Source organism: Kitasatospora sp. NPDC001095 (assembly GCF_053598615.1).
In genome coordinates, this window is the sequence record NZ_JBSFKQ010000053.1 from 1 (window position 1) to 54123 (window position 54123).

Sequence of the window (54123 nt, forward strand, 5' to 3'; positions counted from 1 at the left end):
CCTGGTCCCGTAGCGCGTTCTCGCCCTTCGCGGACAACACCCAGGACGTGGGGCCGGCCGTGTCCGGGACGGGCCGCGCCTCCTGCCCCGGAGCCTCCTCCAGAACGACGTGGCAGTTCGTCCCGCCCATGCCGAACGAGGAGACGCCCGCGATCAGCGGGCGGTCCGGGTGCGGCCAGGGGCCCAGCTCCGTCTGCACCCGGAGGTTGAGGTCGGCCAGCGGGATCCGGGGGTTGGGCGAGACGTAGTTGAGGCTCGGGGGGAGCAAGCGGTGGCTGATGCTGAGTGCCACCTTCAGCAGGCCCACGATGCCTGCGGCACCCTCCAGGTGACCGACGTTCGTCTTGGCCGAGCCCACGGCCAGGGGGAACTCCGCGTCGCGCTCGCCCCTGAGCGCCGCGCCGAGCGCCGCGGCCTCGACGGGGTCGCCCACCGGCGTGCCCGTGCCGTGGAGCTCGACGTACTGCAACTCCCCGGCGGAGACCCCGGCGTTCCGCCGCGCCAGGCGCAGCACCTCCTCCTGGGCGCTCGCGCTGGGAACCGTCAGACCGTCCGTGGAGCCGTCGTTGTTGACGGCGCTGCCGCGGATCACGCAGTACACCCGGTCGCCGTCGCGCAGCGCGTCCGCCAGGGGCTTGAGGACGACCAGACCGCCGCCCTCGCCCCGGGCGTAGCCGTTCGCGCGCGCGTCGAAGGTGTAGCAGCGGCCGTCCGGCGACAGGCCGCCGAACTTCGCGGCGCTCACCGTGCTCTCGGGAACGAGGATGAGGCTGACACCGCCCGCGAGCGCCACCGTGGACTCGCCACGCCGCAGGCTCTCGCACGCCATGTGCACGGCCACCAGGGACGAGGACTGGACGGTGTCCACGACGACGCTCGGCCCGTGCAGCCCGAGGGCGTATGAGACGCGGTTGGCGATGATGCCGCGCTGCAGCCCGGTGAGGGTGTGTCGGCCGATGGCCCCGGCCCCGCCGTTGCGCAGCAGAGAGGCGTAGTCGTCGCCGATCGCGCCGATGAAAACACCCGTGCGCGTGTCCCGGATCGCCGAGGGCACCACCCCGGCGTCCTCCAGCGCCTCCCAGCTCAGCTCCAGCATGAGCCGCTGCTGCGGGTCCATGGCCGCGGCCTCGCGTGGGGAGATCCCGAAGAACGCGGCATCGAACCGGTCCACGTGGTCGAGGTAGCCGCCACGGCGCGTGAGTGCCTTGCCCGGCGCGGCGGGGTCGGGGTCATACCACGCCTCGGCATCCCACCGGTCCCGCGGAGTCTCGCCGACCGCGTCCACCCCGTCACGGAGATTGCGCCAGAAGACCTCGGGGCGAGGTGCCTGGGGAAGTCGGCAGGAGAGTCCTACGACGGCAATGGGAACGTCCTGGCCGGCGGGTACGCCAGAGGCAGCGAGGACGGTCTGACTCACGATGGGCTCCATACTCCCATCCTGCGAACGGCTCTTACGCGGCCCTAACTAGTGCCTTACCGGGGCGTGCGGCGCGCCTCGTGCGGGGTCGTGCCTGATTCCCGATCCGACAGCGGGGCAGCGAGGCACACGGCGGACCCACATCCTGTGAGTCGGTGGTCAGAAGCCTGGATCGAACTGCCGAGGACGGTTTCGGCCACGCCGGGCGCGGATGGCGGGCTAGGCATTCTTGTCATGATTGCGTCGCACGCGCTTGCATGTCCGCATGGCCCGACGCGACCTCGTCCTCCTGACCGATCACAGTTCGACCGAAGGCAGCCGGAAGGTGCTCGCCGCCGCCGCGCGGACGCTGACCGGCCGGGAGCCCGTACACCTGGACGCCCGGCACTTCATGACCGGCGGCAGCGGCCTGGTCGAGGCCGACGACGAGGGCGGGTTCCGGCTGGAGGCGGGCGGTCGGAGGGTGTCCGCCGACACGGTGATCGTGTACGAGATCCCGCCGCACCGGCGGCGCGCGTTCGAGGACTGCCAGCGGCGGCTGCGTGGATTCGGCGCCCGGTCGCTCGGTGTCGACGCCGAGGCGTGGCGGGTGGCCACCGAGAAGGACCTCACCGTCGCCCGCTTCCTCCGGGACGGCGTGCCGCACATGCCCAGCATCGCGCTCTCCAAGCCGAGTCCGGAGGCCGTCGCCGAGGCCTTCGCGGAGCTCGGCGGCGACGTCTGGGCCCGGCCCTGTGTCGGCATGGGCGGGGACGACGTCTTCCACGTCACCACCCGTGCCCAGCTCGACGCCGCCGCGCGGCACTACGCGCGGGCGGGAGCGGACTGGCTGATCGCCCGCGATGCCCGCAACGTCCTCCCGGACGGGAGCCGCCACCAGTACCGGGTGGTGGTGCTGCACGGGCGGGTGGTCCGGGTGGTCGAGCACGTTCAGGCGGACCCGGACGCGCCCTGCAACGAGAGCCGGGGCGCCGTCTCCACCCTGCTCGACTACGGCGACCTGCCCGACGGGCTGGCGGAGGCGGCCGTCGCGGCGGCCGCCTCCCTGGGCCTGGACCTCGCCGGGGTGGACCTCGCCGCCGAGAGCGGCGGCGTGGTCTTCGAGGTCAACGTCCACCCCGCGTTCGGCCGACGCGGCCTGGAACAGGTGGCGCTGCCGTACGTCGCGGCGCACCTCGGGGAGTAGCACCCGCGTGCCCGAGGCGCCGGGCTGAGGCTCTCGGGCCCACGGCTCGTGATCTGCTCGGGCCCACGGTCCGCGGCCCCATCGGGTCACTGCCCCCCGGGTCAATGCCTCCTCGGGTTCAATGCCGCCTCGCCTGCTCAGGCCCGCAGGATCGCCGCGAGCACGGGCGGCCGGAACAGCAGTGACGGCGGCGCCACCAGCGACATCACCTCGTGGAACGCCGAAGTGACGGACGGGTCCCGGGTGCTGGCGGCCAGGACCTTGTCGAAGAACCGGTGCTGGAGCCCGACCAGGCTGCCGGAGGGCGCGCCGGTGGTGGCGCGGAAGCGGGCGTCCTCGGCGCAGGAGATCATCCACGGGATCTTGGACGCCGCGGCGACGGCGTGCCGCGCGGCCCGGGCGGTGGCGCGCCCGATCCCGCCGTGCCGCTTCGCGGTGCGGCGCAGCTCCCGGGCGCAGAACAGGGCGACGGTGACGCCCTGCCCGTACACCGGGTTGAAGGTGCTCGCGGCGTCGCCGACCACCACCAGCCCGTCCGGGGAGCTGCGCTCGTAGTGCCGGCGCACGCCCGGCCCGGGGTGGAAGCCGCGTATCCCGCCTGCCGGTTCGGCGTCCCGCAGCAGCTCGTGCAGGAGCGGGTCGCGCAGCAGGCCCAGGTGCTCGGTGAACCCCTCCTCGCCGGGCCCCGGTTCGGCGCCGCGCATCCCGGCGAGGCTGACGATCCAGCGGTCGCCCTCGACCGGCAGCAGCACGCCCATGCGCGGCTCGTCCGGCGCCTTGGTCTGGAGGTAGGCCGCCCGGCCCGGCCCGAGCTCGGACCCGGTGGGGCGGTGGAAGATCCGGGAGGCGTACGCGACGCCCGCGTCCACCCGCTCCTCGGGTACCGGCGGGCAGCCCAGCTCGGCGAGCCACTTCGGCACCGAGGTCGAACGGCCCGCCGCGTCCACCACCAACTCGGCGGGGATCTCCCGGATTTCTCCGCGTTCGGAGCTGCGCGCCGAGCCGTTCTCCGAGTCGCGCGCCGAGCCGTTCCCCGAGTCGTGCGCGGAGCCGTCCCCGGACCGCTCCGAGTCGTGCGCCGACCCGCGCGAGCGGACCTTCACCCCGGTCACCACGCCCGCCGAGCCGAGCAGCCCGACCACGTCCGTCCCCTCCAGGACCTCGATCGCGGGGTGGGCGCGGATCCGGTCCAGCACCAGCTTGTCCAGCAGCGGCCGGGTGCAGGAGAGGAAGCTCACCTGTGCCGGGTACTCGGCCAGCCACCCCGCGGCGCACAGCCACTGGACGTCCGAGGCGGCCACCCGCTGGGCTCCCGCGGCCGTCAGCTCCTGCCGGATGCCGGGCATCATCTCCTCCAGCAGCCGGTGCCCGGCCTCCAGCACCAGGTGGGCGTGTCGGCCCTGCGGCACCCCGGCCCGGAACTCCGCCCCTGCCGGGTACCGGTCCCGCTCCACCACGACGATCCGCTCGGCGAACCCGCGCAGCGCCCACGCGGCCGCCAGTCCCGCGAGCCCGCCGCCCATCACCACTGCCGTTCCCCGCCCCGGGGCCCTCTCCGAAGAAGTCATGGCACGTAGCGTAGTGGCGCCGTCTCCTCCCCGTGATCACTTCGCTCCGGACGAACGCGCTTGCCCGCCAGGGCCGTTGAGGCAGCGTGAGGAACGAGTCCGGACGATCCGTGGTGCGCGGGCGTGAGCGGTGGGCGTGGTGGGAGCAGTCCGCGGCAGGGCCCCGGTCGGAGCCCGGGGCGTGCGGGTACTAGACTCGGCGGGGTTGTGCTGGCACCCCTCCCGGTGCGCAGGCGCGCGGAGGCGAGGAGGTGAGAGCCGTGGAGTGCAGTAGTACGGGTCGAAGTCGGCCCCGCCCCCGGTTGTCCCGCACCACTCGCGGCCCCCGGCACACCTCCTCCCGTACGGCTCCCGCGCGGCGCTGACCTCGTCCTCCCGACGAGGCGCCGCCGGTCGCGCCGTGCGCGTGGCGGCCGGCCGGGCGCCTCCGGTCCGCCGTGTTCCCGTACGGCGGCCGGGCATCCACCGTGGAGGTTCCCGCCATGTCCGACTGGCGTGTGCGCGCCGTGCGCGCGAGCAAGCGTCCGTTCTCCCGTTCCGTCGTCCGGTCCACGGACACCCAGCCGGCGCCCGAGCACTCGATGGACCCGCGCCCCGACCAGCCCGTCGAACCGGTGACGCTGGAACGTTCCGTCGTGGACGCGGCGGTCTATCGGGACGGCCGCCGGACGGAGGCGCCCGCCGACCTCGCCGACATCTACCGCGAGCTGCCCGGCCGGCCCGGCACCATGGCCTGGATCGGCCTGTTCCGCCCCGCCGAGGCGCAGCTGCTGGAGGCCGCCGACCGGTTCAACCTGCACGAGCTGGCCGTCGAGGACGCCATCGTCGCCCACCAGCGGCCGAAGCTGGAGCGCTACGGCGACACCCTGTTCGTGGTGCTGCGCGCCGCCCGCTACCTGGACGAGGCGGAGGAGGTCGACTTCGGCGAGATCCACCTCTTCGTCGGCCCCGACTTCGTGCTCACCGTCCGCCACTCCCAGGCCCCGGACCTCTCGGCGGTGCGCCGCCGCCTGGAGGAGGACCCGGAGCTGCTGGCACTCGGCCCGGAGGCGGTGCTGTACGCGGTGCTGGACGCCGTGGTGGACGGCTACGCGCCGGTGATCGCCGGCCTCCAGCACGACATCGACGAGATCGAGACCGAGGTGTTCGGCGGCGACCCGCAGGTCTCCCGCCGCATCTACGAGCTGTCCCGCGAGGTGATCGAGTTCCAGCGGGCCACCCGTCCGCTGCTGGAGATCATGAAGAGCCTGGAGGCGGGCTTCGGCAAGTACGGCACCGACGACGACCTCCAGCGCTACCTGCGCGACGTGGCCGACCACGCCACCTACGCCGCCGAGCGGGTGGACGGCTTCCGGCAGATGCTCCAGAACATCCTGACCGTCAACGCGACGCTGGTCTCGCAGCGGCAGAACGAGGAGATGAAGCAGCTCGCCGAGGCGGGGCACGCGCAGAACGACGAGATCAAGAAGATCTCCTCCTGGGCGGCCATCCTCTTCGCGCCGACCTTGATCGGAACGGTCTACGGGATGAACTTCGAGACGATGCCGGAGCTCAAGTGGGTCTTCGGCTACCCGTTCGCGATCGGGCTGATGGCGCTGGTGTGCACCGGGTTGTACCTGGTGTTCAAGAAGCGGGACTGGCTGTAGGTCCGAGGGGAGCGAGGCCGGAGCCTTCCGCCGGCTCCTCGGCACGGCCTGGCGGCCGGCTCCTCGGCACGCCCTGACCTCCGAACGCCCTAGCCGGGCAGCAGCCGCTCGTACTCGGCCGCCGGGTCCGTCTGGCGCCGGTACTCGAGGTGAAGCCGGACGGCGCCGTCCGCTCCGGCCAGGTGCTCGAGCGGGCCCCGGCCGGCCGGGAGCGGGCGGGACTGCGGCCACTGCTGGGCGAGGACGGCGAGCGCGCTGCCGTCCGCGCCGCGCACCACCCAGGTGGCTCGGCCGCCGCCGATCAGCGGGAGCCGGGGACTGGGGAGTCCGAGGGCGGCGAGTGCCGCGGGGGCGTCCAGGCCGTCGGGGAGCGTGACGGCCTCGGCGTGCGGGGCGTCGGCGTCGTCGCCGGCCGAGACGCTGTCCCGGGTGAGGAGGATGCGCATGACGGGAGGATAGGCGGGACCGGCGGGGGTGACCCGCAGGGGTGGCGGCCGAGACCTCACCCGTGTGCCGGATTGACAACCGGCCTTGCTGTGCTGGCAAATGGCAGGCATGGCCGACGAAGAGCTCGAGAACGTCCTCACCACGGTGGGCCCGCGGCTGCGGGCGCTGCGCCGGGAGCGCGGCACCACCCTCGCCAAACTGGCGGCCACCACCGGCATCTCGCTCAGCACGCTGTCCCGGCTGGAGTCAGGGCAGCGCAAGCCGACGCTGGAGCTGCTGCTGCCGCTGGCCCGGGAGTACCGGGTGCCGCTGGACGAACTGGTCGGCGCCCCGGCCACCGGGGACCCGAGGATCCACCCGCGCCCGGTGACCAGGAACGGCCAGACCATCGTCCCACTCACCCGTCACCTGGGCGGGCTGCACGCCTACAAGCACATCGTGCCACCGGGCAGGAACGCCGGGCCCGAGCTGGAGCTGAAGGTCCACGAGGGGTACGAGTGGCTGTACGTGCTGTCCGGACGGCTGCGGCTGGTGCTCGGCACCCACGACCTGGTGCTGACGGCCGGTGAGGCCGCCGAGTTCGACACGCGCACCCCGCACGCCTTCGGCAACGCGGGCCCGCAGCCGGTGGAGTTCCTCAGCCTGTTCGGTCCGCAGGGCGAGCGCATCCACGTCAGGGCGCGCCCGGGAACCTCTGTTCGGTAGGTTCGTTCCTGACAGGGGGTCTTCCTACCGGCTCCCGCCAGGCCGCGGGAGGGGCCGAGGAAATGAGTGTGCAGCGGAGCGCGGAGTCCGGTGAGAGCGGCGGCGGAGCCGGGGAACGCGAGGAGGCCCGGGACGGCCGGGCGCGGGCGGGTACGGGCACCACGGTGGCGGAGGGCGCGGACGTGGACGCCGGCGGGGCGGGGAAGGTGCCCGGGACGCCCGACGGGGAGGTCGAGGAGAAGGCCGAACGCCCCCGGAAGAAGCGGCCGTTCTGGCAGGAGCTGCCGATCCTGCTGGTGATCGCGCTGCTGCTCTCGCTCGGCATCAAGACCTTCTTCGTCCAGGCCTTCTCCATCCCCTCCGGGTCGATGGAACAGACCCTCGCGATCGGCGACCGGGTCCTGGTCGACAAGTTCACCCCGTGGTTCGGCGCCAAGCCCGAGCGCGGCGAGGTGGTGGTGTTCCGCGATCCGGGCGGCTGGCTGGAGGGCGCGCCGACCACCTCCGGCGACTCCGTGACGGGCACCGTCCAGAAGGTGCTGAGCACCGTCGGCCTGATGCCCTCGGCGGACGAGAAGGACCTGATCAAGCGGGTGATCGCGGTCGGCGGGGACACCGTCGACTGCGAGGCCGGCGCGCCGCTGAAGGTCAACGGCGTCGCGCTGGACGAGCCGTACCTGTTCCCCGGCTCGACGCCCTGCGACGACGATCCGGTCGGCACCGTCACCGTGCCCAAGGGCAAGCTGTGGGTGATGGGCGACCACCGCAACAACTCGCGCGACTCCCGCTGGCACCACAACCAGACCGGCGACGGCTTCGTGCCGGTGGACAACGTGGTCGGCCGGGCCTTCGTGGTCGCCTGGCCGCTGTCCGACTGGTCGACCCTGCCGGTCCCGGACACCTTCGACAAGGTGCCGGCCGGGGCGGCGGGCGCGGCCGGTGCGCCGTTCGAGGAGCCGCCGGCGCCGGAGGTCGCCGCGCTGGCCGGGATCGTGCCGCTCGCCCTGTGGCGACGGCGGTCCTCGCGCAAGGAGCGCTGAGGCCGGCCCACCCCGGCCCGGCCCACCCCGGCCCAGGCCCACCGCACCCCGGCGCTCAGCCGACGGGCCACGGGTCGATCGTCTTCGACGGAACTCCTCCCGCCGATCTCTACACGCCTGTAGAGTTCAGGAGGTGAGCTGCACCCCCGGCCGCCGGCCGCCCCGAGCGGGCGTCCGGCCGCCGGGGCCGGGTCGGGAGGCGGAGCCGTGATGGAGAGTCAGTGCAGTCCCGAGGGTGCCGAGAGCGCCGGGGGCCCGGCGGAAGCGGAGCCCGAGGACCGGGACGTCCGGTGGGTCTACCAGCCGGTCGAGGTGGACCTCGGGGACGGCGCCTGGGCGCTCGGCCGGATCAGCGCGTGGTGGCAGGACGCGGCCGGGCAGCGCTGGTGCCGGCTGCGGATCGGCCGCAGCGGACAGCCTGCGCTCTGGCAGCGCTTCGACCCGGTGCGGGTGCTGCTGCTGCCGGTCTCCGGGCTCTGAGCAGGCGGGACGCCAGTTCCTGGCGGAACCGTTCGGTGAGCCCATATCGTCCCTGGGAGCGACCGCTGACAGGCCACTGAGCGACCGGGGACGACGTGACTTCGGAGATCTACTTCAGCAACAACTACCGCGACCTGTGCGAGCAGCACGGCACCGGCGCGGGCTTCCAGTTCGAGTTCTACTGCTACCGCTGCTCGGACACCTGGCGCTCGACGTTCGAGCCGTTCCGGACCGGTCAGGTGGCCGGCTGGATAGGCAAGGGCGTCAGTGCGGCCTGGAACCTCATCGGCGGCAACGCCAACACCATCAGCAACGCCGCCGACGGGCTGGCCGGCCAGACCTGGGGCACCTCGCGGGACGCCGCCTTCCAGCGGTCCATCGCCAACGCCCAGTCCCACTTCAACCGTTGTGCCCGGTGCACCCACTACGTCTGCGGGCGCTGCTTCAACCCGGCCCAGGGCCTGTGCCACAACTGCGCCCCGGACACCGCCGCCGAGGCGGTGGCGGCGCAGCACCGCGGCCTCAACGACACGGTCAGCGAGCGGGCGTACCAGTCCGGGCAGCAGTCCGGGGCCGGGTTCGACGTGAACGCGCCGCGCCAGCTGGTCTGCCCGCAGTGCCACACCGAGACCCACGGCACACCGTTCTGTCCGGGCTGCGGCTTCCGGCTGGCACAGCCCGTCCAGTGTGCGAGCTGCAACCAGAACGTCCCGGACGGCGCCGCGTTCTGCCCGTCCTGCGGGACGAGGCGCTGACACCCCCTCGGATGGAACCACGGCCCCTCGGACGAGCCGCGGCTGGGCGCCCCACCGCGGTTCGTCCGAGGCGCGGCCGGGCTCAGCCGTACGAGAGGTTGGCGCAGGGGTCGTCGTCGGCCGAGCGGGCGGCGCCGCTGACGCTGGTGGGCAGCGGGGCCGGGGCGGTGGTCGTGCCGCCGGGGGCCGGCGCGGTGGTGCTCGCCGGGTTGGCGGCGGCGAAGTCGTGGCCGAGGACGACGCTGACGCCCCGGCCGCCGGGCTGCACGGTGGCGCCGGGGAAGAGCTTGGCGACCGCCTCGGCCGCGGTGCGCTCGCCGGTGCCGTACTCGACGACGGTGGTGCTGCGCGGCTTGCCGACCGCGTTGCCGACGCCGGTGACGGTGTAGCCGGCGCCCTTGACGGTCTCCGCGGCCCGGCCGCCGAGCCCGGTCTCACCGGTGCCGTTGAGCACGGACACCTTCACCTCGGCCGCCTTGGCGTCCGAGGCGGGGGTCGGGGCGGAAGCCGGGGCCGGCGCGGCGGGGGCGGTGGTGACGGCGGCGGCAGGGCCCGGGTCGGCCGGGGCGCTCGCGTCCTGCCCGTCGATGGTGCGGTCGGCCTTGAGCGCGGCCCACAGCTGGTCCACGTCGGGGTGTACGAGGGCGACCCGCGGGCCCTCGTAACGCCAGGGCACGGTCAGGAACTTGATGTCGTGCAGGTCGACGTCCTTGAGCTCCATGGCGAAGGAGAGCAGCTTCGCGGCCGAGCCGAGGCCGGGGTCGACGGTCAGCGACCTGGTGGCCGCGTCGGCGAGCGGTAGCAGCGTGGTCGGGTCCATGCCGCGGGACTTGACCTCCTTGATGAGGGAGGAGAGGAACGCCTGCTGGCGCTTGGTGCGGCCGATGTCGGAGCCGTCGCCGATGCCGTGCCGCACCCGGACGTAGTCCAGCGCGGCCTGTCCCTCGACCTTCTGCTTGCCCTTGGGGAAGATCAGCTTGCCCTTGTGGCCCAGGTTGGGGTTGAGGTCCCCCTCGTGGATGTCGGTCGGCAGGCAGACCTCGACGCCGCCGACCGCCTTGGTCATCGACGCGAAGCCGTTGAAGTCCACCACGACGGTGTGGTCGACGCGCAGGTTGGTCAGCTTCTCGACGGCGTTCTGGGTGCAGGCCGGGTTGCCCTGATCGCTGTCGCCGACCGAGAAGGCGCTGTTGAACATCACGTTGGTCTGCTCCTTGGTCCACTTGCCGTTGGGGAGCTTGCACGGCGGGACGGTGACCAGGGAGTCGCGGGGGATGGAGATGCCGACGGCGTGCTTGTGGTCGGCGTAGACGTGCAGCAGGATCGCGGTGTCCGAGCGGGCGCCGCCGTCCCCGCCGCCGCCCAGGTCGCTGTTGCCGTTGCCGCGGCTGTCCGAGCCGATCAGCAGCACGTTGACCGGGGTGCGGCCCTGGGCGTCCGGGGCCGCGGCCTCCGGGCGGTCCTTGCTGAGGGCGTCGCCGTCGAAGGTGTTGATGTTGCTGTTCAGCCGGTAGTAGAGGGCGCCGCCGCCGAGGACGGCGAGGGCGGTGCAGCCGGCGGTCGCCCAGAGCACCTTCTCCTTGGTGCTGCGCTTGGGCTTCTTCCGGGCGCGGCCCGCCGCTCGGCCGTCCGGTATGTTCGCGCCGTCCGGTATGTTCGCGCCGTCCGGGTTCCGGCCGCCCGTCGGGTCGCCTCCCCGGCCGTTCCGCTGGTCGTCCCTCCGGGCGGCCGCCCGGCGCCCGGCTGCCCGGTGCGGCGAATTCTCGGCTTCGGGGGAACCCTTGCGGCCAGACACGTCGTCATCCTCCACAGTTGCCACGCAAGCCCCCGTCGAAGCGGCGGGTTCGCGTGGCCCGGGGCCGGAGCCGATCCGGGCGCCGCCCGTCGCTAAACTTTTACACCGCTGTAGAACTTCAGTGGAGCATACTAGGCGCGGATGGGAAAACCAGCTGGTCAGACCATGAGAAATTGGTCAGACCAGGTGATACGCGCTGCTCCGGACTCTCAAGAGGAGCACGATGACTGATCGGATCGCACGTTCGGTAGCCGGCGCCCTGGTGGCCCTGCTGGCCGCCGTCGGCCTCACCGCCGCGGCATCGGGTGCGGCGGCCGTGGCCGCGCCCCGCACCGTCGCGGCCGCCGCCGCGAACCCGGGGGCCAGCGTGGGGGCCGCTGCCGCTGCCACCGGTTCGGAAGTCCGTACCGAGGCGCGCGCCGCCTCCGCCGATGTTGCGCACCTGGCCAAGGACGAGAAGAAGAAAAAGGGCTTCTTCGCCAAGCTGGGCAAGTTCCTGCTGGTCGTGGTCATCCTGATCATCCTGTTCGTGGTGCTGCTCATCGTCGGGATCGTCTACGCCGTCAAGCGGATCTTCAGCCGCCGCAAGTAGCCGCCGAGGGCCGTCCACAAGCGAGGGTCATCCGCAGCCGTGGGCCGTCCGCAGCCGAGGACCGTCCGTGGCCGTGACCCGGGCGTCGCCGCCGCCTCCGGGCGGTGGAGCCGGAACGACCGCCCGGGGCGGGCCACTTGGCGGTGATTGGCCCTGGCCCGGGTGCCGGGACCGCCGGAGGATGACCGCCATGAGCGACTTCCACTCCCACAAGGCCCCCGGCTCCCACGACGTTTCCGATGTTTCCGACATCTCCGACGTCTCCGAGGCGTACGAGGCACCCCGCGCGTACGAAGCCCCCGACGAGCTGCGCCCCGAGAGCCGGGTCGTCCACCCGCCGCTCGCCGAGGCCGCCGGCAGCCGTCCGCTCGGCGTCCCGCTGCACCAGGGCCACCTGTTCGCCTTCGACACCGGCGACGCGCTCGCCGAGGCCCACGGAGGACCGGACGGCGCCTTCTTCTACAACCGCTTCGGCAACCCCACCGTCCGCTCGCTGGAGCAGGCCGTCGCCGGACTGGAGGGCGGCACCGGCGCCCTCGCCACCGCCTCCGGCATGGGCGCGATCACCACCGTTCTGCTCGCCCTGCTGCGCGCCGGAGACCACGTGGTCGCCCAGCGCAACCTGTACGGCGGCACCATCGGCGCGCTGACCGACCTCACCGAGCGCTGGGGTGTCGAGGTCAGCTACGTGAGCGGCGACGACCCCGCCGGGGTGGCGGCCGCGGTGCGGCCCCGCACCCGGGTGCTGCTCCTGGAGACCGTCTCCAATCCCACCACCAGGGTCACCGACCTGCCCGGGCTGATCGCCGTCGCCGGGCGGGCCGGGGTGGTGAGCGTGGTGGACAACACCTTCGCGACGCCGCTGCTGTGCCGGCCGGTCGAGCACGGCGCGGACATCGTGATCCACTCCGTGACCAAGTACCTCGGCGGGCACTCCGACGTCCTCGGCGGGGTCGCCGTCTTCGCCGACCCGGAGCTGCACCGGCGGGTCTGGCGGCGCTCGCTCGAACTCGGCGCCAGCGCCGACCCGTTCGCCGCCTGGCTGACCCTGCGCGGCATGCAGACCCTCGCCCTGCGGGTCCGCCGCCACTGCGAGACCGCGCTCGACCTGGCCGGCCGGCTCGCCGCCCACCCCGCCGTCACCGCCGTCCACTACCCGGGCCTGCCCACCCACCCCGACCACGAACTCGCCCGCCGCCTGCTGCCCGACGGCCACGGCGGCGTCCTGGCCTTCGACCTGGCCGGCGGCCGCGAAGCTGCCGCGACGTTCACCGAGTCCGTCCGGCTCGCCTCGCTGGCCCCCTCCCTGGGCGACGTGCACACCCTGGTGCTGCACCCGGCCAGCACCTCCCACCGGCAGTTGTCGGACCCGGAGTTGGCGGCGGCGGGCATCGGTCCCGGAACCGTGCGGGTGTCGGTGGGCATCGAGCACCCGGAGGACATCTGGGCGGACGTGCGGCGGGCGCTGGCGAAGGTGTGAGCCCAGGAGGCCGTCGGGGTGGGGGTCCGCCCTGAACAGTCTCGGTCGGTTCAAGCTCGGTCGGCACAAGGACGGTCGGCGCAAGGAAGGTCGGAGCGAGGACGGTCGGAGCGAGGACGGGCGAGCGGCCCCGGGTCCGGAAACCGGCGGGCCGTCAGCGCTGTCGGGTACGGGCCACCAGGAGGGCGATGTCGTCCTCGGCGGTCGGGGCCGGGGGCGGGGCGAGGGCGTGGAGGACGGCGTCGAGCAGGTCGTCGAGGTCTCCGGCGGCGGGCAGGCGCAGGGCCGCGAGCCGTTCCAGGGAGACGTCGATGTCCTCGCCCCAGCGCTCGACCAGACCGTCGGTGTAGAGGAGCAGGGTCTGGTCCGGCAGGAGCGGGTGGGTGGTCTGCTCGTAGCCGCCGAGGCCGGTGCCCAGCGGCGGGCCGGCGGGGATGCGCAGCAGCTCGGTCGGATGGCCGGGGGCGATCAGGGCGGGCGGCAGGTGGCCCGCGCTGGAGAGGGTCCAGCGGCCGCGGCCCGGGTCGGCGAGGGCCAGCAGGCAGGTCGCCGAGCAGGGCGGCCTCGTCCGGGGTGAAGGCAGGGCCGGCGGTGGTGCGGCCGAGGGTGAGCAGCCCGATCAGCCGGCCCCGGGCGGCCAGCGGCAGGACCAGCAGTGAGGCCGTCCCGGCCGGGCAGGCGTCCTCGGGCCCGGGTTCGGTCAGCACGGCGACGCCGCCGGCCAGGCTGCGGGCGGCGGCCGAACCCTCCCGGTGGCGGATCGATTCGCCCGGCCTGGGCAGTTCGGAGAGGCCGGCGGCCAGCGCGGGTACGGCCCGGGCGCCGGCCCGGTGCAGCCGCTGGGACGCGCCGTGGCCGCCCCGGGCGGGTTCGGCCGCGGGCGGCAGCACGTCCACGACGGCGAGTTCGGCGAGCCCGGGCACGGCGAAGACGGCGAGCTCGGTGCCGGTGGTCCCGACGTCGAGGGTGGTGCCGATCCGTTCGGTGGCGGCGTCCAGGAGGGCGAGTCGGGCCCGGGCCTGTTCCAGCTCGCGCAACTGGTCGCGGGCCGGGTCGGGGTCGTCCAGCACGACGACGATCACACCGGTGGTCCGCCCGGACTTCCGCAGGGCCCGGTAGCGCGCCCGCAGGCCGGGCGGCACGGGGGCGCCGGCGCCGTCCGGGCCCCCGGTGGCGTGTTCGCGGGCGATCCCGTCTTCGATGACCCGGCGCAGGATGCCGAGGGCCCCGGCGAAGGCGGTGGTCCCGGCGGCACGGCCGAGCAGGTCCGCCCGGCGCAGCCCGGTGGCGGTGGTGAAGGCCGCGTTCAGGTACTGCCAGCGCAGCCGCTCGTCGAGCAGCGCGACCCCGACCGGGGCGGCCGCGAGGACCTCGCGGAGCCGCTCCGGATCGTCGCCGCCGTCACCGCCGTCACCGTCACCGCCGTCGCCGCCGGTGATCGCTCCGAGCCGCGCGGCGAGGGCCGCCGCGGCTGCCGCCAGGGACCGGGAGTCCGGTGTCGCGGACCGCGGACCCTCTGCTCGGTTGCCGTGCCGGAAGTGCATACGCCCATGATCACGCGCCCGGGTGCGGCACGCCCACAAGTGGGTGAAACGTTGACTGGCCGGGGACGGTGTTGTAGCGGAGTACGTCGGCGGGGCCGCCGGTGTGTCCACGGGGCCGCCGGCGGGTCCGGGGGTACGTCGACGAGGCCGCCGGCGGGGCCGTACTGATACGGCGGGCGAACGCGGGATGATCACCGGTCATACTGGGCGGCGGCGCCCGACCCCGGACGCCCCGGGCCGGGCCCACCCGGCCGTACCGACCCGACCCGCGCCCGAAGACCCACACCGGAGGAACCCGATGAGCCCCCACCAGCCGACCAGTCGCCCGGCGGCCGGGGCCCCAGGGGTGCCGTGGAACCGGCAGCGGCTGCGCAGCAACAACGAGTGGTTGCTGCTGGAACTGCTGCGCACCGGCGGCGGCTCCTCGCGCGCCCAGCTGGCCCGGGACACCGGTCTGTCCAAGCCGACGGTGTCGGCCGCGCTGGCCGAACTGGAGCGGGCCGGCCTGGTCCGAGAGGCCGGTCGGCTGGCCCCGGAGCGGGGCCGCACGGCCGTGCTGTACGAGGTCGACCCGACGGCCGGGCACGTCCTCGGCGTGGACATCGGCCGGGCCCGGCTGCGCGTGGCGGTGGCGGACCTGGCCGGGACGGTGGTCGCCCGCCGGGACGTGGCCAACCGGGGCCGCTCGGCGAACGCCGTCGCGGACGCGGTGGTCGAGGCCGCGCACGAGGCGATCGCCGAGGCGGGCCTGACCGCCCCGGACATCGTGCACGCGGTGATCGGCACCCCGGGGGTGTGGGACGAGCAGCTTCGCGGGGTGCGCTACGCCAACAGCCTGCCCGGCTGGGGCAGGCCGGGACTGTTCGACCGGATAGGCGAGGGCCTGGGGACGGGCGTCTCGGTGGCCAACGACGCCAATCTGGCGGCGCTCGGCGAGTACACCCTGGGCGCCGGGCGGGGCAGCCGGATGTTCGCCTACCTGCTGGTCGGCACCGGGCTCGGGCTGGGCGTGGTGAAGGACGGCGAGCTGCTGCTCGGTGCGCACGGCGCGCTGGGCGAGATCGGCCTGGTCCCGCTGCTCGGGCGGGCCGACGAGCCGACCGCGACCATCGAGCAGGAGGCCGCCGCGGACGCCGTGGTGCGTACGGCCAGGGACTTCGGGCTGGGCGGGGGCTCCGCGGCGCGGCAGCTGACGGCGAAGCAGGTGTTCGAGCGGGCCCGGGCCGGGGAGGCGGCGGCGGTCCGGGCGGTGGAGCGGGAGGCCGAGCGGCTCGCTTATGCGGTGGCCGTGCTGTCGGCGGTCCTGGACCCGGACCTGGTGGTGCTGGGCGGCGGGATCGGCAGCAGTGCGGACCTGCTCCTGGAACCGCTGGAGCAGGCCCTGCACCGGCTCGCCCCGATGCGTCCGACGCTCGCGCCGAGCCTGCTGGGGGAGGAGGCGGTGCTCCTCGGCGCGGTCTCCACGGCGTTGGAGACCGCCCGCCCCGTGGTGTTCGAGCGCCGGACGGCAGGGCTGCGCTGAGCTTGGCGTTCAACCTCGCAGGTCACCGACATCTATGGCAACAGGTCGGCCGGCCTGGCGGAACACGCCAGGCCGGCCGCCCTGTTGGTCTTCCTGTCCTTGTGATTACACCTGGTACCAGGAGCGGAAGGATTCTCCGGGAGAGCCCTGGTCGATGGCCCAGGTGGTGCCTGCGGTGTCGGTGGTGGTGACGATCATGGCGCCGTTGTTGAGGAGCGTGACGCGCGGGTCGCCGGCGAAGATCATGTTCGGGTTGCCGAGGTAGGCGCCGGTGCTGAATCCGCTGGTCGGGCTTCCTTGGCCGAACAGGGCGATGTGTCCGTTGGTGGTGCGGGCGACGATGTTGACGGTGCCGCCGGCTCCGGGGGACAGGACGATGCTGGTGGCGCCGCCGGTACCGCCGGTGAGGCTGATCTTGTACCACTCGCGGAACGGTGTTCCGGGTGCGGCCTGGTCGATGGCCCAGACGTCGCCGTTGACGTCGATGGCGGCCACGACCATGGTGCCGTTGGAGGCGGTGGTGACGCTGGGGTCCCCGGCGAAGGCGGGCGAGGTGGTGCCGAGGTAGGCGCCCGGGCTGTATCCGCTGGTGGGGCTGCCCTGGCCGAAGAAGCCGATGTGGCCGTTGGTGGTGCGGGCGAACAGGTTGACGGTGCCGCCTCCTGCGGGGGATGTCACGGCTGCGGCGCGGCCGGTGAGGCCGCCGCTGGCGCTGACCTTGAACCAGGTGCCGAAGGCGGAGCCGGGCGCGGTCTGGTTGGTCGCCCACAGGTCGCCGCCGGTGTCGACGGCGGTGACGATCATGCTGCCGTTGGCGGTGAGGGTGATGGCGGGGTCCCGGGCGAAGACCGGCGCGGAGCTGCCGACCGCCGCAGCGGGGCTGAAGGAGGAGTCGGGGCCGGCCTGGGCGTAGTCGACGATCCCGCCGGCGCGGGTGCGGGCGAAGACGTGGACGGTGCCGCCGGCGGCCGGCGACAGGATCGGCGCCGGGTCGCCGGTGTGGAGGCCCTGGCTGCTGAGCTGGTACCAGCTGCGGAAGCCGCCCGCGGTGCCGGTCTGGTTGGTCGCCCACAGGTTGCCGTCGGCGGTGACCTTGACCGCGACGAGCGTGCCGTTGGCGGCGCGCGTCATGGTGGTGGCGGGGCTGCGCAGGCTCTGTCCGCCGTCGAGTGCGGTGACGGTGTGCAGGTTGCCCTGGGCGGCCAGGCGCGGTTGTCCGAGCCCGGTCGGGGTGCCGGGGTACATCAGCAGGCAGCCGGTGGGGCAGGTGGTGGTCTGGGCGGTTCCGTCCGGGGTGTAGTAGGTCACCGGGGTGGCGGAGTCGGCGGGCGTGGTGGCGAGGACGTCGCCGGTGGTCTGGCCCGGGGTCGGGGTGAACAGGGGGTAGCCCCTGCCGCTGTCCGCGACGCTGCCGTGCAGGTTGCCGGGCGTGGTGATCAGGGGCCGGTGCTGGGGGTCGAGGCCGGTGGCGTAGACGGTGCCGGTGGCGGGGGCGGCGGCCTGGTAGCCGCGGCCGTCGGCGTTGCGGGCGCCGAGCACGAGGCGCACGCGCCCGTACTCGGCGTCGTTCGGGTTGGTGGTGTTGCGTCGGGCGAGCAGGTCGGGGATGCCGTCGCCGTTGACGTCGCCGGGGGCGAGGACGTCGTAGTCGCTCCAGCCGGAGGCGGAGATCACGGCTCCGGGCTTCAGCCTGTTGGTGCCGGGTTCGCTGGCGAGGGGACCGTCCTTGGTACCGCTGTAGATGACGAGGGTGTCACCATCCTTGGCGATCAGGTCGTTGCCGACGACGTTGTCGAGGTTGCCGGTGGCGACGATCTGACTGGTGGCGGACCAGTCGCCGCCGCTGGGATGGGCCAGTTCGGTGCGCTTGGATTCGTCGGGGGCGCCCATGCCGTTGCCGGGGTAGAGGTAGAGCCGGGTGCCCTGCTTGACAAGGAAGTCCTCGTAGCCGTCCTTGGTCAGGCTCGGGCTCTGGTTGGCGAAGTCACCCCGGTGGGTGACCTGGGCGCCGGACCAGCCGGGGGTAGCGACGGTCCGGGGCTGCTCGAAGGTGCCGTCGCCGTGGCCTGTGTAGAGGACGAGTTCGCCAGTGCTGGTGGCGGCCACCAGGTCGGCGTACCCGTCACCGGTCAGGTCGCCGGGGCGGTCGCCGACCAAGGCCGGGTCGGTCGCGTCGTGGACGAAGTTGCTGCGGGCGGTCGTGATCAGCGTGGTGCTGGAGTTGGGGCCGCCGTCCGAACCGTCGTAGGGGGAGAGGTTGCCGGCCTTGTCCACGGCCTGGACGGTGAGCCGGTTGGTCGGATACAGGGTGGGGGTGAACGTGACGGTCGCGGTCCCGTCCGGGCCGGCGTCCACCCAGGTGCCGCCGCAGCCCTGGTTGACCACGGGCAGCGGCTTGTTGAGGGAGTAGCAGAACCCCTTCAGACCGAACTGGTCGCTGGAGGCGAACTTGACCGTGCGCGGGGTGCGGGCGGGTACGTCCTCGGTGTCGATGCTGTGGCCGTCGGCTGAGGTGACGGTCGGCTTGGAGGGCGCTGTGCGGTCGACGTTGAAGCCGCAGTCACGGCCGAAGCCCGAGCCGGCGATGCCGTCCTCGGCCTGGACGTGCCACTTGTAGCGGCCGCCGTCACGCAGGCTGTCGGCGCCGAGTCTCGTGACGGCCCAGGAGCCGTTGGGGGCGCCCGCCCAGACCGGGGGGAAGAACTGCCCGGTGTTGTGGTCCCAGGCCTCGAACTTGGCGCTCAGGGCGACGTCGCTGTCCGGGTCGGAGATCCTGGCGGTCAGGACGACGTCGTTGCGCCCGACGGTGGGCCACGCGGCCGGGTCGCTGATGCAGGGGACGTTGACGTTGCTGCTGCTGCCCGGCGTCCACTGGCTCTCCCAGGCTGCGTAGTCGTGGAGGACCGGGGGCCGGTTGTAGGTGACTTCGAGCCACGGGTTGTTCTTGAACCGCTTGTAGCTGTTCTTGTTGCCGAGGTAGTTGTCCGGGGTGCGCAGGCCGAGGGCGACGCTGTCGTCGCCCCGATCGGCGGCGCCCTGGACGACGGCGCGCAGGTTCTCGGTGCTGAAGTCCTGGCCCTGGACGCCGGGGCAGTAGGTGGGGTTGCCGTGGGCGAAGGCCTTGGCGTCCAGCTGCCAGATCCAGGAGGCCTGGCTGTTCCAGGTCGGTGTCGTGGTGTTGATGGGGCCGGTCGCCCAGAGCTCGGTGTTGCCCGCCGCAGCCGGGTCGCAGCCCCACGAGTGGGTCTCCTCGACGTGGAAGGTCGCGGACATGATGGTGGCCCCGGCCAGGCCGCGGGTGTTCATCTCGAAGTAGGAGCGGGTGTTGCCGCTGCCGTTGTAGCCGACGCGCGGCTCGTCCGCCGGATTGTCCGAGTTCCAGCCGTTCCCGTCCGGGTAGGCGGCACCCGGCGTGGCGGAGTAGACGACCGCCCAGCGGTTGCGCCAGCCGTCGGTGAAGGTCGGGTCGATGACGACCGGGAAGACGGTGTCCGCGCCGTGCAGCAGCTCGGCGTCCGGGGTCAGCCGCAGCGTGTCCGAGGTGATCTCGGTGGCCATCGTCTTCGGCGCGTGCTCGGTGGGCCCGGGCGCGGCCGGGGTCGATGGCGGGGTGCTGTCGGCGGACTGCGCGGCCGCTGCCGGCGCGTTCTTGGCCACCGGCAAGGGAGCGGCCGTGGCGGGCTGCTGGGCAGTTGCGGCGGGGGCGTGGGAGTCCCACATCCGCGGGGCCTGCGCCGTGAAGACGGTGCCGCCGGAGCCGTCGGTCGCGGAGATCCGGCCGTCCTGAGCCGAATTGAGGGTGATGCCCGCGGTCTTGAGGCCGTAGGTGACCTGGGCCAGGCGCGGGTCTTCGGCGGCCTGGCGGGTTCTGACGACCAGCTGGTGGGAGAAACCGTCGGCCTCGGCGAGGATCTTCAGGTCCACCCCGGGCAGCACGTCGCGGTACAGGGCTGTGCTGCCGTTCAACTCGGGCTGCGGCAGCGGCGTCGGCCATGTGATGGCCAGGGACTTGCCGTCCTTCTGCATAGCCGCCAGCGGGGTGTTCCCGCCGGAGGAGAAGGTCATGGGGAAGACGGAGGCCTTCGGAGCGATGGTCCCGTCGGGACGGCGCTCGAGAGTGGCATCGGCCGGCTGCCACTGCCCTGCGACCTTGGCACGGACCGGCCTCCCGTGACGGCGCATGGTGAAGCTGCCGTCCGGGTTCGCCAGGAGATCTGTCGACTCGTCCTGTCGCTCGGAGACCTCGACGGGCTTGCCGCTTTGGCGTGCCTTCAGAACAGCGGACCGTTCGGGGGTGTCGGCCTGAGGAGGAGCGGAGGGACTTCCCGTGTCGGCATAGACGGGGACGTGGCCCAGTACGGCGATGCTCACGGCGGCGGCCGCGATCAGCGCGGTTGCCGTTCTCCGAGTGGTTCGCCCTATTCGGTAGGCGTTGTGACGGTGCATCCCCTTCACTTTCTGTGCGGTTCGCAGGCGTCCCCATCATGCAAGCCGACAGTGACGGTCCGGTCGGATTCGGAGGTCTTTGTTCCGGATGAGAGGGCGAATCGGATGCCACATTGTGATCACAGCGCGCGAAGGTTCAGCCTGATGGTGGGAGAAAAGCGGAAAAATCACTTCTTTGTGACGTGGTGTCGGCCCCGAAGGCTGCCGTCCTCGATGTAAAGAAGTTATAAAAGTGAGATAAATGGCCCTGTAGGCAGGGTGGTTGGCGAACAATTAGGGATGTCCCGTCGGTGGCTCTTGGTAGCGTCCCGCCGGGTGTGATCGCACCCGCACAACACGACCAAGAGGAAAGATACGGATGTATCCATCCGACACGGGCGCCTCGCCCGGACCGCGAACGCGTCGGTCCGAGGCAATAACACGCCCTGTGCTCCGTAAAGTCGCGCCCATGGCCGTGACGGCTCTGATAGCCGCCGCCCTACAGATTCCGGCCGTCGCGGTAGCGGCCGGCGACGAGTTCAAGTTGCCGCCCGTCCAGCACACCGAGCCCGTCCCACTCTCCAAGGTGGAGCCGGAACGCCGTGACCCGAAGGCGGCCCAGCCCCCGACCGCGCCGCCGGCCGCGGTCTGGCCCAAGCCTGGGAAGGCCGAGCTCGACCTGCCGGCGGCTCCGACGCAAAAGTCGGCCCCCCAGGCGAAGGCGCCGGGCCTGCCGGTGAGCGTCACCTCCGTCGGGCACGATCCGGCAGCGGGCGGGCAGTCGAAGGTCCGGGTGGGTCTGTCGGACCGCGCCGCTGCGGCCACCGTGGGTCTCGACGGTGTCCTGGTCAACCTCGAGCCGGTGGCGGGCAGCGCCACGCCGGACAAGGCCCGGGTCCAGTTGGACTACAAGGCCTTCCGTGAGTCTTTCGGGGCCGACTGGGGCTCCCGGCTGACCTTCGTCCAGCTGCCCGCGTGCGCGCTGACCACACCGGACCAGCCGCAGTGCCGCACGGCCACGCCACTGGCCGCTTCGAACGACACCAAGGCCGGGACGCTGACGGCGGACGTCGCGGTGACCGCACCCGCCGGCCAGGCTTCCGCCGACGATGTCGTCAAGGCGTCGCTCGCTCAGGCGACGAGCACGTCGGTCGCCGGTGCGACTGTGCTGGCCGCCACGGCCGGGGCGTCGGGGCCGGGGGGCGACTACAAGGCGACGTCGCTGTCCGCGTCCGGCACGTGGTCGGTGGGGGGCAACACTGGTTCGTTCAGCTGGTTCTACCCGATTCAGCTGCCGCCGGTGCCCGGAGATCTCGCGCCCAAGATCGCACTCGGCTACTCGTCCGCCGCCGTCGACGGGCGTACAGCGTCCACCAACAACCAGTCCTCCTGGATCGGTGACGGCTGGGACTATAACCCTGGGTACATCGAACGCAGTTACACGTCGTGTACGGGTGACAAGGGCTCAGGTAGTAACGCTCCAGCCACCGGCGGTGACCTTTGTTGGAAGTCCGACAACGCCTCCATCTCGCTCAACGGGAACGCCTCCGCCCTCGTGCGCGACGACGCCACCGGCACCTGGAAGTTGTCCAACGACGATGGCTCCCGCGTCGAGAAGCTCAACGGCAACTCGACGGACACCGCTAATGGCGACACCGACAACGAGTACTGGAAGGTCACCACGACTGATGGTGCCCAGTACTTCTTCGGCAAGAACCGCCTGCCCGGCTGGAGCGCCGGCAAGCCCGAGACCGGTTCGGCCCTAACGGTGCCCGTGTTCGGCAACCAGGCCGGAGAGCCCGGCTACGCCCCGGCGTTCAAGGACTCCTCGCGCGACCGCGCGTGGCGCTGGCAACTGGACTACGTCGTCGACCCGCACGGCAATGCGATCGCGTACTTCTACGACCAGGAGAAGAACGCCTACGCCAAGAACATCGGCGCCGCCACCGGAACTCCCAAGGCCGACGCGCTCTACACCCGTGCCGCCACGCTGAACCGCATCGAGTACGGCCACCGGGCCGGCCAGGTCTACGGTGCCTCTCCCGCGGGCAAGGTCACCTTCTCCACCACCGACCGGTGCGTGGCGACCGACTGCTCCTTCACCAAGGCCAACGCCGCCAACTGGTACGACACCCCGGTCGACCAGTCCTGCGACAAGGACCAGGACTGCCGCAATGGCGCCCCGACCTTCTGGTCCAAGAGGCGGCTGACGGGCATCAGCACGCAGGCCCTGCAGAGCAACGGCAGTTACCGGGACATCGACGCCTGGAGCCTGGACCAGTACTTCCCCGCCACCGGCGACAGCGGCGGCCGGGCCCTGTGGCTGCAGTCCATCACCCGCACCGCCAAGGCCGGCGCCACTGCGCTGGCCCTCCAGCCGGTGACGTTCGGCGGGGACCTGCGTCCGAATCGGGTCGACTCCGCCGAGGGCCGTCCGCCGATGAACCGGTACCGCGTCAACCGGATCACCTCCGAGACCGGCTCCAACACCGACATCAAGTACACGGACATCGACTGCGTCGCGGGTGCCTTGCCCGCTCCGGACAGCAACACCAGGCGCTGCTACCCGACCTGGTGGACGCCCGAGGGAGCGGTCGACCCGGTCCTGGACTGGTTCCACAAGTACCTCGTCGAGAAGGTCACCGAGCACGACCTGGTCGCCGGTTCTGGATCCCCCGACAAGGTCACCACATACGACTACCCCGATGGTCTTGCATGGCGCCGCGACAACTCCGAGTTCACTTCCGACAAGGAGCGCACCTGGAACGAATTCCGAGGTGCCCCGCGCGTCCTTACCCGCGTCGGCGCCTCCGACAAGAGTCTGACCGAAACCCGCTACTTCCTCGGTATGGATGGTGACACGCTCGCCAACGGCCAGCCGAGGCCGGTCAGCCTCATCCAGGGCATCAAGGACAGCAACGAGCTGGCGGGCTTCGTCAGTGAGACGGTCGCCTACGACCGCGAGGGAGGCAAGCCCGTCACCAGCACGGTCAACACCCCTTGGGTCCGAGGAACCGCGAACCGGGCGGTGAAGGCCCTGCCCAGCAAGGACGGAAAGCCCACCGCTACCCCGCCGGGCGAGTCGGGCAGGCCCGAGGCCGCAGCCCTGCCGGCGCTGACCGCGGCCATGGTTCGGACCGAAAGCGTGACTACGAAGGATCTCCAGCCGGACGGCAGCACGGCCCGAGCGGTGCGTTCGAGCACTACCTTCGACGACTACGGCCTGATCAAGACCATCTCGGACGAAGGTGACACGAACGTCACCGGTGACGAGCAGTGCACCCGCACCACCTACGTCACCCCGGACACCGTCAACTGGCTGATCTCCTACCCGCAGTCGGTCCGGACCAGCAGCACGCTCTGCTCGACGAACGCCACACCGTCCACCATCACGGGTGAGACCAGGACGGCCTACGACAGCAGGCCACTCGGGGCCGCTCCGGAACCGGGCAAGGGCAACGCCACCATGGTGGAAGCCCTGGACCGCTACGACGGCACCACCCCGCACTACCTGACAGCCACCACCACCGCGTACGACCAGTACGGCCGGGTGACGTCCGCAAAGAACGTCAACAACGCCGAGACCACGACGTCCTACACTCCGGCGAGCGGCAGCCAGCCCAGCGTCATCGTGTCGACAAGCCCCAAAAAGTTCACGAGCACCACAACCTATGACGGCCTGCGGGCCCTTCCGGTGAAGGTCGTCGACGTCAACAACCGCACGACCTACGTCGACTACGACGCCCTCGGCCGCACCACGGCCGTGTGGAACCCGGGGCGGGACAAGAACGCCTCGGCCAGCGAGACGTACACCTACACGATCGAGCCCGGCAAGCAGCCCGCCGTCACGACGAGGAGCCTGCTGGAGGGCGGCGACTACCGCACCAGCATCTCGCTCTACGACGGCCTGCTCCGCCCGCGTCAGGTCCAGGAGGAGGCGCATGGCGGTAGCACCGCCCACAACGGTGGCCGCAACATCACCGACAGCTTCTACGACAGCCACGGCCGGGTCTACCGCACCAACGCTGCCTACTACACGACCGGCGTGCCGGAGGCGGCGCTGTGGATCGGACTGGACAACAAGGTTCCGTCTCAGACGGAGACCGAGTTCGACGGCCTCGACCGGCCGACCGCAGGCATCTTCAAGTCGCTGAACGTGGAGAAGTGGCGCTCCACCACGCGCTACGGCATGAACTGGGCGGCAACGACCCCACCCGACGGCGGTACCCCTACGCTCACGATCACCGACGCCCACGGACGGCCCTCCGAGGTACGGCACTACAAGAGCGGTAGCCCGGACGTCGACGCGCCCCCGTCGGCGTACGAGACGCTGAAGTACTCCTACGATCCGGCCGGCAGGCTCACGCGGTTCACTGATGCCGCAGGAAACGCCTGGACCTGGGAGTACGACCTGCTTGGCCGCCGGACCAAGGCCGTCGACCCGGACAAGGGCACTACCGCCAGCACCTACAACGCCGACGGCACCCTCGCCACCGTCACCGATGCCCGGGGCAAGACGCTCGCCTACACCTACGACATACTCGGTCGCGAGACGGCGATGTTCGACGGTTCCACCACGGGGACGAAGCTCGCCGAGTGGGCCTACGACACCCTGCCGGGCAGCAATGGCCTGGCCACCAGCAGCACTCGCTTCGAGAACGGCAAGGCCTACACCACCGCCGTCACCGGGTTCGACAGCGCGGCTCGGCCCATGGGCAGCACGGTCACCATCCCGGACAGCGAAGGGCTCCTCGCCGGCACCTACACCACGGCCCAGACCTACACGCCCGACACCGGACTGGTCAGCACCTCGACCTACCCGGCCGGTGGAGGGCTCCTGAAGGAGACCGTCGACCGCAACTACACCCCGTTGGGCCTGCCCACCTCGGTGAGTGGCGACGACCGGGTGTACTCGCTCGGAAACATCTACTCGCCGTTGGGCAAGGTCCAGCAGAGCGTCACCGGCGACATCGGGTCCAGGGCGATCCAGACCTATGACTACGAGAACGCCACCCAGCGCCTCGCGCTCGTCCAGACCGACCGGGAGCGCAGCCGACCGCAGACCCTCGACAAGAAGACCTACACCTACAACCCGGTCGGCAACATCACCCGGGTCCGCGACGACCGCGACAACGCGACCGTCACGGACACCCAGTGCTACACGTACGACTTCGCCCAGCGTCTGACCAACGCCTGGTCGGCCAGCGACGACTGCGTGGCCAAGCCGACGCCGACCAGCGACCCGCATGTCGGCGGGGTCGACCCGTACTGGAGCAGCTACACCTACGACGCGGCCGGCAACCGCACCCAGGCGACCAACCGCAACTTCGGCGCCGCCCCCGGCCCACTGATGGACACCGGCAAGGTGACCTCCGTCGCCATCGCCGGTGACGGCCAGACCAGCGCCGTCGCGGTCGCCGACGGCCAGGTCCACCTCTCCCAGCAACGTGCCGACGGCACCTGGGCCAACTTCGAGAACCTGCACAAGACCCAGGCAGGGCCACTGCCCGCCCCTGTCGACTTCGTCGCGGCGACCTGGGCCGACAACACCCTGCAGATCATGGCCATCGCCGGCGGCCGGGTCTGGCACACCCTGCGCGGCGCCGACGGCAAGTGGGGAGGGTGGGGCGACGTCACCAGCGTGGTGGGACCCATCGCCAACCCCAGCCAGCTCTCCCTGTCCGCCACCGCCTCCGGCCTGGAGGTCCTCGCCCTGTCCGACGGCGTGCTCAAGCACACCCTGCGCAGGCCCGACGGCGTCTGGGCGGGCTGGGGCAACGTCTACGGCGAGACCGGCAGCCTCACCGGAGCCACCCGTGTCGCCAGCGCGGCCACCGGTTCCGGCCTCGAGGTCATCGTGGTCGCGGGTGACAGCATCTGGCACACCATCCGCTTCGGAAGTGGTGTCTGGCAGAAGTGGGGCAACGTCTACGGCGCCACCGGCGCTCTCATCACGCCCACCGGCGTCACCGCCACCGCGACCGGCGCCGGCCTCGAAGTCGCCGTCATCGCCGGTGGAGGCATCTGGCACACCATCCGCAGGCCCGACGGCGTCTGGGCGGGCTGGGGCAACGTCAGCCAGGTCGTCGGCCAGCTCAGCCAGCCGCTGTCGGCGTCGGTCGTCAGCTCAGGCGGGGACCTGAAGCTCGTCACGATCGCCGGGGGAACGCTCAACTACACCAAGCGGGCCTACTCCACCGGCACCTGGCTGCCCTGGAGCCAACTCACCCAGGTCCCCGAGAACCCGCCGAGCGACCAGACCCAGCGCACCTCCACCTACCCCGCCCCCGGAGGCACCCGACCCCACGCACTCAGCCGTGTCGACATCACCGGCACCGGCGCCCGGACCGACACCTTCACCTACGACGAGGCCGGCAACACCGTCCGCCGCGTCACCGCCGAAGGTGACCAGGCCCTCGAATGGGACACCGAGGGCCACCTCGCCAAGTCCACCATCGCGGGCAAGAGCACGACCTTCCTCTACGACGCCAACGGCAACCGCCTCCTGCGCCGTGAACCCGACTCGGTGACCCTCTACCTGGACGGCCAGGAACTCAAGCTCGACAAGACCACCAACAAGGTCACCGGCACCCGCTACATCAACGCTGGGGCCGTCACCCTCGTCAAGGCGTCCGACGGCAGCCTCAACTACCTCATCAACGACCAGCAGGGAACCGCCCAACTCACCATCAGCGCCGACAACCTCGACTACACCCGAGGCGACACCACGGCCTTCGGCACCCCCCGGGGCAAGAAGCCGGCCTCCTGGCCCACCGAACGAGGCTTCGTCGGCGGCACCAACGACGCCACCACCGGCCTCACTCATCTCGGAGCCCGCGAGTACGATGCGGCCAACGGCCGCTTCATCTCCGTCGACCCCGTCCTCGACCTCACCGACCCGCAGCAGATCAACGGCTACGCTTACAGCAACAACGACCCCGTCAACCTTTCCGACCCGTCAGGTCTCCGTCCGGACGGCACCTGCGGCGGCACGGCCGTGTGCCAGACAACCGACGGCCACATCGTGACGGAAGCATGGAGCCAGGGGGACGGAGGCGCCTGGCAGGTCGACATCAGTACGACTAAGGATGCCGTTCTCCCCGGAGGTATCGGAATCTCCGGCGCTCCCAACTTCAAGAAGCTCCAGAAGGACACTACGGAGACCATTAGGAAGCGCAAGGAACGCTTCGGAGTGGATCCGGTGGAGGACTATCACCAGTACGTGGCAGCCGCGGTCAACGCCTGCTTTTCGGACAATGCTTGCCTTCACTCAAAGACTTACGAAGAGCTCTGGAAGAAGCTCTTTAATTGGCAGCTCGAGAACATTGAGATTGTCGGCCAAGGAAGGGCGTCTTTCGGCAGCTCTCCAGTTGGAAAGGCAATTGCCGCCAAGAATGCTGCAAACGCCGCAAAGAAGCCCGGCGGAAAATCTTCGAACGCCAGGGGGGCTTGTAACAGTTTTCCCCCGGACACGCTTGTGCTGCTGGCCGACGGAACGACAAAGCCGATCGGGGAGATTGAGGTCGGCGATACCGTCACTGCGACCGATCCGCAAACAGGCCAGACGACCGGAGAGTCGGTTACCAACAAGATCGTCACTCCTGATGACACTCAATTCACAGAACTCGCGCTTTCGGCAGTCGATAAGGAAGCGATCTCGAGCGCTCCCGTCAGTGTGATATCCACGGCTCATCACCCTTATTGGGACGACACGGCCCGGCAGTGGATCAATGCAGAGGACCTTCAGGTCGGTCATCGCCTCCTGTCTGCGAACCGCGGGCAGCTTGTAGTCGTAGCCGCTCGCACCTACACCACGCAGCCGCAGGTTGCTCACAACCTGACGGTTGCAGACCTCCACACGTACTATGTGCTGGCGGGGACCATGCCGGTACTCGTTCATAATTCAAAGTGCGACTGGGTCGTACCCAGCGTTACGAGCCTCGACGCGACATGGCAGCGGATGGGGTTTGCGAACCGGTCGGATTTTGGAGACGTGGCATGGGGCGGGCGAAGCCTCTCAGACGCGAGCAAGCTCAAGACTCCCGAGCAGGTAGATAAAATGAGGGGGATCGGGATGACCAGGGGTGATGCCCAGTACTGGCGGAACTTCTATCAGGATATCCACAATAAGTCGGTGGCAAAGTTCCCTCATAATCCAGAGAAGGTCAACCCCAGTGCTGGATCGAGGGCGGATCTGTTCCAGTATTACATGGATAACCTCGGAGAGTGATGATGCGATTCGTTATCCGCGCGGACCGGCACGCTACAGTCGCCTTCGAGCCGACTGCCGCCGAGTGCGTACTTGAGCAGGGCAGGACCATCATCGTGGAGTGGTTCGGGGGAGGCGATGACGGCATGGTCTCAATGGAAGCCGAGAGCTTCGTCGTGTCCGCCCCGAGTGGCGGGTACACCAGGGCATGGGATGCCGACGGCGTAGAAATCTACATCGGTCCTGAATCGGGACCCGACGCGCGCTGATCCCGGCGGCATAATAGGAGGGGGCTTCCATGTGTGCATGGAAGCCCCCTCCGTCGTCGCCGGCATTCCCGGCTCGCGAATTTGGCACTACAGTGTGTTATCGATGCCGAAACGCGCAACTATGCCCTTGGGGTCCAATCAATTGATAGATGGATCGTTCTGTTCTCCCTTGACGATTCCCGCCCCGTCGCGCGCGGATTCGGCCTGGAACCGGTGTACTCCTCAGCTCGTCGTGGTCTTCTTACTCATGGGGTCGTCCTGGGGCCTCCGGCCCGCCATGACCGAGCGCCCGCCTGGGCGTCACCGAGGAGTTGTTGGCGAAGATCGAGTCCGACGATGCCCGGAGCTTGGAGCTCCGCGAGATCGTGATGGCCTTCTCAGCGGATGTAGGCGCCAGCCCCGTCAGAACCGTGACACTTCTGAGGCGTCAGGCCAAGCGCCCGGTTGACGAGCTCTCGCACGTGCCCGAGTTCCTTGCGCAGGACCCTGACCGTCGGCCGCTCACCCGTGGTGCTTCCCGGGGCGTTGCGCACCCCCGCAACGCGTCCGTAAGCGCTGGGTCCGACCGGTGAACACAGGGCCGGCAGGCGCGGCGCCCGCACGTGGGCCGGCTGGTCAGCCGAGGTCGAACTGCCAGTACGCGGTGTCGCGATACCCGGGCGACTTCGGGGCGACCTCCAGTGTGACCGCGCCTCCCTCCCTGTCGGGCTTCACCCGTACCGGCACGGTGCGCTTCTGCTCCGTGCCGAGGGGCGGGGTGAGGGCGGTGACGGATTCGGCCCGGTCCAGGAAGCTCATCGCGGGAGCAGGGGCGGGAGCGGAGCCGGCGCCGGAGGTGGGGGTGAGGGAGGCCGGGCCGGAGTCGATGGCCTTCCCCGCGCGGACCACGACGGGGGCGGAGCCACCAGTCGTGCCGAGGCCGGTGTCGGGGGACGTCCCGCCCGGGCGCAGTTCCTGGCCCGTGCCGTTGTCGTAGGTGATGGTGAAGCTGTAGCTGTTGTCGGGTTCCCGGTGCGGCGGGCTCATGGTGATCCTCAGGCCGTCGTCGTAGCGGGCGGTCCCGCCGGCGTGCAGGGGCTCGACCGCGGTTCCGGGGCCTTTGACGTACCCGTGCTGGGTGAGGGAGTCCTCGAACTTGGCCAGCGCCATGGCTCCCAGGACGAGCAGGGCGCTGAGGAGCACCACCACGATCCCGCAGATGGTGGCCCAGCGCGGGTTGGCGGAGGGCTGGGGGTGGCTGGGAGCCGCGTTCGTGTCCATGCGCATCACGGTAGGAAGCGGCTGGTCGGAGTGCATGAGCGGGCGTACTCAAGGGCCGTCTGAGTAGTGCCGACGTGCGGCTGGCGGGACGCCCGGACGCAGAGCGCCACCTCAACGGGGCGGCACGGACGGCGACGAGACCCGCGCCGCGACCCGCACTTGCCGCCGGGCGGCTCGCGGGATGACGCTGGAGGAGAAAGACGGCAACGGGTGCGGGAGGCGTCGCTCGTGGACGGAGGCGAGCCTGCGGGCCGGTCGGCCAGTGGCCACCGGAGTGTGCCGCACACGGCCGACCTGCGGGTGGAGGCCTGGGCGCCGACGGCTGAGGGCTGCATCGGCGAACTGGTGCACGGTGTGGTCGGGAGCTTCGCGGACCTGTCCGGCGCGCGGATCGTCGGGGAGCGGGGCTGTACCGTGCTCGCCGTGAGTGACCCGGACCTGCTCGCGGGCGTGCTGGAGGAGGTCGTCTACCGGATGGACGTCGACGGCGAACTGCCCGTCGCCGTCGCGATCGGCCCCATCGAGGGCCTGGACGGCGCTCGTCGGGTGACGGTCCGCTTCCGGATGGCCGATGCCGCGACGGCCGCGCTGGTCGGCGCGGTGCCGAAGGCCGTCTCACTGCACGACCTGGACCTGAGCGCCGGGCCGGACGGCTGGACCTGCCGGGTCACCGTGGACGTCTGAGCGCCGGCCCGGGCGCGGTGGACCGGACCTGCGGGAGCGGGGTGAGCGAGGTGGAGATCGCACTGGCCGAGGCGGGCCGCAACCGCTGGCGGATCGAGCCGCGCCCGCCGATGCGGGTGCCCGGCGTGGTGTTCGCGAACGGCGCGCTGCTGCCGCAGGCCGCCGGGGACAAGGCGCTGGAACAGGTGGCGAACGTGGCGACGCTGCCCGGGATCGTCCGCGCCTCCTTCGCGATGCCCGACGTGCACTGGGGCTACGGCTTCCCGATCGGCGGGGTCGCCGCCACCGACGTCGAACGGGGCGGGGTGGTCTCGCCCGGCGGGGTGGGCTTCGACATCTCCTGCGGGGTCCGGCTGCTGGCGGCCGGCGTCGGCCGGGACGAACTCGACCGGGACCGGCTCGTCCGACTGATGGACCTGCTGGACCGCACCGTCCCGCGCGGCCTGGGCCGGGGCGGCCTGTGGCGGCTGTCCGGGCCGGAGGAACTGGACGAACTGCTGCTCGGCGGCGCCCGCTACGCCGTCGAGCACGGGCACGGCGTGCCGCGCGACCTGGAACGCTGCGAGGACCGCGGCGTGCTGGCCGGCGCGGCCCCCGGCGAGGTGAGCACCCGGGCCGTCGAACGCGGGCTGCAGCAGGTCGGCAGCCTCGGCTCGGCCAACCACTTCCTGGAGGTGCAGGCCGTCGACCGGGTCCACGACGCCGAGACCGCCGCCGCCTTCGGACTGCGGCCCGGTCAGGTCTGCGTCATGATCCACTGCGGTTCGCGCGGCCTGGGCCACCAGATCTGCACCGACCACGTCCGCGCCATGGACCGCGAACTGCACCGCTACGGGATCGAGGTCCCGGACCGCCAGCTCGCCTGCACCCCGGTCGACTCCCCGCGCGGCCGCGCCTACCTGGGCGCGATGACCGCCGCCGCCAACTACGGCCGGGCCAACCGGCAGCTGCTCTCCGAGGCGGCCCGCCGCGCCTTCGCCACCGCGCTCGGCGTCGGGCTGGAACTGGTCTACGACGTCTCGCACAACCTCGCCAAGCTGGAGACCCACGAGGTGGACGGCGAACCGCGGACACTCTGCGTGCACCGCAAGGGCGCCACCCGGGCGCTGCCGCCCGGCGACCCCGACCTGCCCGCCGACCTGGCGGAGGCCGGGCAGCCGGTGCTGGTGCCGGGCACCATGGGCACCGCCTCGTACGTCATGGTCGGCCTGCCCGGCAACGAGGCGTTCCGCTCCGCCTGCCACGGCGCCGGACGGGTGCTGAGCCGCCACCAGGCGCTGCGCACGGTGCGCGGCGAGCGGCTGAAGGACGAACTGGAGGCGCAGGGGGTCGCGGTGCGGCCGGCCTCCTGGCGAGCGCTGGCCGAGGAGACCCCGCAGGCGTACAAGGACGTCGACGCGGTGGCCGCCGTCACCGAGGCCGCCGGGCTCGCCCGGCAGGTCGCCCGGCTGGTGCCGCTGGGCGTGTGCAAGGGGTGACGCACGGGAGACGTGCGCAGGGGTGGGGCGTACCGCGGGTGAGTTCGCCGGACCGGTCCGGGCGCGTCCCTCGACTCGCACGGCCGGGCGCGCTTGGATGTCGGACGCGCCCGTCACGGGATCGCGTCCGTCACGGGATCGCAGCTGTCACCAGATCGCAGCCGTCACCGCAGCGCATCCGCCACTGGAGGTGGTCATGCCGGGCAACCCGGACCCAGCCGTCGACCGTCGGGGCACCGGAACCGGCCCGGTGATCGAACTGCGCTCGCTCACCAAGCGCTACGGCGAGACGGTCGGCATCGAACGGCTGGACGTGTCGGTCGAGGCCGGCGAGGTGTTCGGCCTGCTCGGCCCCAACGGCGCCGGCAAGACCACCACGCTGCGCTGCCTGGTCGGCCTGCTCAGCCCCAGCGACGGACAGGTGCGGGTGCTCGGCCTGGACCCGGTCGCCGACCACGGCCGGCTCGCCCCCTCCATCGGCTACCTGCCGGGCGAACTGCGCCTCTACCCCGAACTCACCGGACAGCAGACCCTCGATCTGCTCGCCGCCCTCCAGGGCGCTCCGGTGCCGCGCCGGGGCGAGCTGTGCGAGCGGCTGAAGCTCTCCCGGGCCGACCTGGCCCGGCCGGTGGGGGAGTACTCGCGCGGCATGAAGCAGAAGCTCGGGCTCGTCCAGTCGCTCCAGCACCGGCCGCCGGTGGTGGTGCTGGACGAACCGAGCGAGGGGCTCGACCCGCTGGTCCAGGAGACCTTCTACGAACTGCTCGCCGAGGAGACCGCGGCCGGGCGGACCGTCCTGCTCTCCAGTCATGTGCTGCCCGAGGTGCAGCGGACCTGCGGCCGGGTCGCCATCGTCCGCCACGGCCGGCTGGTCACCGTCCGCTCGGTGGCCGAGCTGCGCCAGGCCCGGGCCCGCCGGGTCCGGCTGCTGTTCCGCGACGGGCGGGGCGGCAGACCGCTCGGCGCCGCCGAGCGGTGGGCCCCGCGCTGGGACGGCCCACGGGTCGAGCTGCTGGTGCCGCCGGACAACGTGGTCGAGGCGGTGCGCACCCTGCTCGCCGAACAGCCGGTGGCCGACCTGACGGTGGATGAGGCGGGTCTGGACGAGGCCTTCCTCGACCTCTACCGGTCCGTCGGCGACGAGGAGCGTCCGGACGGCGGCGGGCCGTCGGAACCGAGTGGCCTGCGGGAGGCGAGCGGGCCGTCGGAACCGAGCGGCGTGCCGGAATCGAGCGGCCCGTCGGAACCGGAGGAGAAGCCGTGAACCCGGGCACCGTCAACCGCCGCCTCCCCCTGGTCTGGCTCGCCCTGCACCGCCGCCGCCGGATGCTGCTCTCCCTGCTGTTCGGCATGGTGGTCTTCGAGACCCTGATCGTGGTGATCGCCGGAACCGTCCCGACCGCTGACCTGTTCGGCGAACGCCGCACCCCGCCCGGCGCGTTCAAGGCCTTCAGCGGCTCCAACGGCGACGTCTCCATCGCCAGCTACCCGGGCCTGCTCGGCGCCGGACTCACCCACCCGTTCTGGATCGCCCTCCAGTTGACCGTGATCGGCTCGCTCGGCGCCGCCGCCGTCGCGGCCGACGTCGAGTCCGGCACCATCGAGCTGCTGATGACCCGCCCGGTCTCCCGCCGCCGGCTGCTCGCCGAGCGGGCCGGCGCCCTGATCGCCGCCACCGTGCTGCTCAACGCCGCCGCCACCCTGACCCTCGGGATCGGGGTGGCGGCATCCCCGAAGCTGCGCGCGGCCGTCCCGGAGAGCGCGGTGTTCACCGCCGGACTGCTCGGCTGCGCCCTCGCATTCTGCCTGACCGGACCGGTGCTGGCGGTCTCCGCGATGTGCCGGCGGCGGGCCCATGTGATCGGTGCGGCCGTCGCGTTCGGCGCGGTCGGCTTCGCGCTCAACTTCGTCGCGCTGGCCTGGTCCCCGGCCAGGTCGCTGCGCTACCTCAGCCCGTTCCACTACTACGCGCCGGGCGACGTGCTCGGCCACGGCGGGGTGCCGTGGGCGGCCTTCGGGGTGCTGCTCGGGGTGGGACTGCTCGGGCTGGCGGCGGCCTTCGTACTGTTGGAGCGGCGGGACCTGGCCGTTTGAGGCGGGACGTGGCAGACCGAGGCGGCCCCAGGCGGGCAGCCCGGTCAGCCCCAGGTGCGGGCCGCGGCCAGCAGCCGCTCGCGGACCAGGGCCACGTGCGGGTTGGCCGAGCCGGCCGGGCGGCGGACCAGGTAGGCGGTGTTGATCGGCGGATCGGCCGGCTCGTGCAGCAACCGCAGGGCCCCGGTGGCGAGTTCGGCCCGGCACAGGTAGCCGGGCAGTACGCTCCAGCCCGCGCCCGCCGTCACCGCCGAGAGCACCGCCCGCAGGTCCGGCATAGTGACCGCCGCCCGGGCGTGCAGCCGCCGGTCGAAGACGTGCCGCCAGTAGCGGCGGGCGATCGGCAGGTCCTCGGCGTAGCTGAGCAGCGGGACCTCGGCCAGCGCGCCGGGCAGCTCCCGGCCGGCCAGCCGCTCGGCCCAGACCGGGGCCGCGACCAGGACGAACTCCTCGTCGGCCAGCGGGTCGGCGAGCAGCGTCCGGCCGCGCGGACGGCGGGTGGCGACCACCAGGTCGTGCTGCCCGGCCCGCAGTTCCGCCAGCAGCGGGTCGGTCAGCCCGGTCGTCACCCGCAGCCGGACGCCCTCCGCGACCAGCGGGGCCAGCTCCGCCAGCAGGACGGTGCCGAGGAACTCGGCGGGCCCGGCGAGGTGGACCGGCTCCGGCACGCCGTCGCCGTGCCCGTCGGCGAGGCCCGCGAGCTGGTCCAGCGGTACGGCCAGGCGCCCGGCGAGCTCGTCGGCGTACGGCAGCGGGCTGACCCCGCGTGCCCGGCGCTCGAACAGCTGCCGGTCGAGCCGCTGCTCCAGCGCCCGGATCTGCGCCGTCACCGTGGACTGGGACAGGCCCAGCAGGTGCGCGGCCGCGGTGAGGGAGCCCGCCCGGTGCACGGCGAGGAAGGTCCGCAGCTGGTTGAGGTCCAGCGGGCCTGATCCGGTGGTCGGCCGATCGCTCATGCCGCCGAGCGTACGGGATTCCGATGACAGGACGGCTGCTGGACGATCCGGGTGAGGTATCGGAATCCCGATGCCTCGCATCGCGTGGCCCATTGGTTTCCGGGGGCCGGGCGCGTCTAGCGTCTCCAGCGTGAGCGCCGCGGCGGACCGTCGTGGCGGAGACCGCGGCACCCTTGGAGGCACACCTCATGGCCGACATCCTGTTCGTCGTGACCGGCGCGAGGTTCTGGACCCTGAACGACGGCACCGCGCACCCGACCGGCTTCTGGGCGGAGGAGGCGGTCGTCCCGTACCGCGCCTTCACCGAGGCGGGCCACCGGGTCACCGTCGCCACCCCGGCCGGAGTCGTCCCGGTCGCCGACGGGGCCAGCCTGACCGACCCGGCGATGGCCGAGGAAGTGGAGAAGATCGCCGAGTTCCGGCAGCCGCTGGTGCTGGCCGAGGTCGACCCGGCCGACTACGACCTCGTGTTCTACCCCGGCGGCCACGGCCCGATGGAGGACCTCGCGGTCGACCCCGACTCCGGCCGGCTGCTCACCCGGGCGCTCGCCTCCGGGCGCCCGCTCGGGGTGGTCTGCCACGGCCCGGCCGCGCTGCTCGCCGCGCGGGCCGAGGGCAGTGGCTGGCCCTTCGCCGGGTACCGGGTGACCGGTTTCACCAACGCCGAGGAGACCCAGGCCGGTCTGGCCGACCGGGCGCCGTGGCTGCTCCAGGACCGGCTGGTGGAGCTCGGCGTGGACTTCGAGGAGGGCGCGCCCTGGGCACCGCACGTGGTGGTCGACCGCAACCTGGTGACCGGTCAGAACCCGGCCTCCTCGGGGCTGGTGGCCGCCGAACTGCTGAAGCTGCTGGACGCGTCGGCGGCGTAGCGGCCGAACGGGCCCGCCGTCCGGCCGCCACGCCATCGGTGTCCGGACCCGCCGCGCCAAGGGTGTCCGGGCGGCCCGCCCCGCCGGCCGGTGCCCGCCGTCAGGGGAGGTCGTAGGCGGTGAGGGGGTGCCCCGCCCAGATCCGACGGGCGGCCTGCTCCGGGTAGCGGACGGTCTCCGAACGGGCGTCCAGCACCCGGGTGAGCTGCCCGTCCGGCTCGAAGGCGGGCCACCCCGGGTCGCCGGTGGTGGCGAACCGGACCCAGGCCTCCCGCAGTTCCGCCGAGACCAGGACCGCCTCCGGCGGGGGCGGGTCGCCGAGGAAGTGCCGCGCCGCGGGGCTGTCCAGGGTGCCGAAGGCGAGCGGCACGTCCAGGCCGTGGCAGGCGCCGAAGAGGCCGCCGAGGGCGGGGGCGGGCAGGGCGAGCTCGAAGAGGTACGAGGTGCCGCCGGCCGCCGCGTTGGCCTCGGCCAGCCGGAGGGAGGGCACCCGGAACAGGGCGTCGGAGCTGACGGCTTCGAGGAGTTCGGAGGGCGTCGCCCCCGGGAGGGCGGCTCGGTAGGCGTCCGGGCCGCCCGGCGGCGGGGCGAACAGCTCGAGCGCCAGCCGGGCCTCCTCCTCGGTGAAACCGCCGTGCCGACCGCTGAGGACACCGAACAGCCGGAACTCGTCCCGGGTGTGACCGACCAGCAGGTCGACGCCCTCGGTCAGCGCCGACCAGGGCGAGCCGGGCAGGACCTCGCCGTCGACCACCGGGACGGTGGCGATGCCGCTGTGCGCCAGCCGGCCCCAGCGCGCGAGGTGTTCCGGCAGCGCGGCGCCGAGTTCGGTGACGGCCGAGGCCAGGCGCCGGGGGTGCACCTCGGCGAGCGCGGCGGCGGTGGGGGCCGTACCGAGCAGCTTCGCGAGCTCGGCGGTGACCTCGGCGGCCAGGGCGGGGGTGCAGTGGCTGCCCGGCACGGTGTGGGCGACGGCCCGCCGGAACAGGCCGCGGGCGGCGTCCGTCGCCAGCAGCGCGGCGACCGACCCGGCGCCCGCGGACTGCCCGGCGACGGTCACCAGGGCCGGGTGCCCGCCGAACCGGGCGATGTTGCGCCGCACCCAGCGCAGGGCGGCGATCTGGTCGAGGAAGGCCCGGTTGGCCGGGGCGCCCTCCAGCAGGGCGAAGCCCTCGGCGCCCACGCGGTAGTTGACGCTCACCACGACCAGCCCGGCGGAGGCCAGCGCGGTCGGGTCGTACAGCGGGTCGTTGGCGGTCCCGGAGATGAACCCGCCGCCGTGGATCCAGACCAGGACCGGCAGGCCGGCCGCGCCGGGATCGGGCGTGCAGACGTTGAGGGTCAGCCAGTCGGAGTCCTCGGAGGCGACGGTGCCCTCGGCGGATTCGGTGGATTCGGCGGGAAGTGGTCCGGACTGCGGGACCATCGGGCCGAAGGCGGTGGCCTCGCGGACGCCGTCCCAGGGCTCGGGGTCGGCGGGTGCGGCGAAGCGGAGGGCGCCGACGGGCGGCTGGGCGTAGCGGATGCCGCGGAAGACCGCGAGCGCGTGGCCCGCCGGCTGTTCCTGCCGCCCTCCGTGCTGCTGTCCGTGCTGCTGTTCCGGTCCGCGCGGCCGCTCCCCGCGGCCGCGGACGAGTCCCTCGGTGGTGCGGATGACGGGTTGCTCCGACATGTGGACGTTCCTCCCTCGGAAGGCTTTCCACGTTATAGGTCAGCTGTATTATGTCAAGTGTATGGAAAAGACTCCGCCGGGTGCGGGGAGAGCCGAGGAGCCGCCGCCTATGCCGAAGCAGGTCGACCACCGGGAACGCAGGGAGGCGATCGCCCGTGCGCTGTGGCGGGTCGTGGAGCGGCGCGGCGCCACCCACCTGACGATGCGCGAGGTCGCGGGGGAGGCCGGCATCTCGCTCGGGCAGCTCCAGCACTACTTCGGCTCCCGGGCGCAGATGCTCACCTTCGCGATGGACTTCGCCGCCGAACAGAGTGCGCTGCGGGTCGGCCGGGCGCTGGAAGCGCTCGGTGAGCGCCCGCACCCGCGTGAGGTGCTGCGGGCGATGCTGGTCGAGCTGCTGCCGCTGCACGCCGACGCGCGGGCGACCAGCCGGATGAGCGCCGCCTACGTGCTGGAGGCGCTGCACGACGAGGAGGTGCACGCGCGGGCGCGCGGCGGCCTGCTCCAGGGGCGGGCGATGGTCGAACAGGTGGTCCGGCAGGCGATCGCCGACGGGCACCTCGCGGCCGACCGCGACCCGGGGGTGGAGACGGACCTGCTGCTCGCGCTCACCGGGTTCACCACGCTGCTGGAGCTGGGCGTGGTCGAGCCCGCCGCCGTGCTCGCGGCCGTCGACCGGCACCTGGAGCGGCTGTTCGCTGCGCCGGGCGGCGCGGGCGGGGCTGTTGGCGGTGCCGTCGGCCGTGGGTGAGACGGCCGGTGGGCCGGCGGCCCGCCCGCGGAGCGAGCCCGGGCGTGGCACGCTACCCGGGTAGCACCGCCGTCCGCGATCAGGAGCACCGCCATGGACCGACCCGCCGCCCTCCACCTCGACGCCACCGCCTCCGGCCACCCGGCGGGGATCCTGGACGCCGCCGAGCGGGCCGAACGCCGGGGCATGGACCGGCTGGTGGTCGCCGAGACCGCGTACGACCCGTTCCTCCAGCTCGCCCGCGCGGCCGACCGGACCGAGTCGATCGAACTGGCGACCGGCATCGCGGTGGCCTTCGCCCGGACCCCGATGACGCTCGCCTACCAGGCCTGGGGGCTGCACGCCGCCTCCGGCGGACGGGCCGTCATCGGGCTGGGCTCGCAGGTCAAGCCGCACATCGAGAAGCGCTTCGGGATGCCCTGGGACCGCCCGGCCGCCCGGATGCGCGAGTACGTGCACGCGGTGCGGGCGATCTGGCACAGCTGGCAGACCGGCGAACGGCTCCGCTTCCGGGGCGAGTTCTACACCCACACCGTGATGACGCCGGTGTTCTCGCCGGACCCGGTCCCGTCCGGGGTGCCGCGGATCCTGCTCGCGGGCGTCGGACCGCTGATGACCCGGACCGCGGGGGCGGTGGCCGACGGCTTCCTGAGCCACCCGTTCTCCTCCACCGCCTACCTGACCGAGCAGGTGCTGCCCGGCCTGACCGAGGAGCGGGCCCGGGTCGAGGCGGAGGGCGCCGCGTGGACGGAGCGCCCGTTCGAGATCGTCGGCAACGTGCTCACCGCCACCGGCCGCACCGAGGAGGAGCTGGCGGCGAACCGCGCGGCCACCCGCGAGCGGCTCGCGTTCTACGCCTCCACGCCGGCCTACCGCCCGGTGCTGGCGCAGCACGGCTGGGAGGGGCTTCAGGAGGAGCTGCACACCCACTCGGTGCGCGGGCGCTGGGCGGAGATGGCCGCGCTGATCGACGACGAGGTGTTCGACACCTTCGCGGTCTGCGGTCCGGTGGAGGAGGTCGCCCGGGAGATCCACCACCGGTACGCGGGTCTGGTCACCCGGCTGTCCGTCAACCTCCCCGAGGAGGCCGACCCGGAGCTGGGCCTGGACGTCCTGGCGGCGGTACGGGCGTTGGGCCGACCGGAAGCGGACGCCGGGTGATCGTGGTGGGCGGTCGAGCGGACACCGGGTGACGAAGTCCGGGCAGATTCGCGCAATGCGTTTCCGGCGGTGAGGGCGGGCGGCAGGATCGCGGTGGTGGGCAGGGGTGTCCGGCGAGGGTCGGCGCCCCGGGGCCCGCCTCGTTCCGGGGCCTGTCGCGCCGTGCGGTCCGTCGCGCCGTACGGCCTGCCGTGCCCCGGCCACCCGTTGCCGATCGTGGGGGGTGCCCGCGTGCCCGTGTCCGACGACCGCCCGGCCGACTACCACCTGGCGGAGTGCTGGGACCCCGTTGCGAACAAGTACGTCGACGCCCTGGCCGACCTGGACGAGTTCCTGCGCGTCTGCGCCGAGCTGACCGGCTTCGACGTGCCCGAACTGCGCTCCACCGGCATGGCGGACGAGCACCACCGCACGACGCTGGCCCACCAGGTGCGCGACGAGCACGCCCTGGTCCACCTCTGGTACGTCGGCGCCTGGCCCGGCGAGGCGCCCTCCTCCGCCCGCGCCCACGACCAGGGACTGGTCTGGCGGACCTTCCACGCCGCTCCGCCGGGCGCCACCGCCCCCGGACACGGCAGCTGGGCCGCGGCACCCCGAGGGGTCGAGGACCGGGGAGGTGCCGGGGAGCACGGAGGTGCCGGGGGCCTTGAGGCCGTCGACGCACCCGACGACGGCCTCAAGGGCCGATGACCCCCCGCTGGGACGCCGTCGTGGTCGGCGCGGGCTTCGCCGGGACACTGGTCGCCCACCGCCTCGGCGCACAGGGCTGGCGGGTCCTCGTCCTGGAGGCCGGACGCGCCGCGCCCACCGGCGCCGAGGCCTCCGCCGCCCACCGCGCGGCCGGCGGCGGACCACCCGGCTCGCCCTACCCGCACAACCCCGAGGCGCCGTCACCCGACGTCACGGACCTCACCGGAAGCCCGGACGGCGGCTTCACCGCCGCCGGCCACCTTCGCCAGTACGGTCCGCTGCCCTACGCCAGCGGCTACCTGCGCGCCAACGGCGGCACCGGACTGCTCTGGACCGGGCTCACCCCACGCATGCACCCCGAGGACTTCCGCACCGGCGACCTCGGCCACGGCCGCAACTGGCCGATCGGCTACCACGACCTGGAACCCCACTATCGCGAGGCCGAACGGGAACTCGGTGTCGCCGCCGACGCCCGGGAGCAGCGCCACGCCGTCGGACTGCCCATCCCGGACGGCTACGACTTCCCGATGCGGGCGGTCCCGGCGAGCTACCTCGACCGCCGGCTGGCCCGCGCCCTCGACGGCCGCACCGTCCACGACCCCGCCGTGCCCGGCCCCGCCCGGCTCGCCGTCACCGCCACCCCGCACGCCCGCAACGGCGTGCCGACCAGGCCCGGCTCCGCCGACGGGCCGCTCTGTGCGGGCAGTGCCGGCTGCGTCCCGGCCTGCCCGAGCGGCGCCAAGTACACCCCGCTGCGCACTCAGGCCCGCTGGGCGGCCGGCGTCGAACTGCGCACGGAGGCCGTCGTCAGCCGGGTGCTGGCCGACCCGCAGACCGGGCGGGCCCGGGAGGTCGAGTACGTCGCGGGTGGCACGACCCACCGGGTGACGGCGGACCTGGTCGTCCTCGCCGCGCACGCGATCGAGAACGCCCGACTGCTGCTCCTCTCCGGTCTGGCCGAGCGCAGCGACCAGGTCGGCCGGAACCTGATGGACCACCCGGCCCTGCTCACCTGGGGGCTGATGCCCCGCCCGGTCGGCCCCTACCGCGGGCCCGGGTCCACCAGCGGCCTGGAGGTGTTCCGGTTCGGCCCCGGGCGCGCCCGCCGGGCGCCGTTCCGGATCGAGATCGGCAACTGGGGCTGGTCCTGGGCGGGCGGAGCGCCGGAGGCCGAGGCGGCGGCGCTGCTCGCGGCGGGCCTGCGCGGCAAGGAGCTGCGCGAGCGGCTCGGCGACCGGCTGGGCCGTCAGTTCTCGCTCCAGTTCGAGCTGGAGCAGCCCGCCGACCCGGCCAACCGGGTCACCCTCGACCGGGACCGGCGCGACCCGCTCGGTCTGCCGGGACCGGCCGTCCGCTACGACCTCTCGGAGTACGTCCGTGAGGGGATGGCCTCCGCCCGGGCCGTCTCCGACCAGCTGTTCGCGCTGCTCGGCGCCGAGGACCACACCGCCTACCCGGCGACCGGATGGCCGGGGCGGCTCGAACACCGGGGAACCGTCCACGGCTACCGGGGCGCCGGCCACGCGGGCGGCACCCACATCATGGGCGACTCGCCCGCGAACTCGGTGGTCGACCACTGGCAGCGCTGCTGGGACCACCCGAACCTGTACGCCGTCGGCTGCGGCTCGATGCCCTCCCTCGGCACCTCCAACCCCTCGCTCACCATGGCCGCCCTCGCGCTGCGCAGCGCCGAGCGGATGCACCGCGACCTGCTGGAGCTGCACCGCCCGGCGACCGTCCTGCCCCCCACGCCCGACACGTTGTCCTCGTCGCTCTCCTCCTCGTCCCCGGAGTCCTCATGACCGGCCTGCCGCTGCCTCCCGTACCGGAGCCGTATCACCTGCCCTTCCACTACGGGGCGCTGCACAACATCGGCGTCGACTACCTGGTCGACCGCGTGCGGGCGCGCGAGCTGCTCGCCAAGCGCCACCCCGGACTGAGCGTCGCCGCCTTCGACGGCGGGGCCTGCGTCTCGCTCAACTACCAGCTCTACTTCGCCCAGTACCCGAACGGCGGCGGCATCACCCAGGAGCTGGAGATCAACCTGATCGCCCACCCGATCTTCGCCGAGGACCGGATCCCGGTGGTCAACTACGGGCAGTACGCCCGGGGTTACGACCAGACCAAGCTGCTCGGGATCGCCCGGCTGCACGTGCTCTGCGACAACCCCCATGCCATCGACGCCGGGCGCCGGCTGTACGCCGAGCCCAAGCACCCGGGCTGGTTCGAGACCACCCTGCCCTCCCTCAACGCTCCCGCCGTGCGCGAACGCTGGTCGGTCTCCTGCCGCCGGGCCACCCTCGGGCCGGACGGACTGAGCCGCCACGACGAGGAACTCCTCGCTCTGGACGTGAACCTGATCGGCCTCACCCCAGAGTCCGTCAACAACACCCCCATCACCGGCTGCGGCACCGACGAGGAGGGCCAGCTGCTGGCCGGACCGCTCAACGTCCACCAGCCCTACCGCTACTACGCCCTGGACGACCGCACCGCCGACCGCGTCCGGCTCGACCTCGGCAACCCCGCCGAGGAGTCCGCCCGCGACCTCGCCCACCTGATCGCCGACGCGCCGGCCGCCGGAGTCTGGACCTACCAGTCCCCGCCGGTCGCCGCCCACAACCGGGCCTACTACGTCCGATGACGGCGCCGGTCTTCGCTCCGGGCGACACCGCGGTGCGGCGGGACGTCACCCACGGCCGGGTCTGGTCGGCCATGCCCTACACGGTCCTCGGGGACGACGGTGCGACCCTGACGCTGAGCGCCCGCCCGGGGACGGAGACCCTGGCCCCGGCCGCCTGGACGCTGCCGCCCGAGGCGCCGCTGCCCGTCCTCCCGGCCACCGCCCTCAGCACCCCCGTCGCCGTGGACCAGGACGGCCCGGCTGCCGGTTAGGGGTGTGCCCTGCACCGGCCCGGCGGTCTGCCCGGGGCTTCGGCCAGGCTGCGCAGGAGGTCACCCGGGCGCCGGCGGAGCGCCCGGGCCGGTGAACGCGGCCGGTGCCGCGCCGGGCGGGGCACCGGCCGTCGGTGCCCGCGACCAGCGGCCGGCGAGGACGGTGCCGACGATCAGCTGGAGCTGGTGGTAGAGCATCAGCGGCAGCACCACCAGTCCGGCCTGTGCTCCGAACAGGACGGTGGCCATCGGCAGGCCGTTGGCCAGGCTCTTCTGCGAGCCGCACAACACCGCCGCGATGGCGGACGGTCGGTCGAGGCCCAGCAGCCGCGCGCCGAGCCCGGTGGTTGCGAGGGCGGCGGCGAGCAGGGCGAGCAGCACCGCGAGCAGCCCGAGCAGGGCCAGGGGAGTCGCCAGACCCCAGAAGCCCTGGGACACCGCCGCGCTGAACGCCGTGTAGACGACCAGCAGGATCGAACCGCGATCCACCGGGGTGAGCACCCGCTTGTGTCGGGACAGCGGACCGCCGAGCCACGGACGCAGCGCCTGCCCGAGCAGGAAGGGCGCGAGCAACTGGAGCCCGATCCGCAGCAGCCCGTCGGCGGACAGTTCGGTGTGCGAACCCAGCAGCCAGGCCGCCAGCAGCGGCGTCAGCACCAGCCCCGCCAGGCTGGAGTAGGTGCCCGCGCAGATCGCCGCGGGGACGTTGCCCCCGGCGGCGCCGGTGAGCGCCACCGAGGACTGCACCGTCGAGGGCACCAGGCAGAGGAACAGCACTCCGGTCTGCAGCGGCCCGGTCAGCGGGACGGGCGTGAGCAGCGCGGTGGCCACACCGAGCAGCGGGAACAGGACGAAGGTGGCGGCCAACACCAGCCCGTGCAGTCGAAGGTGGCGCAGCCCGGCGAGCGTTTCGCGGGTGGAGAGCCGGGCGCCGTAGAGGAAGAACAGCAGCGCCACCGCGAGGTCGCAGGCCACCTCGGCGACCCGTGCCGAGCCACCCGAGGCCGGGAACAGCGCGGCCAGCCCGACCGTCCCGGCCAGCGCCGCCATGTACGGGTCCAGCCAGCGAGGCAGCAACCTGCGGGAGCGGGGCCCGGGACCGGACGGCGGCGTCGGCGTGCCTTCCCCGCGCGCCCGTTCCTGGCGCGCCCGTTCCCGGTGCCTCCGTTCCCCGCGCGCCCGGAGCCCTGGTGGCTGCTCCGGGCGCGCCAGGCGGTCGGTCACGGGCCGTCTTCCGCTGCCGGGCGGACCGTGTGCCCGGACGAGGAACCGGGCCCGATCAGTCCGCCGACCAGCGAACCCTCGCCGTCGTGGTCGCTGCCCGCGGAACCGCTGCCGTTCTGGAGGTTGGCCGTCCGGTCGACCTCCAGCCAGGAGTCGGCGTGCGAGTTGTCCACGACCGTGATCAACCCGCCACCGGCCGCCGCGGGCGACGCGGTTCCCGCGAGCAGGGCGCAGGCACCGGCCAGCCCCAGCGCGGTGGCCCGCAGCGCGGCGGCCGGCGACACCGGCGCGAGCCCGCGCAGCCCGCTGCTCATGCCGTCACCGCCATCAACCCTCGGGAGCGCGAGATGTTCCGCTCCAGCAGCTCGGTGGACTCCCGCACGCCGACCTGCTCCCGGCCCCCGGCCGGGGCCGGCAGCCGCCCGTCGGCGATCTTCAGCCCGGCCAGCGCCTCGTCCATCGCCCGGTGCGCGGCGAACAGGCACGGGGTGCTGTAGATGGCCACGTCCACCCCCAGGGCCGACAGCTCCGAGAGCGACAGCCGGGGCGACTTGCCGCCCGCGATCTGGTTGAACAGCAGGGGCTTGTCGCCGACCACCCGGCGGATCCGGCGGATCCACTCCTCGCTGCGCACGCCGTCCACCAGCACCACGTCGGCGTCGGTGGCGGCGAGCGCCCGGGCCCGGCGCAGGATGTCGTCCTCCTCGGTGGCGTCCGTGCGCGCGACCACCACCAAGTCCGTCCGGTTGGCGAGGACGAGCTCCAGCTTCTCCAGGTACTCCTCCAGCGGCAGCACCAGCTTGCCGTCCGCGTGCCCGCAGCGGCGCGGACGCTTCTGGTCCTCGAGGATCACGCCGGACGCGCCGATCCGTTCGAGCCTGCGCACGACGTGGCAGGCGACCTCCGGATCGACGTAGCCGTCGTCGATGTCGACCAGGAGGTGGTGCCGGGGGAAGGCCCCGCGCAGCCGTTCGACGAAGCCCACCATGTCGGGCCAGGCGATGAAGCCGATGTCGGGCAGCCCGTAGTAGGAGGCCGCGAAGCCGAAGCCCGAGACGAACATGCCGTCGTAGTGATCGGCCGCGATGGAGGCCGAGTACATGTCGTAGACGCCGATCAGCGGCGTCGTCCCCGGGCCCGCGATCTCCGCGCGCAGCCGCTGCCCGGGGTTGTCCGATGCCGTGTTTCCGTGGAACAAGGTCTTCTCCTCACTGGGGATGACTTTGCCTGAACTTGGTGTTCACCAGACCGAACTGAGGTGCCATCACTATGCGCCCTTTAACGTTCCGTGGGCAAATCTTTAAGAGAGATTCCCTCGTTAGGGTGAAACGGAGGCGATAATAGGAAAGGCGTAAAAATGTAAGTCCCATAAGCGAGCTGACTCGTCGGCAGTGCGGCAGGACGGGGCCGTCCACGCCAAGACGGCGCCGGGGCCCGCCCGGTGAGGGGCGGGCCCCGGCGCTGGGGTCCGGAGTGCGGTCGGGATTGTGGTCCGGTGTGGACTCAGGAGTCCAGGGGCTCAGGGGTCCAGGGGCTCAAGGGTTCGGCACCGGGGGCACGGCGCGGCGTTCGCGCAGCGTCCGGAGCATCCGCCGGGTGGCCTTGGTCGCGACCGGCGGCAGCAGCTCCAGGGCCAGCCGACGCGGGGCGGAGCGCTGGACCGGAGCCTTGACCTGGTAGTTGAGGCGCATCACCCGGGCGCCGGCGATGGTGTCCTCGTCGGCGGTGTACCCGTCGGCCCGCCAGTCGCGCTCGCGCAGGACCGCCTGGGCGGCCGCCGCGTCGCCCCAGGTGCCGTAGAACTTCATCGGGGTGAGCAGCACCGGCCGCAGCCCGCCGGTGAAGACCGCCTCCCAGACCGCGGCGGCGACGCCCGGAGTGTGCTCGGAGCGGTAGTCGTCCAGGGCGACCAGGCCGTTCTCGGAGAGCGCGGCGCGGGCCACGGCGATGTCCCCGGCGACGTGCTCGTAGAGGTGGGAGGCGTCGACGTGGACGAAGCGGCAGCTGTGCGCCCGGATCCGGCCGTCGGCCAGTACCGCGGTCGGGGCCTGCACTATCTCGGGCAGCTCGCCGTGGAAGGCGAGGTAGTTGGCCTCGAAGGCGCTGCGGGTGAGGGTCTTCCGGTAGGACATGTCCATCTCGGCGGCGTTCTCGGCGTCGCCGGCCTCGGAATCGAACAGGTCGCAGACCGTCAGCCGCTCGCCCGGCCGCAGGTGGTCGCCGAGCAGGACGGCGCTGCGGCCGAGGTAGCTACCGAGTTCCAGGATGTCGCCGGTGACGCCGGCCGAGGTCTGGGCGGACAGCAGGTGGCTGAAGGCGGCTCGGTCGAGGCTGAAGAACCAGCCGGGGATGTCGTCCCGCTTCAGCGGCGCGGAGTGGACTGCGGCCTCGACCGCGGGATCGGCAGTGGGCACGGCGGCCTCCAGGGGGACGGCGGGGCGCGGTGGCGGCTCACGCCGCGGAGGGGATGCCGAGGACGTGAGGCGGATCATCATAGCGATGCCGGGGCCGGGGGGAGCCAGGTGTGGAACGGCCCAAATCCGCTTCTTCGCTCTGCTGTTCGGCAGGGGCGTGCGCCTTTGTTCCCGCCTGCGGTTCGCCTGTCGGCCTAGTGTTCCGAGGGCTTCGGCTCCGCCGGTGTGCCGGGGGTCTCCGAGGGTGCCGCGCCGCCCGGCCTTTCCAGTTCCGCGATGGTCTCGGTCAGCCAGGCCCGCTCGGCGGCCGTGGAGGCCCGGGCGACGAGCAGCATCCCGCGCCGGAAGGGGTTCGGCTCGCGTTCGGCGGTCACCGGCCGGCCCGCCCCGTCGTGGAAGAAGCTGCTCGGTGCGTCCAGGAAGCCCAGTCGGCGGCGGAGGACGGCGGCCTGTCGGGGCGGATCGGCGAGGTGGTGCAGGAAGGCGGTGACGGTGAAGAAGCGGATCTGGTCGGTGATCTCGACCTGCTCCGGATCGGCCAGCCGGCGCAGCAGTTCGGCCCGACCCTCCGCCGTCAGCTCCAGCGTCTGCCGTGGAACGGCGCCGCTGCCCGGTTCGGTGCGCCGGAGCAGCAGCCCGGCCTTCTCCAGTCGGGCGATGGCGGGGTAGAGCGCGCCGTCGCTGACCGGCCGGACGTGGCCGGTCAGCCCGGTGATCCGGGACTTGAGCTCGTAGCCGTGCAGCGGCTGGTCGTACAGGAAGCCGAGGATCGCGAGCGTCAACACGGCTGGAGCCCTTCGGTCGGAGTGCGCCCTGTGGAGCAGCAATGTTACCTCTTGTCGATGTGCCTCTTGTCGATGTGTCTCGAAACGATGTAACTCTATTCGAGGCTACGGTGGCAGGTCGAGGCGAGCCGAGTCCGACCGGGCCGAGCAGGAGCGCCACAGCGGATGGGCGCCACAACGGAAGGGGGAGGGCCATGCGCGGACAGTCGCGCCGGCTCACGGCACTGGCGGTACCCGTCTACGCGGAGCTGTTGTCCGGGGTGGTCGCCTCGGTGATCGGCACGTTCTGGGTGGCCGGTCTCGGCGGGGCCGCGGTCGCCGCCGTCACCCTGGCCGGCACCGTGGAGAACCTGCTGCTCGGCCTGGTGCTGGTGGTCGGCTCCGGCACCAGCGTCCGGCTCTCCCACGCCCTCGGCGCCGGCGATCGGGCCGAGGCCGCCCGCACCGCCCGCGCGGCGGGGTGGCTCTGTGCGGCGGGCAGCGTGGCGCTCGCCGTCCCCGGCTTCCTGCTGCGCGACCGGCTGGCGGGTGCCTTCCCGGACGGCGAGGCCGCCGCGCACGCCGCCGGGTACTTCACCGTCGCGTTCCCGGCGTTCGCGTTCTTCTTCGGCCAACGCGTCGCCGACGAGCTGTTCAAGGGCGCCGGCGACACCCGCACCCCGATGCGGATCGCCCTTCTCTCCAACGCCCTGCTGCTCCTCCTCGACCCGCTGCTCATCCTGGGCCCGGGGCCGCTGCCCGCCCTCGGCGTGCCGGGCGCGGCCCTGGCCCTGGCCCTCTCGCGGGCGATCGCCCTCGCCGTCACCCTGAACCTGCGCCGGAGGTCACGACGATCGGCGGGGCAACCGGCGGAGCGGCGTACGGGGCCGCAGCCGCGGACCTCCGACGGAGCGGCCGGGGGAGTGGGCGCGGCAGCGGTACGGATCGTGCGCGCGGGCGCACCGTTCGGCCTGGACTTCACCGCCCGGATGGCCGTCGGAGCCGCCCAACTCGGCCTGGTCGCAGGCTTCGGCGTCGCCGCGGTGGCCGGGTACGGCCTCGGCTACCGCGTCCTGCTCGTCGTCACCATGGCCTTCTACGCGCTGCGCCAGGCCGCCGCGATCGAGGCCGCCCGCCTGGCCGGCGCGGGGGAGGGCGCCGCGCTGCGCACCCTGAGCCGGGCCACCGGCCGCCTCGCCGCACTGCTCGGCGCGGTGTCGGCCGTGCTCTCCGTGACGCTGGCCGGACCGCTGACCGCGCTCTTCACCGAGGACCGGGCGGTGGTCGCGCAGTCCGTCGGCTTCCTGCGGACGGCGGCGCTCTACCTGCTGCCGTACGCCCTGGTGGTCGCCCTCGGCGGGGTGCACCAGGCGGCGGGCGCCGGCCGACCGCTGGTGATCTCCGTGCTGCTCGGTCTCGGGGCCCAACTCGCCGCCTCGGCGGCCCTGTCCGGGCCGCTGGGAGTGTCGGGCGTGTGGCTCGGCCCGGCGGTGGGCGCGGCCGTGCAACTCGCGCTGCTCGCCGCACTGGTACGGTCCCGGTCCGAGCGGGAGACGCGCGGGGGCGTGTGCCAGAGTGGGGGCCATGGCACTCACCCCGGACGGGCGGCCGATCCCGCCCCCGCACGCCGCTGAACGCGCCATGCTGGAGAGCTGGTTGGACTTCCAGCGGGCCACCCTCGCCCGGAAGGTCGACGGGCTCGACGACCGGCAGGTACGGCTGGCGTCCGTCCCGCCGTCCACGATGACCCTGCTGGGCCTGGTGCAGCACCTCGCCGAGGTCGAACGCAACTGGTACCAGCGGGTGTTCGACGGCCGGGAGGTCCCGCCGGTGTACGGCCCGGAGAACGCGGACGGCTACGGGCTGGACCCTGCGCGCGGAATGGCCGAGGCGCTGGCGGACTGGAAGGCGGAGATCGACCGGGGCCGGGAGCTGACCGCGGACGAGTCACTGGACGCGGCCGGCGCGCTCTCCTCACAGGCCGCGGCGGTGCTCGGCGCGGACAGCGTCTCGCTGCGCTGGATCCTGGTGCACCTGATCGAGGAGTACGCCCGCCACAACGGCCACGCCGACCTGCTCCGGGAGCGCATCGACGGCGTCACCGGCGTCTGACGGCACGGGCGCCGCTCACGGGCGCCGCTCACGGACGGCGCCACCGAAGAGGCCCGACCGGGCACCGGGCCCGCGGCCCGGCCGGGCAGCCGCGCGGCGAGCGAGCAGGCCGCACGGACGCTGAACCCCGGCCCGACCGGGGCGGTCGGGCCGGGGCGGCGAGCCGGGGCGGACGGCGCCGGGCGCGGCGCCCCACGGAGTCGCTCCTACTGGGGCGGCTGGTCGCGGAACTGGTTCTTGAGCTGCTCCTGGGTGGCGTCCACCTGACCGCTGTACTTGCCTTCGGTGCGCTGGTCGAAGGCGTCGCCCGCCTTGTCGACGGCCTTGTCGGTCTGCTCCTCGTGGCCCTTCAGCAGGTTCTTGAGCTTATCCATCATGGACATCTGGTCACACTCCTGGATGAGACGCCCCCACCTCTCCAATATCCCCGGGCGCGTCGCGGTCCGCATCTCGCAAGGTCTGCGTAAAGGCTTGGCAACGGGATTCCGGTCATGTCGAATCATGACCCTCACGGCCCCGTCGGAAGGAGTTGCCTTGATGCTGCGCACCCGTCGCTCCACCTCCCCGCTCGACCGTTCCACTCCGTACGACCGTTCCACCCGGTACGACCACGACACCCCGTGCGACCACGTCACCCCGTGCGACCGCGACACCTCCCCAGGACGCCCGCGAACCGCCGTCACCCGGCGTGGCGCGGGCGCCGCCCTGACCGTCGCCGCTCTCGTCGCCCCGCTGCTGCTGGCCGGCGCCGGCAGCGCCTCGGCCGACCCGGACCCGGCGCGCAAGGGCGCCAAGCTGGCCTCCCGGCTGGTCGAGGCGAGCAGCGCCCGGGACGCGCGGGCCACGCTGGCCGCGCTCCAGCTGATCGCGGACCGCAACGGCGGTACCCGGGTGGCCGGTTCGAAGGGACACGACCAGTCGGCGCAGTACGTCTACGAGCAGGCGCGGCGGGCCGGGCTCAAGGTGTCCAAGCAGGAGTTCGTGTACACCTTCTTCGAGGCCCGCTCCGAGCACCTCGACGTGCTCTCCCCGAAGGCCGAGTCGGTGCCGGTGATCGCCATGACGTACTCGGTGAGCGGCCCGGAGGCGGGCCTGACCGCGGACCTGGCGGTCGCTCCGGTGAGTGCCACCACCGGCTGCACAGCGGCCGACTACCCGGCGGGCGCCTTCACCGGCAAGATCGCCCTGATCCGGCGCGGCGGATGCACCTTCGCCGAGAAGCAGGCCGCCGCGGCCGCCGTGGGCGCGGCCGGGGCGATCGTCTACAACAACACCGAGGGAACCCTCAACGGGACGCTCAGCGAGCCGACGGCGGGGAGGATCCCGACCGGCGGGATCACCAGGGCCGCGGGCGAGGCCCTGGCCGCCGAGGCCGCCACCGGGCCCGTCCGGGTGACGCTGGACATCCGCACCTTCATGGAGCAGCGCAGGACCTGGAACGTCCTCGCGGAGACCCGCGGCGGCGACCCCGACAACACCGTGATGGTCGGCGCGCACCTCGACTCCGTCCCCGAGGGGCCGGGCATCAACGACAACGGCTCCGGCACCGCCGGCATCCTGGAGGTCGCGAAGAACCTCAGCGTCCACCCGGTGAAGAACAAGGTCAGGTTCGCCTGGTGGTCGGCTGAGGAGTTCGGCCTCAAGGGCGCCGAGGCGTACGTGAAGTCCCTCTCCGACTCGGAGAAGAAGAAGATCAGCCTCTACCTGAACTTCGACATGATCGCCTCTCCCAACTACGCGCAGTTCGTCTACAACGGCTCGGGCAGCGCCGGCGGCGACGCGGGCCCCGAGGGCTCGGCGCAGCTGGAGCGGGACATCAACGGCTACCTGGACGGCCGGGGCCTGCCGCACGACCCGACCCTCTTCGACGGCCGCTCCGACTACGGTCCGTTCATCGACGCGGGCATCCCGGCCGGCGGCACCGACACCGGCGCCGAGAAGGTCAAGTCCCCGGAGCAGGCAGCCCGTTACGGGGGTACGGCCGGCGCCGCGTACGACGCCTGCTACCACCAGGCCTGCGACGACCTGGGCAACATCGACATGGGTGTCTTCGACGTCAACATCGACGTGATCGCGAACGCCGTCGGCACCTACGCCTGGGACCTCTCCTCGCTCCACCGGCCCGTCCCGGCCCAGCGCCAGGCCGTGAAGGCGGCGCCCGGCGCTGGCGTAACGGGTATGAGCGGAACGAGCGGCACGACCGGCGGGAGCACCCACGGGGTGACGGCCTGACCCCCGGGTGGGCCCGCCGCCGCTGCCGGCCGGCGGGCCCACCCGACCGCCGTACCCGACTGCTCCGTCCGATGCTGCTCCATCCGGGACCTCCCTCCGTCAACGCCCCTGGTGGCTGCGGGTGCGGCCACCGTAGCGGAGGCCACTGACAATCCGGCCGCGGGCCGGTACGGTGCCGCGCGGAGCGCATCCACCGAGACCCGGTGGGTGCGCGGAGCCCGGTCCTGACACCATGGGACCGAGATCACGACACGGTGACATCCTCGGAGGAGTCAGCAACATGAGCACGCACTACGACGTCGTCGTCCTCGGCGCGGGCCCCGGCGGCTACACCGCCGCCGTCCGCTCGGCCCAGCTGGGCCTGAAGGTCGCGGTCATCGAGGCCAAGTACTGGGGCGGCGTCTGCCTCAACGTCGGCTGCATCCCCTCCAAGGCCCTGCTGCGCAACGCCGAGCTCGCCCACATCTTCACCAAGGAGGCCAAGACCTTCGGCATCAAGGTCGAGGGCCAGGTGACCTTCGACTTCGGCGAGGCCTTCCGGCGCAGCCGCTCGGTGGCCGACGGCCGGGTCAAGGGCGTCCACTACCTGATGAAGAAGAACGGCATCACCGAGTACGACGGCTGGGGCACCTTCGTCGACGACCACACCCTCCAGGTCGCGCTGAGCGGCGGCGGCTTCGAGGTCGTCACCTTCGGCCACTGCATCATCGCCGCCGGAGCCACCACCCGCCTGCTGCCCGGCACCAGCCTGAGCGACCGCGTCGTCACCTACGAGGAGCAGATCCTCACCGAGCAGCTGCCGGAGAGCATCATCATCGCGGGTGCCGGCGCGATCGGCGTCGAGTTCGCCTACGTGCTGCACAACTACGGCGTGAAGGTCACCATCGTCGAGTTCCTGGACCGCGTGGTGCCGCTGGAGGACGTCGAGGTCTCCACCGAACTCGCCAAGCAGTACCGCAAGCTGGGCATCGAAGTGCTGACCTCCACCCGGGTCGAGTCGATCGACGACAGCGACCCGAACGCCAAGGTCCGCGTCACCGTCACCAAGGACGGGCAGCAGCGGGTGCTGGAGGCAGACAAGGTGCTCCAGGCGATCGGCTTCGCGCCGCGGGTCAACGGCTACGGCCTGGAGAACACCGGGGTCAAGCTCACCGACCGCAACGCCATCGCGGTGGACGGCCGCGGCCGCACCAGCGTCGAGCACATCTTCGCGATCGGCGACGTGACCGCCAAGCTGATGCTCGCGCACGCCGCCGAGACGATGGGCGTGATCGCCGCCGAGACCATCGGTGGGGCGGAGACGATGGAGGTCGACTTCGTCATGATCCCGCGCGCCACCTACTGCCAGCCGCAGATCGCCTCCTTCGGCTACACCGAGGCCCAGGCGCGCGAGCTGGGCCACGACGTCAAGGTCGCCAAGTTCCCGTTCACCGCCAACGGCAAGGCGCACGGCCTCGGCCACCCGATCGGCTTCGTCAAGGTCATCAGCGACAACGAGCACGGCGAGCTGCTCGGTGCCCACCTGATCGGTCCCGAGGTCACCGAGCTGCTGCCGGAGCTGACGCTGGCCCAGCAGTGGGACCTGACCGTCCACGAGGTCGCCCGCAACGTGCACGCCCACCCGACCCTGGGCGAGGCGGTCAAGGAGGCCATCCACGGCCTCGCCGGGCACATGATCAACATGTGACGCGGCCGTCCCGGGCAGATGCGCCGCGCCCCCGTCGAGCAGTCACCCCGTGGCAGACCCAGTTCCTGAACGGTCCGGACGTCGACAACCAGGTGGTGCAGGC

General features: G+C 72.5%; 41 protein-coding genes and 1 pseudogene. 26 read left to right on the plus strand and 16 right to left on the minus strand.

Annotated elements, in window-relative coordinates; genetic code table 11:
- Window positions 1-1429: type I polyketide synthase (locus ACWDBB_RS30395; protein WP_449792628.1), on the minus strand; the 1429-nt coding region annotated here is incomplete at its 3' end.
- 253 nt (window positions 1430-1682) lie between these two features.
- Between ACWDBB_RS30395 and ACWDBB_RS30400 the strand changes: the two genes are divergently transcribed.
- Complete coding sequence (locus ACWDBB_RS30400; RefSeq protein ID WP_449792629.1) at window positions 1683-2603, plus strand: ATP-grasp domain-containing protein; 921 nt, start codon at window positions 1683-1685, stop codon at window positions 2601-2603.
- A 137-nt stretch (window positions 2604-2740) separates the two neighbouring features.
- On the opposite strand, the gene ACWDBB_RS30405 is transcribed toward ACWDBB_RS30400, so the two are convergent.
- Window positions 2741-4171, minus strand: a complete 1431-nt coding sequence (locus tag ACWDBB_RS30405) for an NAD(P)/FAD-dependent oxidoreductase (RefSeq protein ID WP_449792630.1) — start codon at window positions 4169-4171, stop codon at window positions 2741-2743.
- A 482-nt stretch (window positions 4172-4653) separates the two neighbouring features.
- On the opposite strand from ACWDBB_RS30405, the gene ACWDBB_RS30410 reads away from it, so the two are divergent.
- Window positions 4654-5817: a magnesium and cobalt transport protein CorA gene (locus ACWDBB_RS30410; protein WP_449792631.1), complete on the plus strand. Its 1164-nt coding sequence runs from the start codon at window positions 4654-4656 to the stop codon at window positions 5815-5817.
- Between the two features lie 89 nt (window positions 5818-5906).
- On the opposite strand, the gene ACWDBB_RS30415 is transcribed toward ACWDBB_RS30410, so the two are convergent.
- Complete coding sequence (locus ACWDBB_RS30415; RefSeq protein ID WP_449792632.1) at window positions 5907-6263, minus strand: hypothetical protein; 357 nt, start codon at window positions 6261-6263, stop codon at window positions 5907-5909.
- 109 nt (window positions 6264-6372) lie between these two features.
- On the opposite strand from ACWDBB_RS30415, the gene ACWDBB_RS30420 reads away from it, so the two are divergent.
- From ACWDBB_RS30420 to ACWDBB_RS30435, 4 genes are all read left to right on the plus strand, one after another.
- The gene (locus ACWDBB_RS30420; RefSeq protein WP_392877667.1) at window positions 6373-6969 is read left to right on the plus strand and encodes a helix-turn-helix domain-containing protein; all 597 of its coding nucleotides are present in this window, start codon (window positions 6373-6375) and stop codon (window positions 6967-6969) included.
- Between the two features lie 62 nt (window positions 6970-7031).
- Window positions 7032-8009 (plus strand): signal peptidase I, encoded by a 978-nt coding sequence (gene lepB, locus ACWDBB_RS30425; RefSeq protein WP_449792633.1) that lies wholly within the window; start codon window positions 7032-7034, stop codon window positions 8007-8009.
- 207 nt (window positions 8010-8216) lie between these two features.
- Window positions 8217-8489 (plus strand): hypothetical protein, encoded by a 273-nt coding sequence (locus tag ACWDBB_RS30430; protein ID WP_449792634.1) that lies wholly within the window; start codon window positions 8217-8219, stop codon window positions 8487-8489.
- 95 nt (window positions 8490-8584) lie between these two features.
- Window positions 8585-9244, plus strand: coding sequence for a double zinc ribbon domain-containing protein (locus tag ACWDBB_RS30435; protein WP_449792635.1), 660 nt, complete (start codon window positions 8585-8587; stop codon window positions 9242-9244).
- Between the two features lie 82 nt (window positions 9245-9326).
- Here the strand turns inward: ACWDBB_RS30435 and ACWDBB_RS30440 are convergent, their stop codons facing one another.
- On the minus strand, window positions 9327-11039 hold the full coding sequence (locus ACWDBB_RS30440) for an LCP family protein (RefSeq protein ID WP_449792636.1): 1713 nt from the start codon (window positions 11037-11039) through the stop codon (window positions 9327-9329).
- Window positions 11040-11262: 223 nt separating this feature from the next.
- On the opposite strand from ACWDBB_RS30440, the gene ACWDBB_RS30445 reads away from it, so the two are divergent.
- Together ACWDBB_RS30445 and ACWDBB_RS30450 are read left to right on the plus strand one after the other, a co-directional pair.
- Entirely contained in the window at window positions 11263-11631 is a 369-nt protein-coding gene (locus ACWDBB_RS30445) for a hypothetical protein (RefSeq protein WP_449792637.1), read from the plus strand.
- Window positions 11632-11821: 190 nt separating this feature from the next.
- Window positions 11822-13111, plus strand: a complete 1290-nt coding sequence (locus ACWDBB_RS30450) for a trans-sulfuration enzyme family protein (protein ID WP_449792638.1) — start codon at window positions 11822-11824, stop codon at window positions 13109-13111.
- 154 nt (window positions 13112-13265) lie between these two features.
- Here the strand turns inward: ACWDBB_RS30450 and ACWDBB_RS30455 are convergent, their stop codons facing one another.
- Both ACWDBB_RS30455 and ACWDBB_RS30460 read right to left on the minus strand, forming a co-directional pair.
- The gene (locus tag ACWDBB_RS30455) at window positions 13266-13694 is read right to left on the minus strand and encodes a SpoIIE family protein phosphatase (RefSeq protein WP_449792665.1); all 429 of its coding nucleotides are present in this window, start codon (window positions 13692-13694) and stop codon (window positions 13266-13268) included.
- 25 nt (window positions 13695-13719) lie between these two features.
- A pseudogene (locus ACWDBB_RS30460) lies at window positions 13720-14655 on the minus strand (PAS domain-containing protein); the annotation flags it as partial.
- A 298-nt stretch (window positions 14656-14953) separates the two neighbouring features.
- Here ACWDBB_RS30460 and ACWDBB_RS30465 point away from each other — a divergent pair.
- Window positions 14954-16177, plus strand: a complete 1224-nt coding sequence (locus tag ACWDBB_RS30465; protein WP_449792639.1) for an ROK family protein — start codon at window positions 14954-14956, stop codon at window positions 16175-16177.
- Window positions 16178-16282: 105 nt separating this feature from the next.
- Here ACWDBB_RS30465 and ACWDBB_RS30470 read toward each other — a convergent pair whose 3' ends face one another.
- Window positions 16283-20242, minus strand: a complete 3960-nt coding sequence (locus tag ACWDBB_RS30470; RefSeq protein ID WP_449792640.1) for an FG-GAP-like repeat-containing protein — start codon at window positions 20240-20242, stop codon at window positions 16283-16285.
- Between the two features lie 829 nt (window positions 20243-21071).
- Here ACWDBB_RS30470 and ACWDBB_RS30475 point away from each other — a divergent pair.
- Complete coding sequence (locus tag ACWDBB_RS30475) at window positions 21072-28832, plus strand: polymorphic toxin-type HINT domain-containing protein (RefSeq protein ID WP_449792641.1); 7761 nt, start codon at window positions 21072-21074, stop codon at window positions 28830-28832.
- Window positions 28832-29080, plus strand: coding sequence for a hypothetical protein (locus ACWDBB_RS30480; protein ID WP_449792666.1), 249 nt, complete (start codon window positions 28832-28834; stop codon window positions 29078-29080). The genes ACWDBB_RS30475 and ACWDBB_RS30480 overlap by 1 nt, the downstream gene beginning before the upstream one ends.
- A 615-nt stretch (window positions 29081-29695) precedes the next feature.
- Here ACWDBB_RS30480 and ACWDBB_RS30485 read toward each other — a convergent pair.
- Complete coding sequence (locus ACWDBB_RS30485; RefSeq protein WP_449792642.1) at window positions 29696-30340, minus strand: hypothetical protein; 645 nt, start codon at window positions 30338-30340, stop codon at window positions 29696-29698.
- Window positions 30341-30616: 276 nt separating this feature from the next.
- Here ACWDBB_RS30485 and ACWDBB_RS30490 point away from each other — a divergent pair, with 276 nt between their 5' ends.
- From ACWDBB_RS30490 to ACWDBB_RS30505, 4 genes are all read left to right on the plus strand, one after another.
- A complete protein-coding gene (locus ACWDBB_RS30490; protein ID WP_449792643.1) occupies window positions 30617-31024 on the plus strand; it encodes an archease in 408 nt (135 codons plus the stop codon).
- 50 nt (window positions 31025-31074) lie between these two features.
- The gene (locus ACWDBB_RS30495) at window positions 31075-32502 is read left to right on the plus strand and encodes an RtcB family protein (protein WP_449792644.1); all 1428 of its coding nucleotides are present in this window, start codon (window positions 31075-31077) and stop codon (window positions 32500-32502) included.
- Between the two features lie 196 nt (window positions 32503-32698).
- Complete coding sequence (locus ACWDBB_RS30500) at window positions 32699-33766, plus strand: ABC transporter ATP-binding protein (RefSeq protein WP_449792645.1); 1068 nt, start codon at window positions 32699-32701, stop codon at window positions 33764-33766.
- Window positions 33763-34596, plus strand: a complete 834-nt coding sequence (locus ACWDBB_RS30505) for an ABC transporter permease subunit (protein ID WP_449792646.1) — start codon at window positions 33763-33765, stop codon at window positions 34594-34596. Before ACWDBB_RS30500 ends, ACWDBB_RS30505 begins: the two co-directional genes overlap by 4 nt.
- Before the next feature lie 44 nt (window positions 34597-34640).
- On the opposite strand, the gene ACWDBB_RS30510 is transcribed toward ACWDBB_RS30505, so the two are convergent.
- A complete protein-coding gene (locus tag ACWDBB_RS30510) occupies window positions 34641-35552 on the minus strand; it encodes a LysR family transcriptional regulator (protein ID WP_449792647.1) in 912 nt (303 codons plus the stop codon).
- Between the two features lie 188 nt (window positions 35553-35740).
- Between ACWDBB_RS30510 and ACWDBB_RS30515 the strand changes: the two genes are divergently transcribed.
- Window positions 35741-36421 (plus strand): type 1 glutamine amidotransferase domain-containing protein, encoded by a 681-nt coding sequence (locus ACWDBB_RS30515; RefSeq protein WP_449792648.1) that lies wholly within the window; start codon window positions 35741-35743, stop codon window positions 36419-36421.
- Window positions 36422-36521: 100 nt separating this feature from the next.
- On the opposite strand, the gene ACWDBB_RS30520 is transcribed toward ACWDBB_RS30515, so the two are convergent.
- Window positions 36522-38093, minus strand: coding sequence for a carboxylesterase/lipase family protein (locus tag ACWDBB_RS30520; protein WP_449792649.1), 1572 nt, complete (start codon window positions 38091-38093; stop codon window positions 36522-36524).
- Between the two features lie 109 nt (window positions 38094-38202).
- On the opposite strand from ACWDBB_RS30520, the gene ACWDBB_RS30525 reads away from it, so the two are divergent.
- The 6 genes from ACWDBB_RS30525 (at window position 38203) to ACWDBB_RS30550 (ending at window position 43587) form a co-directional block, all read left to right on the plus strand.
- Window positions 38203-38844: a TetR/AcrR family transcriptional regulator gene (locus ACWDBB_RS30525; protein WP_449792650.1), complete on the plus strand. Its 642-nt coding sequence runs from the start codon at window positions 38203-38205 to the stop codon at window positions 38842-38844.
- 93 nt (window positions 38845-38937) lie between these two features.
- Window positions 38938-40005, plus strand: coding sequence for a TIGR03617 family F420-dependent LLM class oxidoreductase (locus ACWDBB_RS30530; protein WP_449792651.1), 1068 nt, complete (start codon window positions 38938-38940; stop codon window positions 40003-40005).
- A gap of 231 nt (window positions 40006-40236) precedes the next feature.
- The gene (locus ACWDBB_RS30535) at window positions 40237-40695 is read left to right on the plus strand and encodes a hypothetical protein (RefSeq protein WP_449792652.1); all 459 of its coding nucleotides are present in this window, start codon (window positions 40237-40239) and stop codon (window positions 40693-40695) included.
- Entirely contained in the window at window positions 40692-42497 is a 1806-nt protein-coding gene (locus tag ACWDBB_RS30540; protein ID WP_449792653.1) for a GMC family oxidoreductase, read from the plus strand. Before ACWDBB_RS30535 ends, ACWDBB_RS30540 begins: the two co-directional genes overlap by 4 nt.
- A complete protein-coding gene (locus ACWDBB_RS30545) occupies window positions 42494-43336 on the plus strand; it encodes a hypothetical protein (protein WP_449792654.1) in 843 nt (280 codons plus the stop codon). The genes ACWDBB_RS30540 and ACWDBB_RS30545 overlap by 4 nt, the downstream gene beginning before the upstream one ends.
- Window positions 43333-43587, plus strand: a complete 255-nt coding sequence (locus ACWDBB_RS30550) for a hypothetical protein (protein ID WP_449792655.1) — start codon at window positions 43333-43335, stop codon at window positions 43585-43587. Before ACWDBB_RS30545 ends, ACWDBB_RS30550 begins: the two co-directional genes overlap by 4 nt.
- Before the next feature lie 60 nt (window positions 43588-43647).
- On the opposite strand, the gene ACWDBB_RS30555 is transcribed toward ACWDBB_RS30550, so the two are convergent.
- From ACWDBB_RS30555 to ACWDBB_RS30575, 5 genes are all read right to left on the minus strand, one after another.
- Window positions 43648-44637: a bile acid:sodium symporter family protein gene (locus ACWDBB_RS30555; protein ID WP_449792667.1), complete on the minus strand. Its 990-nt coding sequence runs from the start codon at window positions 44635-44637 to the stop codon at window positions 43648-43650.
- A gap of 170 nt (window positions 44638-44807) precedes the next feature.
- Window positions 44808-45125, minus strand: coding sequence for a hypothetical protein (locus ACWDBB_RS30560; RefSeq protein WP_449792656.1), 318 nt, complete (start codon window positions 45123-45125; stop codon window positions 44808-44810).
- On the minus strand, window positions 45122-46009 hold the full coding sequence (locus tag ACWDBB_RS30565) for an isocitrate lyase/PEP mutase family protein (protein WP_449792657.1): 888 nt from the start codon (window positions 46007-46009) through the stop codon (window positions 45122-45124). Before ACWDBB_RS30565 ends, ACWDBB_RS30560 begins: the two co-directional genes overlap by 4 nt.
- A gap of 337 nt (window positions 46010-46346) precedes the next feature.
- A complete protein-coding gene (locus ACWDBB_RS30570; protein ID WP_449792658.1) occupies window positions 46347-47225 on the minus strand; it encodes a class I SAM-dependent methyltransferase in 879 nt (292 codons plus the stop codon).
- 194 nt (window positions 47226-47419) lie between these two features.
- The gene (locus tag ACWDBB_RS30575) at window positions 47420-48010 is read right to left on the minus strand and encodes a PadR family transcriptional regulator (protein ID WP_449792659.1); all 591 of its coding nucleotides are present in this window, start codon (window positions 48008-48010) and stop codon (window positions 47420-47422) included.
- A 194-nt stretch (window positions 48011-48204) separates the two neighbouring features.
- On the opposite strand from ACWDBB_RS30575, the gene ACWDBB_RS30580 reads away from it, so the two are divergent.
- Both ACWDBB_RS30580 and ACWDBB_RS30585 read left to right on the plus strand, forming a co-directional pair.
- Complete coding sequence (locus ACWDBB_RS30580) at window positions 48205-49623, plus strand: MATE family efflux transporter (RefSeq protein WP_449792660.1); 1419 nt, start codon at window positions 48205-48207, stop codon at window positions 49621-49623.
- Window positions 49574-50101, plus strand: a complete 528-nt coding sequence (locus ACWDBB_RS30585) for a DinB family protein (protein ID WP_449792661.1) — start codon at window positions 49574-49576, stop codon at window positions 50099-50101. The genes ACWDBB_RS30580 and ACWDBB_RS30585 overlap by 50 nt, the downstream gene beginning before the upstream one ends.
- 206 nt (window positions 50102-50307) lie before the next feature.
- On the opposite strand, the gene ACWDBB_RS30590 is transcribed toward ACWDBB_RS30585, so the two are convergent.
- The gene (locus ACWDBB_RS30590; RefSeq protein WP_449792662.1) at window positions 50308-50484 is read right to left on the minus strand and encodes an antitoxin; all 177 of its coding nucleotides are present in this window, start codon (window positions 50482-50484) and stop codon (window positions 50308-50310) included.
- A gap of 154 nt (window positions 50485-50638) precedes the next feature.
- Here ACWDBB_RS30590 and ACWDBB_RS30595 point away from each other — a divergent pair, with 154 nt between their 5' ends.
- On the plus strand, window positions 50639-52333 hold the full coding sequence (locus ACWDBB_RS30595) for a M28 family peptidase (protein ID WP_449792663.1): 1695 nt from the start codon (window positions 50639-50641) through the stop codon (window positions 52331-52333).
- Window positions 52334-52613: 280 nt separating this feature from the next.
- Window positions 52614-54020 carry a dihydrolipoyl dehydrogenase gene (lpdA, locus tag ACWDBB_RS30600; RefSeq protein WP_449792664.1) on the plus strand — a complete coding sequence of 469 codons (1407 nt, stop codon included), beginning with the start codon at window positions 52614-52616 and terminating at the stop codon, window positions 54018-54020.
- Window positions 54021-54123: the final 103 nt, after the last annotated feature.

What these genes read in the sequence shown, in the direction of transcription:
- ACWDBB_RS30450 (WP_449792638.1), top strand. Translation starts at nt 11,822, where the DNA reads ATGAGCGACTTCCACTCCCACAAGGCCCCCGGCTCCCACGACGTTTCC.
- ACWDBB_RS30510 (WP_449792647.1), bottom strand. Translation starts at nt 35,552, where the DNA reads ATGAGCGATCGGCCGACCACCGGATCAGGCCCGCTGGACCTCAACCAG.
- ACWDBB_RS30445 (WP_449792637.1), top strand. Translation starts at nt 11,263, where the DNA reads ATGACTGATCGGATCGCACGTTCGGTAGCCGGCGCCCTGGTGGCCCTG.
- ACWDBB_RS30500 (WP_449792645.1), top strand. Translation starts at nt 32,699, where the DNA reads ATGCCGGGCAACCCGGACCCAGCCGTCGACCGTCGGGGCACCGGAACC.
- ACWDBB_RS30580 (WP_449792660.1), top strand. Translation starts at nt 48,205, where the DNA reads ATGCGCGGACAGTCGCGCCGGCTCACGGCACTGGCGGTACCCGTCTAC.
- lepB (WP_449792633.1), top strand. Translation starts at nt 7,032, where the DNA reads ATGAGTGTGCAGCGGAGCGCGGAGTCCGGTGAGAGCGGCGGCGGAGCC.
- ACWDBB_RS30415 (WP_449792632.1), bottom strand. Translation starts at nt 6,263, where the DNA reads ATGCGCATCCTCCTCACCCGGGACAGCGTCTCGGCCGGCGACGACGCC.
- ACWDBB_RS30465 (WP_449792639.1), top strand. Translation starts at nt 14,954, where the DNA reads ATGAGCCCCCACCAGCCGACCAGTCGCCCGGCGGCCGGGGCCCCAGGG.
- lpdA (WP_449792664.1), top strand. Translation starts at nt 52,614, where the DNA reads ATGAGCACGCACTACGACGTCGTCGTCCTCGGCGCGGGCCCCGGCGGC.
- ACWDBB_RS30540 (WP_449792653.1), top strand. Translation starts at nt 40,692, where the DNA reads ATGACCCCCCGCTGGGACGCCGTCGTGGTCGGCGCGGGCTTCGCCGGG.
- ACWDBB_RS30515 (WP_449792648.1), top strand. Translation starts at nt 35,741, where the DNA reads ATGGCCGACATCCTGTTCGTCGTGACCGGCGCGAGGTTCTGGACCCTG.
- ACWDBB_RS30550 (WP_449792655.1), top strand. Translation starts at nt 43,333, where the DNA reads ATGACGGCGCCGGTCTTCGCTCCGGGCGACACCGCGGTGCGGCGGGAC.
- ACWDBB_RS30560 (WP_449792656.1), bottom strand. Translation starts at nt 45,125, where the DNA reads ATGAGCAGCGGGCTGCGCGGGCTCGCGCCGGTGTCGCCGGCCGCCGCG.
- ACWDBB_RS30475 (WP_449792641.1), top strand. Translation starts at nt 21,072, where the DNA reads ATGGCCGTGACGGCTCTGATAGCCGCCGCCCTACAGATTCCGGCCGTC.
- ACWDBB_RS30525 (WP_449792650.1), top strand. Translation starts at nt 38,203, where the DNA reads ATGCCGAAGCAGGTCGACCACCGGGAACGCAGGGAGGCGATCGCCCGT.
- ACWDBB_RS30410 (WP_449792631.1), top strand. Translation starts at nt 4,654, where the DNA reads ATGTCCGACTGGCGTGTGCGCGCCGTGCGCGCGAGCAAGCGTCCGTTC.
- ACWDBB_RS30405 (WP_449792630.1), bottom strand. Translation starts at nt 4,171, where the DNA reads ATGACTTCTTCGGAGAGGGCCCCGGGGCGGGGAACGGCAGTGGTGATG.
- ACWDBB_RS30590 (WP_449792662.1), bottom strand. Translation starts at nt 50,484, where the DNA reads ATGTCCATGATGGATAAGCTCAAGAACCTGCTGAAGGGCCACGAGGAG.
- ACWDBB_RS30555 (WP_449792667.1), bottom strand. Translation starts at nt 44,637, where the DNA reads ATGGCGGCGCTGGCCGGGACGGTCGGGCTGGCCGCGCTGTTCCCGGCC.
- ACWDBB_RS30595 (WP_449792663.1), top strand. Translation starts at nt 50,639, where the DNA reads ATGCTGCGCACCCGTCGCTCCACCTCCCCGCTCGACCGTTCCACTCCG.
- ACWDBB_RS30585 (WP_449792661.1), top strand. Translation starts at nt 49,574, where the DNA reads ATGGCACTCACCCCGGACGGGCGGCCGATCCCGCCCCCGCACGCCGCT.
- ACWDBB_RS30470 (WP_449792640.1), bottom strand. Translation starts at nt 20,242, where the DNA reads ATGACCTTCTCCTCCGGCGGGAACACCCCGCTGGCGGCTATGCAGAAG.
- ACWDBB_RS30485 (WP_449792642.1), bottom strand. Translation starts at nt 30,340, where the DNA reads ATGGACACGAACGCGGCTCCCAGCCACCCCCAGCCCTCCGCCAACCCG.
- ACWDBB_RS30545 (WP_449792654.1), top strand. Translation starts at nt 42,494, where the DNA reads ATGACCGGCCTGCCGCTGCCTCCCGTACCGGAGCCGTATCACCTGCCC.
- ACWDBB_RS30520 (WP_449792649.1), bottom strand. Translation starts at nt 38,093, where the DNA reads ATGTCGGAGCAACCCGTCATCCGCACCACCGAGGGACTCGTCCGCGGC.
- ACWDBB_RS30400 (WP_449792629.1), top strand. Translation starts at nt 1,683, where the DNA reads ATGGCCCGACGCGACCTCGTCCTCCTGACCGATCACAGTTCGACCGAA.
- ACWDBB_RS30530 (WP_449792651.1), top strand. Translation starts at nt 38,938, where the DNA reads ATGGACCGACCCGCCGCCCTCCACCTCGACGCCACCGCCTCCGGCCAC.
- ACWDBB_RS30480 (WP_449792666.1), top strand. Translation starts at nt 28,832, where the DNA reads ATGATGCGATTCGTTATCCGCGCGGACCGGCACGCTACAGTCGCCTTC.
- ACWDBB_RS30420 (WP_392877667.1), top strand. Translation starts at nt 6,373, where the DNA reads ATGGCCGACGAAGAGCTCGAGAACGTCCTCACCACGGTGGGCCCGCGG.